Here is a 56,434-nt window from a genome sequence, read left to right as displayed (position 1 = left end):
GCTGTGCACCGCACCTGCCAGGACGTGTTTGTCCTTCGGATCGGCCGCCATCTCTTCCTGCAAACGCTGCGGCGGGGCTTCGGTCATCGCATAGGGGAACGCACGGTTCATCGTTGTGATACGCCTGTCGATGTCCGCCTCGGGCAGTCCAGGCGGACGGTTGCGACGCATCTCGTCGATGACCTTCTGAGTCCAGCGGGGATCGAAGGCCTTGCGGCCGGCGATCGACAGCAGAACGTCGGTGGTGAGCTGACCTCGGATCACGTTGGCGTCGAGAAAGGCGCGCTCGACACCCGGAGGCCCCGGTCGCTCGGTCTCGGTCACGACTGTTGGTCGTCATCGGCAGGATCGCCGCCCATCAGTTCGTCCAACGCGGCCTGCTGCTCGGCGTAGCGCCTGTTGTCCAACTCGATAACGTCGACCAACCGTACCCAGTCGACGTACTGGCTGGACCGGAACGGGATGGCGCCGTGGGACACGTCCTTTCGCAAGTCGTCGCGCCCCATTCCGATCGCGTCCGCCGCCTCGTCGATCGGCAGCTCAGTCCGCAGCGGGACGATCTTGACGGCTCTGCCGGCCCGCATCGCCTCGAGCACGTGCTGAATCACCCGAAACACGGCCGGCGGGATGTTCTCCCGCTCCCCGCTCGGCCCGATCACCGCCGGGGCGTCGGGCGCAGTGGTCCGGTCGTCCTCGTCCAGCAGGTAGATCCGCGAGTCCATCTCAGGCCGAAACATGCGCAAAATCCTAGTCGCCAGAGATCCCGCGCCAGGCTGGATCTTCGCGATTGTGGATAACGCGAGTTAGGAAGCCACGCTTCCCGTCTGATGACGGCCTTCTGGAGCTACTGCTCCTGCTCGGCGCCCTTCATGCGTTCAGCGGACTTCGAGTCGCCTGCCTTGCGTGCCTCAGGTGCCGAGGCCGGCGCCTGAGGTTTGCCGGGCCCAGCCACTCCCTCAAACGCGGCGCGCTGCGCAGAACCCCGCTCGTTCGCCGTCAACACCGGCGCGGTCCCACGCTGCTCCGGCGGCACGACAGTGTTGAGCTTCTGCGCAAACCCCTGAAGTTCCTCGCCCTGAGCCATCGTGTCGATCAACGCCGACATCGTCTTCGGCTCCCGCCGGCTCCGGTCCAGCATCTTCTGCAGGCCCTGCTGAACGCGCTGCGGGTCCTCCTCGAGCTTGCGGTTGAGGAACTGGTTGAGGCCCTCGACACGCATCGCGTTCGGCCCGCTCGACGGCGGGTCGAAGTCCTTCAGGTTGTTGGTGACCAGCACATCCGACTCACTGTGCACGGCTCCCGCCAGCACATGCTTGTCCTTCTGATCCGCCTGCATCTCGTCCTGCAACGCCTGCGGAGGCGCCTCCGTCATCGCGTCCTCGAAGGCGCCGTTCATCATGCCGATCCGCCGGTCGATCGCCTTCTCCGACAGCCCCGGCGGCCGGTTGCGGCGCATCTCGTCGATCACGTGCTCGGTCCAGCGGGGCTGGAAGACGTCATTGTCGGCCAACGACAGCAGGACGTCGGTGGTTTGCTGGCCGCGAATCACGTTCGCGTCCAGAAATGCGCGCTCGGGTCGTCCGGACTGGGGCGAATACGGTGGTGACTCGGGCACGCCGCCTACTCCTCTTCTTCGTCCGCGAACATCTCGTCGAGGATCGCACTCCGGCGTTCGCGGCGCGCGATGTCCCAGTTGATGACGTCAGCCAGGCGCACCCAATCGACGTACTCCGAGGACCGAAACGGAATGTCCCCTTGGGCGACGTGCTTGCGGAGTTCGTCGCGCCCCGTAGCGATCGCATCAGCGGCCTCGTCGATCGGCAGCTCCGTACGGAGCGGCACAACCTTGACCGCCTGCCCCGCCCGCATCGCCTCGATCACATGCTGCAGAGCCCGGTACGCCGCCGGCGGAATCTCCTCCCGCGTCCCATCCGGCCCAACCACCGCAGGCCCAGCCCCACCCGGCACGATCCGCCGATCGTCCTCGTCCAACAGATAGATCCGCGCATCAGTAGTCGGTCCAGCCATACCCAAATCCTAACCGCCCCCCAGGTCCCAACCCCGTACTCTCCGTAGGGGGCCCGTGCGGACCACCCGAGCTCCTATCGATCCTGCTCGGCGCCCGTGCCCTTCTCCACACCATGTCGCCACCCGTGCTCCGGGCCTCCCGAGCCGTTACGGGCGCCTCTGGCACACCCGGCTCGACCACGCCCTTGAAGGCGGCGTACTGGGCGGTGCCCCGCTGGCTCACCGTCAACACTGGAGAGCTCCCGCGCTGCCCCTCTGGCACCACCGCATTGAGCGCCACCGCAAACCCCCGAAGTTCCTGCCCCTCAGCCATCGCGTCGATCAGCGCCCAATCACCGCAGGCCCATCCGGCACGACCCGCCGATCGTCCTCATCCAGCAGGTAGATCCGCGCGTCCGTCGTCGGCTCAAACATGCATGGATTTTAGTCGCCCACCGCACGATCGCGCGTGGATCACTCGTCCCTTGTGGATAACTCCCCAGAGGTGGTTGCCGCTCCGAAGGGTCCAACGGCATCCTTTGCGGAGGGCAACGACCGACCACCTTCGAATCACCCGGTGAAGGCGGCCTGGCTGCGGGCTTGGTCGTCGTACGGCGTCGGTATGGCGCGGGATCGTGCAGTGGGTGCCGCCGCCGGGCGGCGGTATGTTGGCCTGCCAGCCGCTCCAGCGCAGGTAAGAGCAATTGGTACGTCCCCGGACTGCCTCAGCAAGTGGCTGTGGTGGGTGTTGCGGGGGCGCCGTTGGGGTCGACCAGGACTGGGACTGCTTGGCCGATGCGGAGTTGGGTGGCGGCCTGCTGGGTCATGGAGATCTGGCCGCCGTCGCCCAGCGTGCTCTGCCAGGTGATGTCCCATTGCGCGACCGCGGTCACCGGATACTTGCACTTCGCCAACTTCTCCGACGTCTTCACATACCGATGCCCACAGGTAGGCGAACTCTTCACCCCCATCGACTTGTCGTACGGCGTCCCCGGCCCCTCACATCGAACCGTCTTACCGTCCCCCATGGACCAGTTGATCGCCTTCACCTGAGCCGTCGCCGTAACCGACAAGCCCGGCACACTCGCCGACCGCACGATCGGTCCCCAGGTGTTCTCCGTCTTCGTCACCCACAACCAGACCGGTAGGTTGACCAGCCCGATCTGGCCCATGCCGGGAGCGGTCTTGATCAACGGCGGCGCAAGTTGCATCTCGGCGATGGCCTTGTAGGCCAAGGTCACTGGATCGACCGCCACTGTTTCGGGCCTGCCGGGCATCCATACCCATTTGGTGACGAGATGCTTGCCTTCGTCATACCCCTGCTCCCGGAGACAGGCCCAGACGGTTCCATCCGTGTGACCGCGCCAACGCCAATCTCCGGGAGGTGGCTGCGGGTCCTCCAAACGCATGTAGCACTGCTCGGAGTTCGACCAATTCCCGAGATTGGAGGTGCAAGACTGCGAAGCGCCGTGGAACTCGCACTCGCGCTTGATCTGCTTCCCTCCTTGCCCATCAGTTCCCGGTTTCCCGGGTTTTCCGGGCAGGGTCACATTTGATTTGGTGACGTACTTACACTTCCCGTTGACGTCGCAGACCTTCTCTAAATGAGTCTCGGTAGGGACAGGCGTAGTTGGATCCGCCGCGGCAGTCGGGGCCGAGACCGACAAGAGCAGCACAGACACGGGCGCGATCGAGCGCGCAAGGCGGGTTAACATGTCTTCGTCGTCTTCTCGTCCACGAGAAACCACATGTTCCGTCCTGTTCGGGCGCTCTTCCCGTAGATGAGGCGCGATTCGAATCTGTGACGGCTGCCGTTGTCGCCCTCGATCGGGACCGGTTTGCCGTTGGCTTGGTACCGGTCCACGACCTGCGAGCTGTCGATGCAGCTGGTGAGCCTGACTTCTGGCTGCGCGAGTTTGAGATTCACGGACCGGACCGCGAGCCCGGTGATCGTTGCGTCGCCCGTCTGGTACCAGCCGTTCTTCACTTGGAAGTCGAGCTGGGCAGCGACTGTCGTGGCCCAGGTGCCTCCGTTTCCAGCGAGTGCGAGCACGGAGACGTTGGCCTTGGCCGGTTGTTTGAACGCGTTGCCGACAGCGGTTCTCGCCGCGATGTACCTCGCTTTGGCAGCAGTGATTGCTGTTTGCTCTTCCGCGGTCCACGTTGGGGTGGATGGTGCGGTTGGTGTTGGGGTTGGGGTGGTGGGGGTTGTGTTGGGCCGGCCGGCTTCGGGGGAGCCGTTGCAGGCGGTCAGCAGGGTGAGGGTGCTGAGGGTGGCTGCGGCGGCGAGAAGCGGACGGCGGGGCATGTGGTGGGGCTCCGTTCTTGGGTGCTGTTGGTGTAAGGGTGGCATACGGAGGGTGTTCGGCGGGGTGGGTTATCCACAGGTTGCAGGTTGTTGCAGTTACGGGTAGTGAGCCGTCTGTGGCAGGTGGGAGAAAGGCTGGTGCGCCCCGTACCTCGGCGCGATCGGCGGCCGGTGTGGTAGGCGGGAGGGGCGCGGGACTCGGGCGTTGGGTTGGGTGGGTGACTTTGTGCATCCAGTCCGTACGGGGTGGGCCCGTCGGCGCGGATCTGGTGCACAAAGAGGGGGCGTGAAGGGGCGGGGCGGGCGCGGGGCGTGCTGGGCTGCGGTCCGGGTCGGGGGTCGTCGGGGGTGGGTGGGAGACTGCGGGGTATGTCGCCTATTGGTCGTCGTCGGGGTCGGGGGATTGTGGGGCGGGGGGAGCGGGAGAAGGTGGTGGTGGCGCCGGAGGCGCATCCTTCGGGGGCGACGGTGCCGGGGGTGCCGAAGGAGCTGGTGCCGCGGCATGTGGCGATCGTGATGGACGGGAACGGCCGGTGGGCCAAGCAGCGAGGGCTGGCCCGGACCGAGGGGCACAAGGCCGGTGAGGCCTCGTTGCTGGACGTGATCAAGGGCGGCATCGAGATCGGGGTGAAGTACATCTCGGCGTACGCGTTCTCGACCGAGAACTGGGCCCGGTCGCCCGAAGAGGTGCGGTTCCTGATGGGGTTCAACCGTGAGGTGATCCATCGGCGGCGCGACGAGCTGGACGCGATGGGGGTCCGGGTGGTGTGGTCCGGGCGGCGGCCGCGGTTGTGGAAGAGCGTGATCGACGAGCTGGAGTACGCACAGGAGCGGACGAAGCACAACGACACCATCACCTTGCAGTTCTGCGTGAACTACGGCGGGCAGGCGGAGATCGCCGACGCGATGAGGTCGATCGCGGCGGAAGTTGCCGCGGGCAAGCTGAAGCCGGACCGGATCACCGAGAAGACGATCGCCCGGCATCTGTACGCGCCGGATATCCCCGAGGTCGATCTGTTCGTCCGGTCGTCCGGGGAGCAGCGGACGAGCAACTTCCTGGTCTGGCAGCTCGCGTACGCCGAGATGGTGTTCCTGGACACGCTCTGGCCGGATTTCGACCGGCGGGACCTGTGGCGGGCGATCGAGATCTACGCGCAGCGCGACCGGCGGTACGGCGGCGCCGTACCGAACGAGGTGCGCGCGGACGGTGGAGCCGCGCTCAGTTGAGCAAGGGAACGGGATTCGACCCCGGAGCGTCTAGTCTCGTTGCAGATGTCAACAACATGAACGGGTGATGCAGCGTGCAGGACCAGCCGGCGGACGAGACCCCGCAGCAGGTCGTCGAGCGGGAGCTACGGGCCGCGCAGGAGCAGGTCCGGAGGGTGGCTGAGCAGCTGCGCGCCGGTCTGGCCGAGGACGATCGCCTGGTGGCAGAGCAGCAGAGCGCGCAGCACGGGACGAAGGGCGAGCGCTGATGGCGAACGAGAACGACATCGCGATCCTGACCGACCGGGTCGCGCAGGCGATGCAGCGGGCCAGGGTCACGCTCGACAACTCGGTCGACGCGCTCAGCGACGAGAACTTCGGCAGGCTCCTGGACCACAGGGTGGAGGACATCCGGGCGCTGACGGATGTGGCCGCGCCGGTCCAGGAGGCCGAGTTCGAGGCCGAGGTGCAGCGCCGGCTCGCGGACCGTACCCAGGATCCGCGGGACGCGGACAACGCGCGCGAGGCCCGCAGCGACGTCATGCGTCCGTTCACCAACGCGCAGGAGGAAGGGCAGCAGTTCGTACGGCGGGTCAACGCGGCCCAGGAGCAGTTGGCCGAGTTCCACCACGATCTCGGGGTGAGTGGAGCGGGGCTGGACCAGGCGCTCAACGACCTCGACACGCTCAGGACCTTTCCCGAATCCCGCGAGTCGGCGGACGAGCTGCGCACCAGGGTGAACCATCTCCGGGACCTCACGGTGAACGCGTACCAGGGGGTGCAGACCGCCTCCAACCACCTCGAGAACGCCAAGGGTGCCGCGCAGGCTTTCGGGCGCTCGGACATGGGCGTCGACAAGTACCGGCTGTCCACCGCGATCAGGGAGACCGGCGCCGAGCTGCAGGGTGACGTGGCAAAGACCAGAGAAGGTCTCGGAACGGTGCGCAACGACCTCGCGGCCGAGATGCCGGAAGTCCACGAGAGTGCGGAGTACGGCTACAGGCAGGCGGAGCTGGCGGACGCGATGCGGGCCGGGATGAACCCGACGCCGCGGGCCGAGCAGACCGGCGGTCAGGAGACGGAGGCCGGGAACGGCGAGCAGGACCCGCGGCTGCGGGCGGCGCAGCAGGCGTCGCACTTCAGCAACGAGCTCTGACGCCGGAGCCGTTCAGCTTCCGGGTGAGGGGAGCAGGCCGCGTTCGATCGCTACCGTGACGGCTCGGGTGCGGTCGTCTACGTCTAGTTTGGTGAAGAGGCGTTGGAGGTGGGTTTTGACCGTGGCCTCGCCGATGAACAGTTCGCGGCCGATCTCCGCGTTGCTGAGGCCGCGGGCGACGGCGGCCAGGACCTCGAGTTCGCGGGGCGAGGGTTGTGCGGCGGCGGGAGCGGCCGGCGCACGAAGGCGCGACATGAGCCGCGCCGCGACCGGCGGAGCGAGGACGGTTTCACCGCGCGCAGCGGCCCGGATTCCATTGAGCAGGTCGGCGTGCGGCGTGTCCTTCAACAGGTAACCGGCAGCGCCCGCCTCGACCGCGTGCAGGATCTCCGTGTCGGTGTCGTACGTCGTCAGCACCAGCACTCGCGTCGACGGGTACGAAGACACGATCGCCCCGGTGGCAGCCACCCCGTCCATCCGCGGCATCCGCAGGTCCATCAGTACGACGTCAGGCCCCGTCGACTCGACCAGCGCGAGGGCCTCCGCGCCGTCGCCCGCCTCACCGACAACGGAGATGTCGTCGGTCACCGACAGCATTCCGCTCAGTCCTGAGCGCACCACCGGGTGATCGTCGACCACCAGAACCCGAATCACACATCCTCCTGTACAGCCGGAATCAGGACCTGGACCCGGGTGCCGCGCCCCGGCGTACTCTCCACCTCGACGGTGCCGCCGGACTCCTCGACCCGCCCGCGCATCGCGCTCAACCCGAACCCGCCCGACACAGACCCCGGCGTGAATCCGGTCCCGTCGTCGCGGATCTCGATCCATACCCGCCCGTCCGACAACCCCAGCGTGATCAGCACCTGCGTGGCCGCCGCGTGCTTGCGTACGTTCGCCAGCGCCTCCTGCGCCGACCGCAACAACACCACCTGCTGCGCCTGAGGAAGCGCCGCGACCTCGTCGTCCGGCAGGTCCAGCGAGACCTGTACGTCGACACCGGTCTCGGCCGCGAACCGCTCCGCCTGCCGGCGCAGCACCTCGGTCAATGTTGCCTCCGACAACGCAACCGGGGTGAACGCGGCAACCAACGCCCGCGCCTCGGCCAGGTTCTCCCGTGCGGTGTCCTCGATGGCCGCCAACCGAGCCCCAGCGCCGTCAACGCCACCACGTGAGAGCTCAGCAGACGCCGCCTGCGCGAGCATCACGATCGAAGTCATCCCCTGCGCGAGCGTGTCGTGGATCTCTCGCGCCATCCGCTCCCGCTCAGCCATCACCCCGGCGCTGTGGTGCGCCTCGGCGAGCTCGTCGCGCGCCGACTCGAGTTGCTCGATCAGTTCGGCGCGTTGCTGGCTCTGGGTGATCACCTTCTCGATCCAGATCCCGAACAGCAGGCTGACCACGAGACTGACCAGCATCCACGGCAGGATGCTCCAGAACGCGTCCCAGCCCCACCCGGCGCTCCACAACTGCGCCGTACCGACGCCTAGCACCAGCAACAGGCTGAGCCCGATGCCTTCGCGGATGTCCTCGTTCAGCAGCCAGATCTGCGCCGACGCGATGAACATCAGGAACACCGACTGCGGATAGATCCCGATCAGCACCATCAAGCAGGCGATCAGCACCAGCCGATAGGCGTACGCCGGGAGCGCCCGCCGGACCCGGATCGCGCGCAGCCCGATGAACTGGTACGCCGCCCCGAGAACCACGACCGTACCGGCGAACAGCGCCTGCCGCACGGCCCCGAGATCGCCCAGGAAGGACATCGCCAGCGTCATCCCGAGCAGCACCCAGAACACGATGTGCCAACCGATCAGCGTCCGTGTCCACACGGGCTGTCCGGCGCCACCGCGGGAGCTCTGCACGGACCCCATCTTCCTCCACAACCGGATCCACACACGAGGACCGGTCCATGCCGGTGCCAGCTCAGTACGACGCCGCTCCGGAAGGGAGGACGCCGTACCGGTGAGCTGGTTCATCAGCCCGCGTCCCGGCGGGTCCAGCGGAACACGCGCTGGGCGAGGAACAGGCCGACGACCAGCCAGACGGTGAGCACGATCGCGCCGGTGCCGAGCTGCCAGGAACCGCCCGGCTCGTTGACCTGGAACCCGTCCGGCAGGAACACCGACCGCATCCCCTGGGCGAGCCACTTGAGCGGGAAGATCGAGGCGACGTCCCGCATCCAGCCGGGCAGGCTGCTGTAAACGAAGTACACACCGGACATGAACTGCAGCAGCAGGACGACCGGCGTGATCACCGCGGACGCGGCCTTGCCGGACTTCGGTACGACGCTGAACGCGATCCCCAATACGGACCCGGACGCCGCGCCGAGGATGAAGATCCAGGCGAAGTGCAGCCACTTCGACGGTTCGCTCGGGATGTCGACACCGAGCAGCAGCCCGGCGATCGCCAGCAGCAGGGCGAACTGCGCGATCGAGGTGACCAGGACCTGGCCGATCTTGCCGATGAAGTACGACTGCGGCGGCATCGGCGTACCGCGCAGACGTTTGAGCAGACCCTCGTCGCGCTCGAGCGCGATGCTGATCGCGAGCGACTGGAAGCTGCTCAGAAAGATGCCGGAGGCGATCATCCCCGGGGTGAAGTAGGTCGCGGCGTTGACGCCGTTGAAGTCGGTGCTGCCGAAGACGGCGGAGAAGATGCCGAGGAAGATGATCGGGAAGAAGAACGTGAAGATCAGCGCCTCCTTCTCGCGGAAGAACTCGCGGACCTCGAGCTTGGTCCGGGCCAGGCCCACCGAGAGAGTGGACGGCAGGGGCTTGGTGTCGGCCATCAGAGGGCTCCAGCTTCGATCGAGACAGCGGCGTCGGCGGCGTTGGCCTTGCCGATCAGGTCCAGGTAGATGTCTTCCAGGCTCGGGCGGCGGACCTCGAGCTCGGGTACTTCGCCGTCGAAGCGCTGCATCAGCGCCGCGATCTCGGCGGTCGGCCGGTCGGTACGCAGTTCGTGCGGGCCGTCGGCGTCGCTCCAGGAGACCCGGGCCGTCCGGGCGCCGCGTCCGCCGAGCGTCTCCGGCGTACCGATCTCGATCATCTTGCCGTCGGCGATGACCCCGACCCGGTCGGCGAGGTGTTCGGCCTCGTCCAGGTAGTGGGTGGTCAGCAGGATCGTCGTACCGCTGGTCCGCAGGTTCTCGATCAGGGTCCAGAACTGCCGGCGCGCCTCGGGGTCGAACCCGGTCGTGGGCTCGTCCAGGAACAGCAGTTCTGGGTTGCCGATCACTCCGAGCGCCACGTCGAGCCGGCGCCGCTGCCCGCCGGACAGTTTCCGCGGCCGGGTCTTGCGCTTCTCGTCGAGCCCGACCGCGGCGATCACCTCGTCGGGGTCGCGCGGGTTCGGGTAGTAGGCCGCGTAGTGGCTGACCAGTTCGAGGACTGTCGACTCGGCCTCGTCGCGCGAGGTCTGCAGCACGATCCCGAGCCGGCTGCGCCACCTGCGGTCACCGTGGGCCGGGTCGGTGCCCAGCACGCTGACTTCTCCTTCGTCGGCCCGGCGATACCCCTCCAGGATCTCCGTGGTCGTCGTTTTACCGGCCCCGTTCGGGCCGAGCAGGGCGAACACCTCGCCCCGGTGGATGTCCAGATCGACACCGTCGACCGCGACCTTGTCCGGGTACCGCTTGACCAGGCCGCGCACCCTCACTGCGTTGTCGTTCTCCATGCCGCAACTCTCGCGCCGAACCACCCTTCGCCGTGAGCACCGCCCGGCTGACTCTTTGTCCCCCGACCGGTGGACAGAGGGATTACACGCCGACAGGGCTGACGGGAGTGGGGCCGGGCGGTTAGGTTCGGGGAATGGCTCAGACGGTGCGTGGTGTGGTGGCGGCGGGTAAGGGTGCGCCGGTGTCGATCGAGGAGATCACGATCCCGGACCCGGGTCCCGGGGAAGCGGTCGTGAAGGTGCAGGCGTGCGGGGTCTGCCACACGGATCTGCACTATCGCGAGGGCGGCATCAACGACGAGTTCCCGTTCCTGCTGGGGCATGAGGCCGCGGGGATCGTGGAGGCGGTCGGCGACGGCGTGACCGACGTACAGCCGGGTGACTTCGTCGTACTGAACTGGCGGGCCGTCTGCGGCAACTGCCGCGCCTGCCTGCGCGGCCGCCCCTGGTACTGCTTCAACACGCACAACGCCCAGCAGAAGATGACCCTGAAGGACGGCACCGAGCTGAGCCCTGCGCTCGGCATCGGAGCGTTCGCGGAGAAGACCCTGGTCGCGGCCGGCCAGTGCACGAAGGTGGACCCGGCCGCCAAGGCGGAGGTCGCGGGCCTGCTCGGCTGCGGCGTGATGGCCGGCCTCGGCGCCGCGCTCAACACGGGCAACGTCGGTCGCGGGGACACTGTGGCCGTCATCGGCTCCGGTGGCGTCGGTACGGCGGCTGTGGTCGGCGCCCGCCTCGCGGGAGCGGCGAAGGTGATCGCGATCGACCTCGACGAGCGCAAGCTCGGCACCGCGCAGGAGCTCGGCGCGACGCACACGATCAACTCGAAGGGGCTCGACCACGACGGGGTCGTCGCGGCGGTGCAGGAACTGACCGGCGGGTTCGGCGCCGATGTCGTGATCGACGCGGTCGGCCGTCCCGAGACGTGGAAGCAGGCGTTCTACGCGCGCGACCTGGCCGGCACCGTGGTGCTGGTCGGCGTACCGACGCCGGACATGCGCCTCGACATGCCGCTCCTGGACTTCTTCGGCCGCGGCGGTTCCCTGAAGTCGAGCTGGTACGGCGACTGCCTGCCGAGCCGCGACTTCCCGCTGCTGATCGACCTGCACCTGCAGGGCCGCCTGCCGCTGGACCGTTTCGTGTCCGAGACGATCGCGCTGGACGAGGTCGAGGACGCGTTCACGAAGATGCACCACGGCGACGTACTGCGTTCGGTGGTCGTCTTCTAAGCCCGACGGACGGTGCGGGCGAGGAAGCTGCCCGCAACGATGCCGAGCGCGGCGGCGAACGCGAGGAAGCAGCTCGTCGTGGCGAGCGAGCCTCCGGACAGGAACAAGGTCCCGAAGATCGCGACGCCGCCGACCTGGCTCAGCTGGATCGTCGTGGTGAGAACTCCGCTCGCGTCGGCTGCTCTGTCCAACGGGACGTGCACGAGCGATTGGGTGACGAGCGGGCTGGCGGACAGGCCCATGCCTGCACCGGCCAGCACCAGCGCGGGCCACACGAGCAAACCGGCGCCGATTCCGATGCCGACGTACCCGAGCATGCACAGAGCCAGGCCGGTGGGGACGACCAGGTGGTGCAGCCGGCTCGGAAGCGAACGCCAGAAGAACCCGACCAGACCGAACGTGACGGCGAAGGGGAGCCAGGTCAGCCCGGAGTGCAGGGCCGACTCGCCCAGACCGTCCTGCAGATGCAGTGTGAAGCTGAACATGAACCCGGCGACGGCCAGCAGCGTGCAGGTCAGCGTCGCGATGCCGGTCGCGAGGCCGCGTGCACGGAGTACGTCGAGGTTGAGGAGCGGATCGGCGACCCGGCGCTCGACCCGGACGAAGACCACCGCGAGGACGAGCCCCGCGACGAAGCAGCCGAACGTCCACAGCGGCCAGCCGAGTTCGTGCCCGATCACCATCGGCAGGACCAGCAGGAGTACTGCGCAGGTCGAGATCGCCAGCCCGGTGAGGTCCAGACGACGCGCAGCCGTCAGCCGGGGTACGTCGGCAGGGACCAGCCGGGGCACCAGGACCGCGAGGAGGATGCCGACCGGGACGTTGATCAGGAAGATCGGGCGCCACTGGGATCCGAACAGGTTCGCGGCGAGGAGCAGCCCGCCGACAACCAGACCGGCCACCTGGCCGGCGGACAGCGTCGCGCCGTACGCCGACAGCGCCTTGGCGCGGGCGGGGCCGGTGAAGTGGGTCTGGATCACGCTCATGATCTGCGGAACCATCACGGCCGCTGCCATGCCTTGAGCGAAGCGGAACAGCACCAGCGGCAGGATCGCCGGCGCCAGGCCGCAGGCGAGCGACGCGAGCGTGAACAGCGCGACGCCGATCAGATACATCCGGCGGCGGCCGTAGAGGTCGCCGAGCCGGGCACCGGTGATCAGCGTCATCGCGTACGCCACCATGTAGCCGCCGACGACCAGCTGCAGCCAGGCACCCGACGCGTGGAAGCCGGCGCCGATGGTGGGCATCGCGACGTTGACGACGGACGTGTCCAGCAGGGCCATGAACTGGCCGAGCAGCAGCACCGCGAGCATCGGTCCGCGCCGCGCGCCGGCGTCCGCCCGGCGGCCGATCGTTACAGTTGCCATCAGATCTCTCCCTCGTCGAGTCAGGACGTGGGTATGTACCGCGCACACCGCGCGGATTCATCGGCGGCGCGGCGATGAGTTCCGGCGAGCACCGCGGTATGTACTTCGACAGATCCGGACAGGTGGGAGGCTCGCGCCGTGGAACGGGACGACTTCGATCAGCAGGTGGCGCCGTACCGGCGTGAGTTGTCGGCGCATTGTTACCGGATGCTCGGGTCGGTGCACGACACGGAAGATCTCGTCCAGGAGACCTTCCTGCGGGCCTGGAGGGCGATCGACACGTACGACGCGGAGCGCGCCTCGCTCCGCACCTGGCTCTACCGGATCGCTACCAACGCCTGCCTCACCGCGCTCAAGGGTCGCGGTCGTCGCGCGCTCCCGTCAGGACTCGTGGGAGCGACGACCGACGCCCAGGCGCCGCTCGAGCTGGCGATGGACGTGCCGTGGCTGCAGCCGTTCCCGACGACGGGAGATCCGGCCCGGGCGCTGGAAGCCCGGGGGAGTCTGCGGCTCGCGCTGGTTGCCGCGATGCAGTATCTCCCCGCGAGACAGCGAGCGGTGCTGGTACTGCGGGACGTCCTCGACTGGTCCGCGGCCGATGTCGCGGAGGCGCTGGAGACCACGCCGGCGTCGGTGAACAGTGCGCTCCAGCGCGCCCGCGCCCGGCTGGCCGAGGTCGATCTCACCGAGGACGACGTCGACGAGCCCACTGATCAGGAGGTCAAGGCGATCGTCGAGGACTACGTGCGCGCGTTCGAGGCTGCCGACGTAAAAGGCCTCAGCCGGCTACTCGCCCAGCAGGTCGTGCTCGAGATGCCGCCGGCGCCGCTGTGGCTCGTGGGACGTGACGCCTACGGCGCATTCATCGAGCGGGTGTACGCGATGCGCGGCCCGTTCTGGCGGATGGTGAAGACCGTGGCGAACGACCAGCCCGCCGTCGGCGCGTACGTACGCGCCGACGACGGCCGCTATCGTGCTCACAGCCTGCAGGTGTTCACCATCACCAAAGCCGGAATCACGTGCAACATCACGTTCTTCGACCAAAGTCTCTTTGCGTACTTCGGTCTACCGCTGGACCTGGAATGAGATCCACAGGTCAGGAGTCGTGTCCGGCCGGCCGGCGTTCGGCCGGGCCTCCTGGGTCCACGCGTCGCCGGAGATCTCGGTCGCGACTCGTTGCCAGAACCTGACCGCCTTCTCGTTGTTGCCCTGGAACGCCACATCGCACGGACCGGGGTGATGCGACAGCACCTCCTGTACGGCGCGCAGTCCGTGTCCGCTGCGCCGTACCGGACGCACCATGAAGAACGCGTTCAGTACATGCACGGGCTGCTGCAGCGCTCGCATGAAGCAGAAGCCGACCGGGTTCTCGCCCAGCGAGATCACGTACCCGGCCCACTCCGGATCGCCGGTGAGAACCTTCTCCAGCCACTCGGTGCGGAAGCTGCCGTCGGGCCGCGGGAGCTGGCCCTGGAACTCGGACATGTCGTGGCGGAACATCAGCCACAGCCGCTCCATCAACGGTCGGTCGGTTGCCTGGACACGGCGTACCACGAGATCAGACACGGTTCTCCTCAGATTGGTTCAGAACGCAGAAAAGCCTCCCGCCGGAAGAGTCCGGTACGGAAGGCTTACTGCGGTCAGTTTATCAGTCCTGTGCGGCGGTCTGCCCGGCGACCCAGCTCATGTCCGCGTAGCGGTTGCCGACCGGTGTCAGCTTCGACAGCGACTCGACGTCCTCGGCGGACAGCGCGACGTCGAGCGCCTCGTAGTTCTCCTCCAGGTACTTGCGCCGCTTCGTCCCCGGGATCGGCGCGATGTCGTTGCCCTGCGCAAGCACCCAGGCCAGCGCGATCTGCCCGGGCGTCGCGTCGTACCGCGCGGCCACGGCGCGGATCTCCTCGACCAGTGCGAGGTTCGCGTCCAGGTTGTCGCCGGAGAAGCGGGGGAGGGTACGGCGGAAGTCGTCGGCCGGGAGGTCCGTGGGCAGGGCGCCGGTGAGCATGCCGCGACCGAGCGGCGAGTACGGCACGATCCCGATCCCGAGCTCGCGGCAGGTCTGCAGCACCGACTCCTCGATGTCCCGGCTGAACAGCGACCACTCGGACTGCACCGCGGTGATCGGGTGCACGGCGTGCGCCCGCCGGATCGTCTCCGCCGACGCCTCGGACAGCCCGAGGTACCGCACCTTCCCGGCTTCCACCAGCGACGCCATCGCCCCGACCGTCTCCTCGACGGGTACGCCGGGATCCATCCGGTGCTGGTAGTAGAGGTCGACGTGATCGACCCCGAGCCGCTGCAGGGACGCGTCGATCGCGGACCGGACGTACTCGGGCGACCCGTTGATCCCGCGCTCCTCGGATTTCCGCGGGTCGCCGGTGATGCCGAACTTCGTTGCGAGGAACACCTCGTCGCGGCGCTCGGCGATGGTCCTTCCGACGAGTTCCTCGTTGGCGCCGAACCCGTACATGTCGGCGGTGTCGAGGAACGTGACGCCGAGGTCGAGCGCCCGGTGCAGCGTCGCGGCCGACTCGTTGTCGTCGGCGGCGCCGTACGCGAAGCTCATCCCCATACAGCCGAGTCCGAGCCGGCTGACCTCGGCGCCTTGGCTACCCAGTTTCATGATTTCTCCCATCAGAAGGCATAGCTCCGCCGGCCGAACCTGCGTCACGGGTCGGCTGAGCTTGTTCGGTTGGTTACGGGGCGGCAGTGCCGCCGTACACGGTGATCTTGTAGTCGGTCACCGCGAGGGCGAGCTGCAGATCGCGCAGCTGCCGCTGGATCCGGTCACGGTGCTCCTGCATCAGGGCGAGCCGCTGGGGTTCGGTGTGGTCGCCTTCGAGCACCAGCTCCAGGTAGTGGCTGATCGTGCCGATCGGCATCCCGGAGGCACGCAGCCTGCTGATGAACACGATCCGCGCCATCGCCCGCCGGTCGTAGCTGCGGTACCCGGCGGAGTCCCGGCGTACGTCGAGCAGCCCGATGCGCTCGTAGTACCGCAGGGTGTGCGCCGTGAGCCCGGTGAGCTCGGAGGCCTCGGCGATCGACAGCTGCTCGGGAAGATCCTCCGGCAGCTCGAGCAGGCACAGCAGCTCCCGATCGATCGGCGCTTGGACGAGCAGTTCGGTCGCGTTCATGTCCACGACCGTATGCCTTAGAGCGCGCTCAAAGGCAAAGGTGACCTACGTCATAGTCAGTCGAGCAACTCCCGCGCGAGGGCGTCGGTCAGCCATTCGGCGTACTTCGTGTCGCTCCAGCCGTAGCGGCGCAACTCGAGGAACGGGCCGGACGTGGACAGCATCAGCAGCAGGTCGGTCGCGTCGGTCGCCTTCAGGCCCGGACGCAGCCCCCAGCGTTCGGCGATCTGATCGACCACCTGACTCAGGCCGTCGCGACGCCGTTGCTCGTTGCGTTCGACCACGGCCGCCGCATCGGGCTCGTGCGGCGCCGACTCGGCGACCTCCTTGATCACCGCGGCCCGGCTGAGGATCGCGGTGTTGCCGCGCACGAAGGCGGCGAGCGCCGCCCGGCCGGACTCCGCCACGGAGATCTCGGCGATGAACGGTTGCTGCAGTGGCGGCAGCCCGTCGGGGCCGAGGACGGCGTGATCGAAGCAGGCCTGCAGGAGTTCGCCCTTGGTGTGGAAGACGAAGTACACGGTCTGTACGGCGACACCGGCGCGGCCGGCGATATCGGTCATCCGCGTACCGACGTACCCGGCCTCGGTGAACACCTCGATCGCGGCGCGGATCACCCGTTCCCGGGTCGCCGCCGCCTGCTCGCGACGGGTGCGTTTCGGCGTCTTGACAGGCTTCCCCACCCGTCCCACGCTAGCAGTAGTCATTCACTAGTGGCAGTCACTAGTGAAAGGGGGAGAGATGGCGACGCCGATCGATTCTGTGAAGGCATCTGATCCGTGGGAGATGGCACTGATCCACCGGGTGATCCGGCGGGGGTTCGAGCAGGCGCGGGTGCACGTGCTGGCCCCTGGAGCCGAATCGCGGGCCGCGGCGGTAGCGGCGTACGTCGACTTCCAGCTCGACGGTCTGCACGCGCACCACTCGACTGAGGACGAGCTGCTCTGGCCGGTGCTGCTTGAGCGCGCCCAACTGTCGGCGGCGCTGATCCGTCGGATGGAGCAGCAGCACGTGGCGATCCACGATGCCGTGGATGCGGCCCGCAGCGCGCTGACGGCCTGGCGTACGACGCCGACGGCCGCCGGTGCGGAGCCGCTCGGTGCGGCGCTGGAGCTCGTGTCTGTGCGGCTTGTCGAGCACCTGGGGGAGGAGGAGCGTGACGTCGTACCGCTGATCGCGACGCACGTCACCCAGGCCGAGTGGGATCAGCTGGGGCAGAAGGCGTTCAGCAAGTTCAAGCCGAGCCAGCGGTTCACGGCGATGGGCGAACTGCTCGCAACCGCCCGCCCCGAGGAGGCCGCCCGGATGCTGGCCGACCTACCCGCACCCGTCCGGGGCATCTGGTGGCTGGTCGGGAAGCGCCGCTACCAGCGATTCATCAGGTCGGCCACCGGTTAGGCGGTCTGCTGGCAGGCCGAGCAGGTGCCGAAGATTTCGAGGGTGTGGCTGATGTCGGCGTAGCCGTGTTCGGCTGCGACCTTGTCGGCCCAGCGTTCGACGGCCGGTCCCTCAACCTCGACGGTGCGGCCGCAGTTGCGGCAGACCAGGTGGTGGTGGTGACCCTTCGAGCAGCGCCGGTACGCCGTTTCGCCGTCGGCGGTGCGCAGTACGTCGACCTCGCGGGAGTCCGCGAGCGCCTGCAGGGTGCGGTAGACAGTGGTGAGACCGACGGCCTCACCGGCGGACCGGAGCTCCTGGTGGATCTCCTGGGCGGTCCGGAAGTCGTCGATCTTGTCGAGCGCGAGCGCGACCGCCGCGCGTTGACGGGTCGAGCGTGTTCCGATAGCCACCGTTCCTCCTGTCATCTCTACCGCTCTCCAGTCTCTCAGAAGTCAGCAACCCAGTGCTGCATCAGTGCTCGTCCCAGTGGTCACCGTGTGCCGCGTGCAGGTGACCGTCGTGTACGTAGTCGACATGGTCGCCGTGCTCGACCTTCTTGTGACCGCACGCCTGGTTGTGTGCGTGCGGGTGGCCCGCGCTCACCACATGCGGCTCTGGTGCCGGTACGCCGACCTCCGGCTCCTCATCCGCCAGCGGACGCGCCCTGCCGGCCCGCCGCCGCAGCAGCGTCCCGACTGTCGCCGCCACCACGAACCCGGCCAGTGCGAGCACCACGATGGTCGCACCCGGCGCCACGTTCGCGTTGTACGACGTGACGATGCCGGCCAGACACGCCAGCACACCGATCACACACGCGGTGACGAACGTACTGCGGAACGACCGGGTCACCTGCTGCGCTGTCGCCACGGGGACGACCATCAGCGCACTCACCAGCAGCAGGCCCACAGTGCGCATCGCGACCGTCACAGTGACCGCAGCCATCACAGCGATCACCAGGTTGAGCAGCTGGACCCGGAGTCCCGTCGTACGCGCGAACTCTTCGTCCTGGCACACCGCGAACAACTGGGGCCCCAGACCGATCGCTACGACCAGTACGGCGATTGCGAGGCCGACGACGACGTACAGGTCGCTCTGGGAGACCGTGGTGAGTGAACCGAACAGGTACGTGTTCAGCGTGGCCGCACCCTGACCTGCGAGTCCGATGAGCAGTACGCCGCCTGCGATACCGCCGTAGAACAGGAGGGCGAGCGCTACGTCACCGGTGGCCTTGCCGCGGGCGCGGACGAGCTCGATGGCCGTCGCACCGGCGATCGACACGATGATGGCGGTCAGCACAGGCGCACTGCCGGTGAGCAGACCGAGCGCCACACCGGTGATGGCGATGTGGCCGATGCCGTCACCCATCAACGAGAGCCGCCGCTGCACCAGGTACGTCCCGATAGCAGGCGCCGACAGTCCCGTGAGCAGCCCGGCGATCAGCGCCCGCTGCATGAACTCCAGCTGGAACATGGTCATGAGGTCAGCCACCCCGGGTCGTCGTCGGTGTGGGAGTGGTGGACGTGGGCGTGGGTCTGGGAGGCGTGCGGCGGGCCGTCGTACACGACGCGGCCGCGTCGCATGACGACCGAGCGGTCGATCAAGGCGTCCATCGGGCCGAGGTCGTGGCTCACCATCACCACGGTCGTGCCGCGCTCGACCCGTTCCCGGACCGCGTCGGCGAAGATCTGCTGGCTGGCCAGGTCCACGCCCGCCGTCGGCTCGTCGAGGATCAGCAGCTCCGGATCGGACACCAGGGCCCGCGCGATCAGCACCCGCTGCTGCTGCCCGCCGGACAGCTCGGCGACCGCGTCCTTGCGACGGTCGGCCATGTCGACGACCTGCAGTGCCTCCTCGATCGCCTGCTTGCCCGCGGCACCGAGCGGCGCGAACATCCGCCGCTTCGAGAGCAGACCGGACGACACCACCTCGTACACGGTCGCCGGTACGCCGCCGGCCGCGGTGATGCGCTGCGGCACGTACCCGACCCGCCGCCAGTCACGGAACCGCGGAACCGGCGTACCGAACAACCGGACCTCGCCGCGGGCCGCCGGGAGCAGTCCGACGACGGTCTTGATCAGCGTGGACTTGCCGGAGCCGTTGGTGCCGAGCACGGCGACCACCTCGCCCTGGCGGATCCGCAGGTCGATGCCCCGAAGCACCAGACGGCCGCCCAGGTCGACGGAGAGATCGTCGACCTGGACGGCCCTGGACGCGGTATCTGTCACGAGCAGCCGTTCGCCTTCCGGAGTTCCTGCAGGTTCTGCTGCATGAGCGTCAGGTACGTTTCCTGGGAGTTCGCGTCCGACAGGCCCTCGATCGGGCTCAGTACGGCGGTCTGGACGCCGACGTCCTTCGCGATCGTCTCGGCCACCTTCGGACTGACCAGCTCCTCGTAGAAGATGGTCGTCACGTGCTGGGCCTTCACGATGTCCTGGACCTCCTTGATCCGGGCCGGCGTGGGTTCCGCGTCCGGCGTGAACCCGGCGATCCCGACCATCGTCAGACCGTACCGCTTCGCGAGGTAGGCGAACGCCTCGTGGCTGGTCACGAACGTCTTCAGCTTGCAGTTCGCCAGACCGGTCTTGAACTCGGTGTCGAGCTTCCCGACCTGGTCGAGCAGTGCCTTCGCCCGCTCGTGGTACCCGGCGGCGTTGGCGCTGTCGACGCTCGCGAGCTTGTCCTCGACCGCCTTGACGACCGCGGCGTACCGCACCGGGTCGAGCCAGAAGTGCGGGTCGAGGGCATCGTCCTTGTGGGCGGCCGGGGCCGCGCCCTCCTCGTGCTCCTCGAAGTCGGCGCCGGTGGCCTCCAGCTGCGCGGCCGGGGCGATGTCGAAGCCGGCGTCCTTGGCGTTCTGCTCGACCGCCTCGTCGACGGCGGGCTGCAGGTTCTTCTCGAAGACGACGAGTTTCGCCTCCGCGATCGAGCCGACCTGCTTGGGCGTCAGCTCGAGGTCGTGCGGCTCGACACCGGGCGCGGTCAGCGTGGTGACGTTCACAGCATCGCCCCCCACTGTGCGGGCGATGAACTCGAGCGGGTAGAACGAAGCCACGACGTCGAGCTTGTCGCCACCGGTGCTGCTGGCGGCCGAGCCGCCGCATCCGGCCAGGGTGACGGCGGCCAGGGCGGTGGCGCCGGCGAGGACAGCTCGAAGACCAGATTTCATGACAATCATTTTCATTTAACTGGAAGTGATTGTCAAAACAGGGAGTTCACGATGGCCAGCCGTCACGCGGGGCGCCGACGCGCCGACCGTAAGGGCAACCGCCGCCCGGCACTCGATATTCCATCGGGCCGCGGTCACGGCCACGGGCATGGTCACGGCGACCACGTGGTCGACACCTCCGTGGTGAACTCCGACGCGGTCGTCGCCCGGCGCGTCCGGATCGTCGTCGCCGCGATCCTGGCCCCGCTCATCACCGCGGCGGTGGTGCTGCTCGTCGTGCTCTGGCCGGGCGGCGGCGGGGTGAAGGTCGAGTCGTACCAGACGAGCACCGCCCGCGGCGAGGTCACCGCGGTCAAGGCGTGCCCGGACCCGAAGGACAAGTGCGACCTGGCGACGGTGAAGCTGAGCAACGGGCCGGACAAGGGGAAGGCGGTGCCGATCCAGGTGCCGTCGGCGAGTCAGACCTCGGTTCCGGTCAAGGTCGGGCAGTCGGTGATGCTCGGTATCCAGGACGGCGCACCGCTGGACCAGCGGTACCAATACGTCGACCACGACCGCTCGAAGCCGCTGCTGATCCTCGCGGTGATCTTCGCGATCGCGGTCGTCGCGCTGTCGCGGTGGCGCGGTTTCGCGGCCCTGATCGCGCTCGCCGTGACCGCGGTCATGCTCACGCAGTTCATCCTGCCGGCGATCCTCAAGGGCTCGAACCCGCTGGTGGTCGCGGTGGTCGGCGGCGCGGTGATCATGACGATCGCGGTCTTCCTCACGCACGGCATCAATGCCGAGTCCTCGATCGCGCTGGCCGGTACGATCGCGGCTCTCGGGCTGACCGTGCTGCTCGGCTGGTTCTTCACCGGGTTCTCGCAGCTGAGCGGGTTGGCCTCGGACGGCGCGTCGGCCGCCAAGGCGTTCGCCCCGAACCTGGATCTGCCCGGGTTGCTGACGGCGGGCATGGTGATCGGCGCCCTGGGTGTACTCGACGACGTCACCGTCACGCAGGCCGCGGCTGTGTGGGAGCTGTCCGCCGCCAACCCTGGGGCGAACCGGCGCGAACTGGTCGCGGCGGGCCTGCGGATCGGCCGCACTCACGTCGCCTCGGTGGTCAACACCTTGGTCCTCGCGTACGCCGGCGCCGCGATGCCGGTCCTGCTGGTGTTCGCGATCCAGGGACTCCCGGTGCTGTCGGTGATCTCCACCGAGACCGTGGCGGTGGAGATCGTCCGCGGCCTGGTCGGCAGCCTCGGAATCATCGCCGCCGTGCCGCTCACCACCGCGCTCGCGGCCATGGCGGTCGCCGACCGCTCCCGCGACCTGGTCGCCACTCCGGAATAACCGAAAATCAGCCCTTCCGCCCGGGCGGTAACGCTTCTACAGTGCTGGATAAGGTCACTGAGAGTCCGCCCACGACTACCTTCGGCGACCGCACGGGGTGAGGAGCGCGCTGATGAGGCTTTGTCATCGGGACGGTTCGACCGTTCATCTGGGGTACTGCGCGACGGTGCATCCGGCCGCGGAGCTCGACGAGTTGATTGCCGGTCTCGACACCTGTGCGGGTGCGGTCCGATCGGCGCTCGGCGTACCTGTTCTCGGGGTCGGGCTGTGGTTCCCGCATCGGCTCGCCGACCGGTTGGCGAACTCGCCGGCCGCGCTCAGCAAGCTCCGCCGGGCACTGCAGCGCAACCGGCTCGAAGTCGTCACGCTGAACGGGACGCCGCATGCGCAGTTCGCCGACAAGGTCGTCGGCACCAAGCTGTACTGCCCCGACTGGACCGACCCCGAGCGACTCCGCTACACCCTCGACCTGATCGACGTGCTGGCCGAACTGCTCCCCACGGACGTCGCGTACGGATCGATCTCGACCGTGCCGCTCGGCTGGCGGGTGCCGTGGTCGAAGGCGCGGAACCGCGCCGCTCGGGAGGCGATCGACCGCGTCGAACAGCACCTGGCCCGGACCGAGACCAGGACCGGCCGGACGATCCGGATCGCCGTCGAGACCGAGCCGGGCTGCGTCCTCGAGATGATCGGCCAGGCCACGGCGTGGCTGGACCGCTACTCCAGCCCGTACGGCGGTACGTCGCGGATCGGCCTGGGACTCGACACCTGTCATCTGGCGGTGCAGTTCGAGGACCCGGCCGAGTCGTTCGAGCTGCTGTGGCGAGCCGGCGTGGACGTGGTCAAGGCGCAGTTGTCCCTGGCCCCGACGCTCGTGGACCCGGGGGACGCGTCGGGTCGGTACGTGCTTAGTCAGCTCGGCACACCGAAGTACCTGCGGCAGGTGCGTGAGTGGGGCGGACCTGGGGTGGATGACGTGGCACAGGCGTACGAACTGTCCGGTCACGCGGCTTGGCGGATGCACGCCCACCTGGCCGCCCACGCTGCGCCACCAGATCCCTTGAGCGCGACAACCGGCGTACTTGATGACTGTCTGACCAGACTGGTCGGTGGTGGGCATCCACTCACGCACCACCTGGAGTCGGAGGTGTACGTGTGGCCGCGGGCGACCAGAACCCAGCAGGCGTTGGCTAAACGGATCGCCAAGGAGTTGACGTGGCTACGCGACCGACTGACCGCTCTGGGGCTGAACGAGGTCTGAGTAATCAGGGAGCGGCACCGAACTGAGGGCCTTGCCTACTGCGTTCTGCGACCAGATGAAGCGCTGGACCGCTGTCGGCAGCTTTGGCAGCACGGCTGCCGCGGCAGGCATCAGCCGCAACGCCAGCGGGCTGGCCGGGATGATGGTGCGCATGACCTTCGGCGCGAAGCGCCGGCTCTGCTCTACTACTGGCCGGATGATCCGCTCGTAGTTACGCAGTCCGGACGGGAGATCGCTGCGTGCTGCAGCCAGCTCACCGGCCAGCACGTACGCCGCCATGACAGCCAGGCTCGTACCGCCACCGACCGCCGGGCCGGGGCAGTAGCCCGCGTCACCGACCAGACCGATCCGGCCGCGGTGCCAGGTGTCCAGAGTGATCTGGGCGATCGAGTCGAAGTAGAAGTCCTCAGCCTGTTCCAGATGCTCCAGCAGTTGTGGCACCTTCCAGCCGTAGTCCTGGAACTCCTTGGCCAGCAGGGCTTTCTGCTGGTCCTTGTCGCGGTAGTCGTACTGCAGCTCGGGCGCGCGGAACAGGAAGCCCGCGCGGACCTGACCGGTCTGGTGGACGCCGTAGATGCCGACGAGCTTGCCGACGGAGAAGTGCGACAGCGTGTGGTTGCCCAGGCCGAAGACATCGGGCATCGAGAACACCGCGAGGTATCCGCCGAGTGGCCGGTGCAGTGGTTGCTCAGGACCGAAGACGAGCCGACGGACGGTGGAGTGCATGCCGTCCGCGCCGATCACCAGATCGAAGCGGCGCTCCGTCCCGGACTCGAACACCACATCGACGCCGGCGCCATCGTCGTGCAGGCTGGCGATCGAGTCGCCGAACACGTACTCCGCGGTGTCGCGCGTGGCGCCGTACAGGATCCTGGTCAGCTCGCCGCGCAGGATCTCCACGTGCCGGCTGGAGATCCCGGCGTACATCCGGCTGAGGTCGACCTCGACCGGGCGGCGGCCGAAGCGTTCGATCGTCATCGCGTCGAGCTGGGTGCGGGCCGCCTCGATCGCGTCCCAGCAGTCCATCCGCCGGGTGATGTCGGCGGCCGAGCTGAACAGGTCGACCGCGTGGCCGCCGAGTCCGTGCCGCCCGGCCGGTGTGCGCTCGACGAGCGTGGACTCGAAGCCGTACCGGTGCAACCAGTGGGCGAGGACCGGACCGGCCACGCTCGCACCCGAGATCAGAACCTTCATGACAACCTCCTTACTTATCGGAAGGTAAGTAAACGAGGGCGGGCTTGTCAATGGCTTACTTAACGGAAGGTCAGCTAATCTTCGACGTATGCCGAGACAACGGACCGGCGACACCCGGCTGCGGATCCAGCAGGCCGCGCTGGAGCTGTTCGCCGAGCGCGGGATGCAGCAGACCAGCCTGCGCGACATCGCCGACCGCCTCGGCGTCACCAAACCGGCGCTGTACTACCACTTCGCGTCCCGCGACGACCTGCTGAACAGCCTGGTCGAGCCGATGATCGCCGACTTCGAGGCGTACGCCGCCGCGCAGCAGGCGGCCGCGCCGATCCCGCCGCGCGAACTGCTCGGCTCGTACTTCGACCTCGCCTACAAGCACCGCGCGCTGATCCAGCTCGCGATCCGCGACCTGTCGGTGCTGCACGAACTGAAGCTGGCGGACCGCTTCATCGAGTGGCGCGGGACGCTCGCCGCGTTGCTGATCGGCACCGAACCGTCGCTGTCGGACGTGGTGCGCTGCATGGTCGCGCTCGGCGGACTGTCCGACTGCGCGGTGATGATCGAGCACGAGCCGGTCGCGGAACTGCGCGAGGCCGCGGTCGAGGCGGCGTACGACAGCCTCGGCCGCCCCTGATCACCCAGTGGCGATGCGCGATACCCCGAACAGCAGGATGACGAGGATCGAGAAGATCCGCAGGAACCGCGGACCGGTCGTCACTGCCGGCCACGACAGGAACGCGAGCCAGCCCAGCAGCAGCGCCAGCAGCACCAACGCCGGCACACCGACCTGGACCGGAGCGAACACTCCGACCAGCGCCAGCAGCAGGGTGATCCCCGGCAGGGTCAGCTTCGGCGCGGCGTGCAGCTTCGCGACGTACGGGTAACTCACCTTGGTGATCCGCTGCCGCAACGGGCTGCTGGGGGTACTCATGGGCCCATTGTTCCAGGTCCTATGGTTGAGCCCGTGTTCGTCGTGATCAGGTTCCGGGTGAGGCAGTCCGAGCAGGCCGGGTTCGGAGAGCGGCTGCAGGCGGCTGTCGACGTGCTCGCGCAGCAGAAGGGGTTCGTCGCGGCCCGGACCGGGCGGAACGTCGACGACCCGGAACTGCTGGCGCTCACGCTCGAGTTCGAGAACATCGGGAGCTACCGGCGCGCGCTGTCGCCGTACGACGTGAAGCTGACGGCCGTGCCGCTGTTGTCGCAGGCGATCGACGAGCCGACGGCGTACGAAGATCTGCCCGGGGATCTGCTGAGTTAGCACGGATTCGATCGCGGCCGCCCCGGACCGATAGCCTGGTTCCTTCCGTAGATCTGTCTGTACCTGTTCTGGAGTCCAAAAGTGCCCGTGGAAACCGTCGATGCCGTCGTCAGCCTCAGCAAGCGGAGAGGCTTCGTGTACCCGTGCGGCGAGATCTACGGCGGTACCAAGTCGGCCTGGGACTACGGACCGCTCGGCGTCGAGCTGAAGAACAACGTCCGCACGCAGTGGTGGCGGACGATGGTGACCGGCCGCGACGACATCGTCGGCCTGGACTCCTCGGTGATCCTGCCGACCAAGGTCTGGGAGGCCTCCGGCCATCTGTCCGAGTTCGTCGACCCGCTGACCGAGTGCCAGTCGTGCCACAAGCGGTTCCGCGACGACCACCTCCGCGAGGACTTCGCCCGCCGGAAGAACAAGGACGCCGACGAGGTCAAGCTGGCCGAGATCGCCTGCCCGAACTGCGGTAACAAGGGCACGTTCACCGAGCCGCGGATGTTCAACGGGCTGCTGAAGACCTACCTCGGCCCGGTCGAGTCCGACGAGGGCCTGCACTACCTGCGCCCGGAGACCGCGCAGGGCATCTTCATCAACTTCGCGAACGTGATGGGTACCGCCCGGAAGAAGCCGCCGTTCGGGATCGCCCAGGTCGGCAAGAGCTTCCGCAACGAGATCACCCCGGGCAACTTCATCTTCCGGACCCGCGAGTTCGAGCAGATGGAGATGGAGTTCTTCGTCGAGCCGGGCTCCGACGACGACTGGCACGAGTACTGGCTGAAGGCGCGCTGGGACTGGTACACCGGCCTCGGGCTGAACCCGGAGAACATGCGGTTCTACGAGCACCCGAAGGAAAAGCTTTCGCACTACTCGAAGCGGACCGTGGACATCGAGTACCGGTTCAACTTCGGCGGCAAGGAGTTCGACGAGCTCGAGGGCATCGCGAACCGCACCGACTTCGACCTGTCCACGCACTCCAAGCACTCCGGCGCCGACCTGTCCTACTTCGACCAGGAGAAGGGCGAGCGCTGGACGCCGTACGTCATCGAGCCCGCGGCCGGCCTGACCCGCAACGTGCTCGCGTTCCTGCTCGACGCGTACACCGAGGACGAGGCGCCGAACGCGAAGGGCGGTGTCGACAAGCGGACGGTACTGCGCTTCGACCCGCGGCTCGCCCCGGTCAAGGCCGCCGTGCTGCCGCTGTCCCGCAACGCCGACCTGTCGCCGAAGGCGCGCGACCTGGCCGGCGAGCTGCGGAAGAACTGGAACGTCGACTTCGACGACGCCGGCGCGATCGGCCGCCGGTACCGCCGCCAGGACGAGATCGGTACGCCGTACTGCATCACCGTCGACTTCGACACCCTCGAGGACCACGCGGTGACGATCCGCGAACGGGACTCGATGAAGCAGGAGCGAGTCGCGCTCACCGAGGTCATCGGCTACCTCGCCCAGCACCTGGTGGGTTGCTGACGATGAAGCGGTCACCGGCTGTTCTGGGGATGTTCGTGCTGGCGGCGTTCGCGCTGTCGTCCTGCTCGGACAGCAAGCCGGAAGCTGTTCCTACGCCTACGCCTACGACGTCGTCATCCGGTACGCCGTCGTCCGGTCCGTCGAGTGCGCCGATCCCGACCGCGTCGACGCCGACGCTGACCGCGTTGCCGACGCCGTCGAAGCCCTGGCCGACGCCGACCGTCACCGGTGCGCCGGAGAACGACGCCCCGCTCGCCGACCGGATCACGTTCGCGATCGCGAAACAGGCGCAGATCGCGGCCGGCAAGGCGGCCGCCACGACCGTGAAGTGCCCGGGGATCGACAAGGTCGAGACCGCCGGCAAGCACGAGCTGACCTGCACCGTGACGTACGCCGGGAAGCCGTACACCGGCACGCTGACCGTCGACGCCAAGCAGTACACGGCGTCGTACAAGTTCACCTCGGAGTCGGTCGCGATCGTTCGCGCCAAGGTCGTGGACGCGGTGCTGCGGACCGTGCAGGACGCCGCAAAGGTGACCTGCACGATGGACGATGTTGCCGTGGTCAAGCATTCCGATGCCGGGATCGCGTGTGACGTGACGACGACGGCGAACGCCGTACAGCCTTACAAAGCACAGGTTTCCGGTAACGGACAGGTGCTGGTGGCGAAGGCCTGATGTTGCAGCTCGGTGGTCTCACGATCGACACGCCCGTGGTGCTGGCGCCGATGGCCGGCATCACGAACGCGGCGTACCGGCGACTGTGCGCCGAGCAGGGCGCCGGGCTGTACGTGTGCGAGATGATCACGTCGCGCGGCATCGTCGAGGGTGACCAGAAGTCGCTCGACATGCTCACGTTCGACGCGCGCGAGACGGTGCGATCGGTGCAGCTGTACGGCGTCGACCCTGTCTACATCGGGCGCGCGGTGCAGATCCTGTGCGACTCCTACGGTGTCGCGCACATCGACCTGAACTTCGGCTGCCCGGTGCCGAAGGTGACGCGCAAGGGCGGCGGCGCCGCGCTGCCGTGGAAGCGGAACCTGCTCGGCGCGATCCTGCGCTCCGCGGTGCGGGCCGCGACACCGTACGGCGTACCGGTGACGATGAAGACCCGGATCGGGATCGACCACTCGCACCAGACCTATCTCGACGCCGGGCGGATCGCTGCGGACTCGGGTGCCGCGGCGATCGGGCTCCACGGGCGGACGGCGTCGCAGGCGTACTCCGGTCAGGCGGACTGGTCCACGATCGCCGCGCTGGTCGAGCACGTCGACATCCCGGTCCTCGGCAACGGTGACATCTGGGAAGCCGGGGACGCCCTGCGGATGGTCGCCGAGACCGGTTGTGCCGGGGTGATCGTCGGGCGTGGGTGTTTGGGGCGGCCGTGGTTGTTCCGCGATCTCGCGGTGGCGTTCGCCGGGGGAGAGGCGTTGAACCTGCCGACGCTCGGCGAGGTCGCCGACGTGATGCGCCGGCACGGCGAGCTGCTCGCGGAGCTGATGGGGGAGCAGCGCGGTCTGCGCGACTTCCGCAAACACGTCCCGTGGTACTTGAAGGGCTTCCCCGCCGGCGGCGAACTCCGCGCCGCGCTGGGCATGGTCGACTCGCTGGCGCGCCTGGACGAACTGCTCGCCCAGCTCGACCGCACCGTCCCATTCCCAGTAGCCGAACTAGGCGCCCCCCGAGGCCGCCAAGGCAGCCCCCGAGACCACATCGCCCTCCCCCAAGGCTGGCTGGACGACACCGACGGCCTAACCGCCAACCTAGCCGAAGCCGAACTAGGCATCTCCGGCGGCTAACCCCAGCCACCGTCCGCGAAAGGACACCGCTTCGCGGCGGCAGTTCCTTTTGGCCGCCTCCGGCGGAACGCCTACTGCACCACAGCCCGACCGCTCCGGCGGATCGAAGTGGCAAGCTCGACAGGACGTGTCGGGCAGCAAGGTAGTGCGCCTGAGCGTAAAGACGTCAGCGCGTACAACGTCTCTTTGGTGCACTACCTGTCGAGCTGCAGAACGCCCGGCTGAAAGAGGAGTCGGACCTGCCGTTGCGCTCCCACGGCAGCCTCGCGATGAACCGCGCCCTGATGGCCGCCGCCGGCTTCGACCTCGAACTCCTCGAGACCCGGACCCTCGACGGCAACACCCAAGAACTGATCTACCGCCCAAGCCTCCACACCTGAGCTAGGTCCTCGGCAGACGTCACTCGTATGGCGTGCTCGTCGGGGGTCGGTGGTTCGAAGTCGGCGAGGTGTTGGTCGAGTACGGCGTCCGTGACGTCCCGTCGGTGCGGATCAACCCGGTTATCCGCGCGGCGCCGGCGGACCGTCGCGTGGTCCACGTCCACGTAAACCAAGGTGAAACGCGCCCCGGCCGCCTCAGCCAGCGATCGCCAACCGTCCCGCAGGAAACGCGGTGAGCTGGTGTCGTCGACAACCACCGACGTCCCCGCCGCCAGCAACTGACGCACCTCGGTCGACGCGACCTCGTGCGTCCGGACCCATTCCTCAACCGGAATCCCGTCCCCACCCCACAGCCCGCGACGCTCGTTGATCTCGTCCAGACTCACGATCCGCGCCGACAACTCCGGCGCCAGCGCACGCGCGACCGTGCTCTTGCCGGAGAACGACGTCCCGCACAGCAGAACCAGCGATGGCACCCAATCATCCAACCGGATCCCGGTGTCGATCGTTCAGCGGGGGTTCTCGGAACGCCAGGTGATGTAGTCGGCGACTGCCTCGGGGAACGTGAAGGTGGGGGTGAAGCCGGTCTCCTTGGTCAGGCGCGTGATGTCGAGGTGCGGGCTGGTTTGGCCACCGGGCTCGACGGCCAGTTGGCCGGCCGCTTCGCCGTACACGAAGGGCCTGCCGCTGGAGACGTTGTAGGTGGTGTGGTTGAGGGTGTCCGCGCTGACGAGGGAAGCGATCGCGCGGCCCATGTCGGGCGCGTAGCACCAGTCGCCGCCGGCGTCGGCCGGCAGGGGAGTGGGAGTTTCGCCGCGGAGTACGGCGCTCACGTACGGCGGGATCGGGCTGAAGATGGACTCGGGGTCCATCAGCGGGCCCCAGGTCGAGCCGATCCGCAGTATGACGGGGTGAACTCCGGTGCCCTGCAAAGCGTGTGTGGTCAACGGTTCGACAGCCTTCTTGAACGCGACGATCAGGTGCGGCAACTCGGCCGAGGGCAGCGCGAGCCCTTCGTGCCAAGGGCTTTCGTCCTGCCCGATGTACACGCCGAGGCTGCTCGCCACCGCGAATCGCCGTACGCCCCACGCCCGCGCCGCGTCGAGCGCATTGAACAACCCGGTCGTATCGTCGCGGAAATACGCGACCGGATCATCACCCGGGATCGACCCGGACAGGTGCACGATGTCGCTGACGCCGTACCGCTCCCCGAGCGCGAGGAACGCGTCCCGGTCGGTGACGTCCAACGACTCCACCGCGACCTTCCCGTCGAGGAACGAGGGCACGGCACCCCGCCGATGCGAGGTGACGACAACCTCCCGCCCCAGGTCAACAAGCGCCCGAGCAGTATGCGCACCGATCATCCCCAGCCCACCGGTCACCAGAATCATGTCCACGACGCTACGAGCGCCGCGCCGCCCGCGTCTTGAACGAATCCCGCACGATCCCTTGACCTGACCCCTCGAATCGGGGGACCTTGGTCGGCATTGGATTTACGAATCACTTCCGAACGTAGTGCGTAAATGAAACCCGCCGTTCGTAAGGAGTGCCGTGGACATCGTGATCGGGGTCGTCACCCATGTGACCCACCACGAGCTGTTCCACGACGCCGCGCGGACGCTGGGCGGGGTGGATCTCGAGTGGGTCAGTTACGACCACGAGGACGAGATCCGCGACAAGGTCGCCGAGTTCCTGAGTACGACGCGACTCGACGGCTTCCTGGCCGGCCCGGTGCCGTACACCGCGAGCCAGGAACTCCTCCCGCCCGGGCTGCCGGTCGGCGTGATCCGCTCGTCGGCGCTCGACCTGACGCTCGCGCTCTACCGTGCGCAGGAACGCGGCTGGGGTCGTACGCCGGTCAGCATCGACACATTCCCGGCCGAGGCGGTCGAAGCGGTGGCCACCGCGCTGGACCTCGATCAGGACCAGATCGACTGCTTGCCCTACGCACCGACCCAGAGCGTCGACGAGATCGTGGCGTTCCACCAGGCCGCGTACGAGAGGTTCGGTGAGCGCAGTTACGTGATCAGCGTGCGCGCCGCCGTCCGCGAACAGCTGGCCGGCCGGATCCAGATCATGAGCGGTATGCCGGTACCGGCCACGATCCGTACCGAGCTGCACGAGCTCGCGCTGCGGATCGAGTCCGAGCGGGCCAGTGCGCAACGCTTCGCCGCGGGCGTCTTCCTGATCTCGGACGCGCCGGACGAGGAACGCGCCCGGATCGCGCTGATGAACCACCTGCACAACACCCCCGAGTTCGCCGGCGCCTGGATCGAGAACCGCGGGCGCCGCGGTGTCGTCGTCTTCGCCCACAAGGCGTTGTTCGAGCGCATCACCCGCAACTGGGTCGCCGTACCCGCACTGGCCGAGGCCGCCGCGGCGCTCGGTGCCCAGATCTCGGCCGGTTTCGGTGTCGGTGTCTCGGCCCGCAACTGCGTACTGCTCGCCGAGCAGGCGGCCGCGCGCGCCGAGCTCGCCGACGAACCGTGCGCGTACCTGTTCGAGGACAGCGGTGTCGTGATCGGCCCGATGGGACCGGCCGGCGAGGCGCTGCGGTTCTCGTACCGCGAGCACGGCGACGAGGTCGAACATCTCGCGAAGTACGTCGGTCTGAGCGCGACCACCGTCTCCCGGCTGGCCGCGCTGGACCACGAACTGCAAGGCCGCACGCTCTCGCCTGGAGAGCTTGCCGGTCATCTCGGCATCACGGACCAGAGCGGACGCCGCCTGATCCGGACTCTCGACGCAGGCGGCCTGGTGAGCGTCGAGGGCACCGCCCAGCACCACCCCAAAGGACGCCCGACGCGTCTGTACCGACTGCGCATCGCCCAAGCGTTGGAGGCACAACCATGGAGCTCACCCGCCGCCACATCCTCAAGCTGACCGGTCTCGGACTGGCCGGCCCTGCCCTGCTGTCCGCCTGCTCGAACGACTCCTCCTCGGGAGGTGGTTCCGGCGATGGCAGTGTGAAGTTCGAGGGCTGGGACTACGAGGCAGCACTGGTCCAGCAGAACCTCGACCGCTTCACCAAGACCAGCAACGTCAAGGTCAACTACACCCCGATCACGAGTGCGCAGTACGTCCAGAAGGTCGTCGCCGAGTTCACCGGCGGCGGCGGTCCCGACGCGCTCTACGTGTACGACGATTCGCTCGCGGCCTGGGTCGAGGGCGACTACCTGCAACCGCTCGACGGGATGGCCGGCGTCGACGAGGTCTACGACGCGATCTATCCCGGGAACGCCCAGGCGATGACGTACGGCGGGAAGCGGTACGGCCTCCCGTACTACACCGACGCGACGTGCCTGACGTACAACGCCGGAATCCTCGCCCAGGCAGGGATCTCGAAGCCGCCGGCCAGTCTCGAGGAGCTCGAGGCGCAGGCCCTGAAGATCAAGAACGCCGGCCTGCTGGAGTACCCGATCGGTCTGCCCGCGCAGTTGTCCGACACCTGGTGGTCCTGGGTGTGGGCGCTGCTGTTCGGCAGCGGCGGGAACATGTTCGACGACCAGCAGAACCCGATCATGAACACCTCGGACACGGTGACGAAGGACGTGTTCGCGTGGCTGCAGCAGGCCGCGACCAAGTCGAAGGTGATCGACCCGGCGTCGCTGCAACTGCTGCCGGTGCCGGTCGACAATGCGATGAAGGCGAACCGGTACGCGTACACGATCGGCGCCCGCTACGCGAGCCGTGACTACAACGACCCGGCCAAGTCCAAGGCCGCGGGCAAGATCCGGATGGGGCTGGTGCCGAGCCTGGACGGGAAGGAGCACGGGACCGTCAGCAATACCCGGATGTACGGCCTCGCGAAGGACACCGAGGTCAAGGACAACGCGTTCAAGCTGCTCACGTACCTCGGCGGGTACGACTCTGACAAGCAGCCGTATACGGCGAAGTTCTGGTTCCTGCAGCGTGGGCTGGGCTTTGCCTACAAAGCGATGGTCAACGATCCGACGATCACCGCGGCGCTGAAGAAGTTCGCCGATCCGAAGGTCTACACGCACCTGGCCGAGATCGCCAAGCCGCGCAACGTGCTCGGGGTGCCCTGGTACACCGAGTTCGAGACCGAGATGCACAAGGTCGTGCAGGGCGTGCTGAGCAACCAGACCCAGCCGTCGGCCGCGGTCGCGTCGCTCGCGCAGTCGGCCGAGACGCTCAAGAAGAAGTACTCCTGACGATGGCGGCCCTGACTGGCTTCGCCGAACGGCGACCGCTGGGCGACAACGCCAAGGCCTGGGCGCTGAACGCCCCGGCCATCGTGGTGATCGCCCTGCTGGTCGCCTATCCGATCGGGTACTCGTTCTACGTCAGCCTGCAGAAGAACAACCTGAAACGCCCGCGGGCCAAGCGATTCATCGGGTTCGACAACTACACCTCACTGCTCAGCGACCACGCGTTCCTGAACGCTTTGAAGGTGTCGGCGTTGTTCGTGGTGGTCGTGCTCGGGCTGACCGTCGTCCTCGCGCTGATCCTGGCGCTGGTGCTGAACGAGCGGTTCCGCGGCCGCGGTCTGCTGCTCAGCCTCGCTTTGTTGCCCTGGGCAATGCCCGGGGTGGTGAACGGCCTGATGTGGCGGACGATCTTCGACGCGAAGACCGGTGCGCTGAACGGTCTGCTGCAGCAACTCGGGCTGATCGACAGCTACCACGCGTGGCTGACATCCGGCACGGGGGCGTTCCTGTTCACGGCGCTCGCCCAGGTCTGGAACACGCTCCCGTTCTCGGTCATCATTCTGCTCGCCGGATTGTCGACAATCCCCTCGGAGCTGTACGACGCCGCGACGGTGGACCGCGCCGGCGCGTGGCGACGGTTCACCGAGGTGACCGTGCCCTGGCTCCTGCACCCGCTCCTCATCGTCCTCATCCTTGAGACGATGAACGCGTTCCGCGCGTTCGACACCATCTACGTCCTCACCGGCGGCGGCCCCGGTGACGCGACCACGACGATCGCCCTCCTGGACGTCCAAACCGTCCTCACCTTCACCGACTTCGGCCTCGGCAGTGCCTACGCCTGGGTGATCACCGCCATCACCCTCCTGATCTCCGTCGGCTACATCGGACTCCTGTACCGAAAGGGGAATTTTGAAGTATGAGCACCGTCGTGAATGTCCCGCTCCGGTACCGGATTCCGTGGAAGAAGATCGTGCTCTATGTGCTGGCGGTCGGGTTCGCGTTGTATCTGGTGCTGCCGTTCTACTGGATCGTCGCGATGAGTTTCATGCACGAGGTGGACGCGATCTCGGTGCCGCCACACTGGGTGCCGACGCATCCGACGCTGGAGAACTATCTCGGGTTCGTGCGGCCGAACGCGGCGCAGGAGCTCGTCGGCGGACGGGCCGTGTCGGAGACGCCGTACTCGTTGCGGAACAGCCTGGTCGTGGCGACCGCGACCGCCGTACTGAACCTCGCGCTGGCGACGTTCGCGGCGTACTCGTTCTCGCGGCTGAAGTTCCGGGGGAGTCAGGTGCTGCTCGTGCTGTACCTGCTGACCCGGATGGTGCCGGGGATCGCGATCATCATCCCGTTTTACCTGCTGATGCGGTCGTTCGGGCTGCTGGACACGTATCTCGCGCTGATCCTGTCGTACACGACGTTCGCGTTGCCGATCACGATCTGGATCCTGAAGGACTTCTTCCGGTCGGTGCCGCGGGAACTGGAGGAGGCGGCGCGCGTCGACCGGTGCGGATGGTTCCGGACGATGTGGACGGTGTTCCTGCCGGTCGCGGCGCCGGGGCTGGTCGCGGCCGCGGTGTTCGCGTTCATGACCGCGTGGAACGAGTTCATGTTCGCGCTCTTCCTGACCAGTACGAAGGCGGCGAAGACGATCCCGGTGGTGGCGGCGAACTTCGCCACCGACTTCAACACCCAGTTCACCGTGATGGCCGCGGCCGGTGTGCTCGCGGTCGTTCCACCTCTCGTGCTGGCCCTGCTGTTCCAGCGCAAGCTGGTGCAGGGCATGGCCGCCGGATCCGTGAAGGGCTGAGACAGATGGCTGAAGTGCGGTTGGAAGGCGTCACCAAGTCGTTCGGCGGCAAGGTGGCTGTCGACAATCTGAATCTCACGGTCGAGGACCAGGAGTTCCTCACGCTCGTCGGACCGTCCGGTTGTGGAAAGTCGACAACCCTACGAATGATCTGCGGGCTGGAGCGGGCCACCGAGGGGCACATCTTCTTCGACGGCAAACCGGTCAGCTGGCTGCCGGCGAACAAGCGGGACGTGTCGATGGTGTTCCAGAGCTACGCGCTCTACCCGCACAAGACCGTGCGGCAGAACATCGGGTTCGCGCTCAAGATGATGCGGGTGCCGAAGGCAACGATCTCGGAGCAGGTACTGCAGGCGGCCCGGACGCTGGACATCGAGGACCTGCTGGACCGCAAACCGCGGGAGCTGTCCGGCGGCCAGCGGCAACGAGTAGCGCTCGGCCGGGCGATCGTCCGCGACGCCGGCGCGTATCTGCTCGACGAGCCGCTGTCGAACCTCGACGCCCAGCTCCGGGTGCTGATGCGCGCGGAGATCAAGCGGCTGCACGTCGACGTCGCGCGGACGTTCATCTACGTCACGCACGACCAGGTCGAGGCGATGACGATGTCGGACCGAATCGCGGTGATGCGCGACGGCGTCGTCCAGCAGTGCGCGACACCGGAGGAGATCTACGAGCGTCCGGCGAACCGCTTCGTGGCCTCGTTCATGGGCTCACCCCCGATGAACTTCGTCACCGGCGAGCTCGCCGACGCCGACGGCACCCGAACCTTCCGCAGCCCCGCCCTCACCGTCCCGCTCACCGGCAGCTCGTTCGGTGCGGTGCAGAACGACCGACGGGTCGTCCTGGGAATCCGTCCCGAGGACGTCACGCTCTCCGCCGCCCCGGTCGCCGGCCACCACCCCGGAAAGGTCTTCGTAGCCGAACCGCTAGGCCCCGACGTCCTGGTCACCGTCCGCATCGAAGGCGAACTGATCAAAGCCCGAGTCCCGACCCCCTTCCGCCTCGGTCACGACAGCACGGTGTACGTCGGCTTCAACCCGAACCGCCTGCACCTGTTCGCCGCCGCCGACGGCACCGCACTCCACGCGCCCGAACGAGAGGAACGCTCTTGAGAGACCCCGAGAACGCCACCGTCGAGGTCGAACTCCCTGCCGACTTCGACGACTTCTGGGCCGCCGGCCTGGCGGACTGCGCCTCGTACCCGCTCGACCCGGTCCTGACCGAGATGCCGACGCTCTCCACAGACAAGGTGATTGTCTACGATCTACGCTTCACCAGCTACGGCGGTCTACGGATCGCCGCCTGGTACGCCGTCCCGCGCGCGGGCACCGCGCCGTACCCAGGCCTGGTGACGATCCCCGGCTACATCTCCGAGCCGACCGTCCCGAAGGAGTGGGCGGAACTCGGGTACGCCGCACTCGCGATCGCGCCACGCGGGAAGCTCCGCTCGAACGACGTGTTCAACCCCGGATACCCGGGTCTGCTGACGCATAACATCGTCGACCCCAACACGTACGGGTACCGCGGCTTCTACCTTGACGTGGTGCGCGCGGTCGAAGTACTGCTCGATCGTCCAGATGTCGACAATCTGCGGATCGGATTGCAGGGGTCCAGCCAGGGCGGTGGGCTCGGGATCTCCACGGCCGCGTTGCTCCCTGACGCGATCCGGTGCGTTGCGGCGGGAGCGCCGTACCTGTGCGGGATCATGACCGCGCCGACGCTGACCCGGTCGTACCCGTACGAGGAGATCAACGAGTACCTGCGGATCCATCCGAAGGACGTCGACCGGGTGCGGGAGACGGTCGCGTACTACGACGGTCTGAACTTCGCGCCGAAGGTACAGGCGCCGACCCTGATCTACCTGGGGCTCGAGGACGACGTCTGCCCGCCCGAGACCGGGTTCGCGTTGCACCGCACGCTGACGTGCGAGACGACGCTGCACACCTATCCGCACTGCGCGCACCACGCCGGCCTGCCAGACGTCATGCGTGTCGTGGAGGACTTCCTTGCCGAGCACCTCACCCCGGGACGGTGACCTGATGACCTTCGATGCCTACTGGGCCGCGGTCGACGAAGAACTCGCGGCGATCCCCGGCCGCCCGGTGCTGGACGTGGTCCCTGCGCGGACGACCGACGAGGCGACGTTCTACTCGGTGCGGCTCACCAGCACCGGGCCGTACCGCGTGTACGGGAATCTCAGTATCCCGAAGGGCGACGGCCCGTTTCCCGGACTGCTCGTCACGCCCCGGTACGGAAGTGTCAACAACATCCCGCACCCGAACGACCGGAGCCGGTACGTCGTCCTCAGCCTGATGCACCGCGGCCAGCGGCTCGCCGACGAGGGATTCGCCGCGGCGTACCCAGGATTGTTGACAATGCACATCGACGATCCGCAGACGTACATCTACCGGGGTATCGCGGCAGATTGTCTACGAGCGGCGGAGTTCTTGCTCGGGCTGACCGAGGTGGATCCGGCGCGAGCAGCGGTCACCGGTGACGATCTCGCGGTGCTGACCGCGGCGCGACGCCCCGGGTTCAGCACGGTCCGAGTGACGGATCTGCTGTTCTACCGCGCGATGGAAGCGCGGCTGAAGTCGTGCCTGTATCCGCTGGAGGAGCTGAACGACCATCTGCGCGGCGGATCGTCGACGAGTGCATTGTCGACAACCCTGTCGTACTTCGATCCGTCGCGGCACGCTCCCGCGGTCACCGGTCGGACGTTGCTCGCTGTCGACGATCCGGACTGGTGCGGGTCACTGCTATCGGCGTTGCCGGATCCGGAGGTCTACCAGGTCACCCACCTCGACGGGACCGACAACGACTTCCTCGACGCGTGGCTGGCGGATCGGTCCGGCGTACCTGCGATGTCGAAGTTCGTCGCATGACCGCACCACGTCGCCCGACCGCACCACTCGGCGTGCGACCGGTCATCAACGCCAACGCCACGGTCACGGTGCTCGGGGGATCGTTGATGCCGGCACCGGTCCTGCAGGCGATGAACGACGCCGCGGCACAGTTCGTCGACCTGCCCGAGCTGAACGAACGGGTGGGGGAGCGGCTCGCGGAGCTGACTCACAACGAGGCCGCGTACGTGACCTCCGGCGCCGCGGCCGCGATCTCGCTGACCGTTGCGGCCTGTATCACCACCGAGTCGCAGGCGTTCCCCGCCGACGCCGAGGTGGTGATGTTCGCGAGCCAGCGCAACGGCTACGACTACTCGGCCCGGCTCACGGGCGCTCGGATCGTCGAGATCGGCCCGTCGTATGACGAGTTGCGTACGGCGCTCGCGCGCAAGCCGGCGTGCGTGCTGTGGTTCGCGGGCGCGCACTACGCGGCGGGTGCGTTGCCGGTGGAGGAGGTGGTGCGGGGTGCGCGCGAGTTCGGCGTACCGGTGATTGTCGACGCGGCCGCACAGATCCCGCCGGTTGCGTCGCTGTGGCGGTTCACGCGGGACATCGGTGCGGATGCGGTGCTCGTGAGTGGCGGGAAGGGATTGCGCGGTCCGCAGGCGAGCGGGTTGGTGTTGGGGAAGCGGTGGCTCGTGGATCGGATCCGGGCGCACACCTCGCCGAAGCAGGAACTCGGGCGCGGGATGAAGGTGGGGAAGGAGGAACTGATGGGTCTCCTCGCCGCGGTCGAGTGGACGCTCGCGCAGGACGAGGACGAACTGTTGGCAACCTACGAACGGATTGTCGACGATTGGATTGTTGGCCTGCAGGGGGTGGTGACGGTCGAGCGCGGATACCCGAGCGAGGCCGGCCAACCCCACAGCCGCGCCGTACTCCGCCTCACCCGCGACCGCGACGAAGTGATCAAGGCGCTGTGGGACGGCGACCCGCGCATCGCCGTCGGCACCTTCGGCGTCCCCGACGACGCCATCGCCCTAAACCCCCAAACCCTTCAACCCGGCGAACCCGAGCTGGTCCTGGAAGCCCTCCTCAACCTCCTGACCCCCTAGCCCCAAACCCCACCCCACCGAGCCCAACCTCATCCTCGAAGCTCGACTCGGGCGCCTAGGCCGAACCACCTGATGCCCGGAGGAACGCCGCGACCGGGTCTCCCGCCAGCGGTGACGGGAGCTGCTGTTCGGCCGGGGCTAAGCTCGGGGGATGGCGAGTAAGCCGGATGAGACGCGGGGCGGGGTTGACCTGACCAATCTGGATCAGCCGTTGTTCGACGGGGCTGAGGCGCGGAAGCGGGATCTGGTCGACTACTTGGACGCTGTGCACGAGCGGATCGTGCCGGAGTTGCGGGAGCGGCCGTTGTCGGTCGTGCGGATCCGGCCGGGGCAGCCGAAGTTCATGCAGAAGAACGTGCCGAAGTACACGCCGGACTGGGTGAAGACCGTGCAGGTCTGGGCGGAGGCGTCGAAACGCGAGGTGTCGTACGCGTTGTGCGACGACCGCAGGACGCTGCTGTGGTTCGCGAACCAGCGCGCGGTGGAGTACCACCCGACGTTGATGCGCGCCGACCGCTGGGATCGCGTGACGCATCTCGTGCTCGACCTCGACCCGCCGGAGGGCGAGACGTTCGCGATGGCGGTGAAGGCGGCGTTGCTGGTACGGCAGGCGTTGACCGATTGCGGGTTGTCCGGCGCGGTGAAGACGAGCGGCGCGAAGGGCGTGCACGTGATCGTGCCGATTGTCGACACGGTGTCGATCGAGGACGCCGCGGCCGCCACGCGGGCGATCGCGGCGCGCGCCGAGAAGATCGATCCGTCGGTCGCGACCACGGCGTACATCAAGGAGGATCGGCACGGGAAGGTGTTTGTCGACTCCACGCGTTCGGGTGGTGCGACGGTGGTTGCGGCGTACAGTCCGCGGGTTCGGCCTGGTACGACGGTGTCGTTTCCGGTGGGCTGGGATGACTTGGAGAGCGTGACGCCGCGAGATTTCACGGTCCGTACCGCACCGGCGCTCCTCGGCCATCGCGACCCGTGGGCCGAGCAGTTGCCCGCGCCGCAGGCGATCCCGGAGGACGTCCTCGTGGAAGGCCGCGCCATCCCGGTCGCCCGCGTCGCAGCCATGCACGAAGGCAAACGCCGCAAACGCGCCCGCGAAGCCGAAGAACAGAAACAGTCCGACTGACGCCAGCCCGGGAACCCGGGGCAGACGCTCAAGTGCCGGCCCGTGGCTCACCCGGCCTAGGCGCCGCCTGCGGGTCAGCCGAGCCTGGGGGTTGGTTCTTCTTACTCTGTGGTGGTTGTCAGGTCGAGGGCGCGGCGGCGGGTGGCCGGGGATGGGTGGTTGCGGAGGGCAATTAATAGGGTGCGCCATTCGGTGGGCCAGCCGGCGCGAGGGGCTGCGGCGCTCACCAGGGCGTGGGCCAGTAGGCCGGAGGCGAGGTCGGGGGAGTGGGCGAGTGAATCGGCGACCGGCAGCAGGCCCGCGGGCGTCCAGGTCGACTCGGTTGCGGACAGCCGGCCGGCGACAAGCTCCGCGGCCTTCAACGCGGCCAACGGATCATCACCGACCAAGTCTCGGAGGTCTTCCGCCGACTGCGAGTGCACCAGCAACTGCAACCGGAGGTCCAGGAAGTCGGACCCGGCAAGTTCGTCGGCAACCACCCGCAGATGCCGGCGGTCCTCAGCCGACCGGCGGCTGAACTGCGAGGACAGCTGACTCACCAGAAACGTGAGCCGCTGCCGAGCCGGATGATCCCGATCCGGCAACGCGTTCGGCAGCTCAGGATTCGCCTCCGACCGCACCAGCAGCCGAGCAACGTCAATCACATCGTCCAGCCCAGCCGGCGCATCCGTGGCGACGAACGACACGAGCGCAGTGATCGCGTCCCGCCACACCCGGCTCCGCAGCGACAGCCGAGTGATGAAGTCCGCGCAGACCCTAGTAGCAGCCGGGTTGTACCGCGCCCACCCCCGCAGCGCGAGCAATGCCGGCCCCACAACCTCCGGCTCGCTACGAGTCGTCACAGCGATCAACAGGTCGGCGTACCGCGTCCGGTACCCCACAGGTACGTCGTACGCGCGCCGCACCGTCAACGCCGTCGCAGTAGCCGGAGAGTCATGCACTGCCTGCTCCAGCACCGCCCACGCAGCAGGGTCGTACAGCAGGTACTGCGACACAGTCCGCGCGATAGCAGCCCGCACGTCCCGATGCGCACCTGACCACGCTTCCGTCAGTACGGCGCTAGCTCCCGGAGCCCGTAGCTCGCCAAGCAGCCGCACCGCCTCCTTCCGCGACGTGACCTTCACGCGCTCACCAGACAGCACCGGCTGCAACAGCCCCGGCAGCAGACTGGGCCGTACGAACCGCGCTGCCCGGCTAGCCGCGTACACAGCGACCCGCGCCCGATCGTCACCCGCATGCGCGAGCAGCAACGGCATGGCGAGGTCAGGGCGCTCTGTCCACGCCAGGGCGGCCAGCGCGGCCTCCTGCAGCAGTACGTCGGAACTCCCGAGGAACTCGTCCAACGCAGCCCTGCCCACGACTGGTACGCGTCCAAGCGTCCTGATGGCCAGCGACCGGTACCAGGTGTGCATTCGGTCGTCACGGGCAGCTTGGACGAGCAGCTCGGCGTACCGGGCCTGCTGGCGCGGCAGCCAGCGCCGCAGCGCGTAGTCAGGCACCTGCCAGGACGTGCTGCTGCGGTCGAACCGGCGAATCCGATCCGCCGCGACGAGGACAGGGTCGAGCAGGTCGGTGTAGTGCTCGGTGACCAGCCACCACACTGGCTGCCAGCGGGCCATGGTGACGTCGCGGTCGACAATCTGACGAAGGCGGTCGTAGCGGGTCTGGGGCGGTTCCAGCCAGTACCGGGACGCCTGCTCGGACACGTACTCCTGGTCGGACCAGACCGCCTGCTCGAGCACACCCGCGAGATGATCCGACCACCACCGACGACGGCCCAGCGCTGCGGCGACCGTGAACGCCAGCGAGAACTCGTCACGCTTGGCTCCGGCCTCGATCGCGGGCCGGAGCGCCTCGTACACGTCGGCCTCGCGTCCGCGCGGCAGCCTGTCGATCAGCGGATCCAGGTCGATCCGGCCGCGGTTCTCCGACAGCCGCGAGTGTGCCTGCAAACCCCAGTCGAGCAGGGCGCCCAGGTGGCGCAACACGCCTTGTACGACGGCGTTCTCAGCCAGCTGCGTCAACGCGTGCCGTGTCGCCCACGACGTGTCCCGCGCTGCCAGCGCGTCGGTGAGCAGCGTGTCCAGTGACTCGGTCAGCGCATCGGTCAGCAGCGTCGGCGGCAGCTCCGCGACAGCCTGTAGTGCGTTGACCCGCACTGTGTCCTGGTCGTTCCGGATCCGCCCTGCCACCCACGTGACAGCCTGCACGACCTGCTCCGGCCGCCTGCCGTAACCAGCCGACCGGACGACCCCCTGGTAGACCGAGCTGCGCACTGCAGCGTCTGGATCGCTCACCTCCGCTGAGAGGAGTGCGAAGGCCTCGTCGAAGGGCAGATGACCAGTGATCGCACGCCGCCACCACCCGTCCTCAACAGCAGGTAACGCGAGCATCCGACGTGCCTGCTCAACGCGCACCGCGTGCGGCAGCACCTGCAGGAGCTCCGTACTCAGCTGTGCCTGCCCGAGATCGACGTACTGCGTCACAGCCGCGAAAACCACCGCCCGCCGCGACGGCTCCAGGGTGTCGAGGAAGGAGGCGAGCTGCGGCCACAGGACTCGTCCGAGAGCGATGAGCTCGTCATCGGAGTACCTGTGCAGGCGACGCCGGAACGCCGGGGTCAGCGCCCGCGTCACCGCGCTGCGCCGGTCAGGTGCGAGCAGCAGGTCCAGTACGCCTGCCTGGTCCCGATCAGTGAGCGGACCGATGATGTCGAGCACTGCGACGGGGAGCTCGTGCGCAGGCACCGCCTGCTTGATCAGCTCGAGCACAGCGTCCGGAGCATGCTCTAGCGAAGCAGTGACGCCGTGGCCGACGCTCTGCCACCACTCGTCATTCGCAGGGAGCGTCTGACGAGCAAACGCCAGTACTTCGTCCGGATGATGCTTGGCGAGCTGACGCCACCCGCCGGGCGTCACGCAGTACGCCAGCTCGGGCAGCAGCCGCGCCACGGTCGCGTGATCGGTGGCGTCGAGCAGACCGGTCGCCGCCACGTCACCCCACCGCGCCCGGTGCTCGTCGATCAGCCGTACGGCGAGGTGCTCGCGCCGCTGTCGACGTACGAGGGCCACCAGCTTCGAGCGCAGTGCAGCAGGCGCGTCGTCGTACACGATCCGCAGGTCGTCGTCCGCGATCGGCACGCCACGACGGACCGCCGCGAGCGCCCGGTTCTGGACGGACGGATCCGGGTCTCGAAGCATGCGGCCGACGTACGACGTCTCGCGGGTGATCTCGGCGATCTGGAGTCCCAGAACGCGCTCGAAGGCAGTACCTCGACCCAGCTCGCCGAGGAGACTCACCAACTGCGGCGCCTGGTCGGCGAGCAGGCGTACGCGCTGTCCGTACGAGAGTCCGTCGATCGATCGCAGCAGCTCGGGCAGACGCATGGCCCCATCCTGCCCAATGGGTGGTGTCAGCTCTTCAGCGAGGCGTCCAGGATCATCGTCGCGGCCTCCCGGGCGCGGACCGCGGGGTCGGCCGTCCCGGAGATGGCGGACCGGGTGATGGCGCCTTCGCTGAGCAGGATGAGGTGGTCCGCGAGGCGATCCGGATCGACGGCGCCGGCGGCCTTCGACAACTCGGTCAACGCCTGGCGGAAGCCTTCCTTGTGCTGCGAAGCCAAATCCGCCACCCGGGGCGAGACAGTGCCGAGCTCACCGAACGAGTTGATGAACGCGCAGCCCCGGTAGTCGCGCTGCTGGAACCAGTCGGAGAGGAAGTCGAACACCGCGAGGATCCGCGAGCGCGGGTCGGTCGCGGCGTCGACGTGCTCGGCGAGCATCGACTTCCAGAGCGCGTCCCGGCGGTCCAGGTACGCCTCGATCAGGGTGTCCTTGGACGGGAACAGCTGGTAGAGCCGCTTCAGCGACACCCCGGACGCCGCCCGGATCGCGTCCATCCCGACCGCCTGCACGCCGCGCTCGTAGAACAGCGCGTCCGCCGCGTCCAGCACCTGCTGCTGCGCCGTCGCCGTGTCCAGCACCATCTGGTGAACCTCCCGCGTGACCCGCGCCACCTTGCGCGGAGAACCATCGTTCTCCTACAGTAGCAAACACCGCGGAGAACGAACGTTCTCCGATCCTGAAGGAGGATGCAGATGACCGTTCTCGAGCCCGCCGCCCAGGCCTTCGCCGACGCGACCGCGAAGCCGCCGTACCTGTTCCAGCTGACCCCCGAAGAGGGCCGCAAGGCCGTCGACGAGGTGCAGACCACCGACTACCCGAAGCTCCCGGTCGACGAGGAGTGGGTGACCGCCGCGGACGGCACCAAGGCCCGCATCGTCAAGCCGCAGGGCGCGACCGGCGTACTGCCCGTCATCCTCTACATTCACGGCGCGGGCTGGGTGTTCGGCAACGCGCACACGCACGACCGGCTGGTGCGTGAGCTCGCCGTCGGCGCGGGCGCCGCGGTGGTGTTCCCGGAGTACGACCTGTCGCCGGAGGTGCGGTACCCGCACGCGCTCGAGCAGAACTATGCGGTCGCCCGCTGGATCATTGCCTCAGGCAAGGAGCACGGTCTGGACGCGGAGCGGCTGGCGATCGCCGGCGACTCGGTCGGCGGGAACATGACGGCCGCCGTGACGCTGCTCGCGAAGGAGCGCGGGGACGTGAAGTTCGTCCAGCAGGTGCTGTTCTACCCGGTCACGGACGCTTCGTTCGACACGGCGTCGTACAAGGAGTTCGGCGAGGGGTACTTCCTGCAGCTGGACGGGATGAAGTGGTTCTGGGACCAGTACACGACCGACGAGAACGAGCGGAACCAGATCACCGCGTCGCCGCTGCGGGCGACGACCGAGCAGCTGACGGGCCTGCCGCCGGCGCTGGTCATCACTGGTCAGGCCGACGTACTGCGGGACGAGGGCGAGGCGTACGCCGCCAAGCTGCTCGAGGCCGGTGTACCGACGACCGCGGTCCGGTTCGCGGCGATCATCCACGACTTCGTGATGCTGGACGCGCTGCGCGACACGCACGCCGCGAACGCCGCGATCGAACTCGCGATCTCGACGCTGAAGAAGGCGCTCAGCGAATAGCGTCGAAGATCGCGTCGACGACCTCGCCGAGTGAACGCGCGGTGGTGTCGATGACCGTCCCTGGAGGTACGCCGTCCCGGGTGGCGTGCAGGCGGACGATGAATTCCTTCTCCTCGTCGTTCCCGCCCCAGTCGTCGGCTTCGCGAGCGACCAGCCGCTGCTTGAGGGTTTCGGTGTCCACATCCAGCACGATGACCTGGTCGAACACGTCCAGGAACTTGGTGAAGTTCCTGGAACCGCCACAGAAGAAGGCGATCTCGTTGGTGGTGTCCGCGGCGATCTCCCGGACCTTGGCGACGTCCCAGATGTGGTTGTAGTGGTTGTGGACCTCGACGCGTTCGCCGGTATCCGGATCGCCCGCGTAGGCGAGTTCGTTGTCGCCGTCAACGGCTTGATAGCCGCGCTTCCGAAGCTCTCGGCACACCGAACTCTTACCGGTGCCGGAACCGCCCTCGACAAGGTAGTTACGTTTCGCCATGCGCTTCACCGTAGCGAGAAGCGCCGTCGAAGAAACCTGAATTAACCGGCGGCCGCCCGGAGTTCGGCGAACGCGGCGGCCAGCTTCGGCAACGTGTAGTGGGCATTCAGGCCGCTCGGGTTGGGCAGGATCCAGACCCGGGTGGCGCCGATCGTCCGATCCTGCTTGCCCACTGCCGCCGTACGTTCCGCGAAGGCGTCGCGGTACGCCGTGACGCCGAGCACCGCGAGCCACTCGGGCTGGATGTCGAGGACCTTCTTCACGAGGTTCTCGCCGCCCGCCACGAACTCGGCCCGCGTCAACTCAGCGGCCTTCGCCGACGGCCGGTCGACCACGTTGGTGATCCCGAGCCGATAGGTCAGCAACTCCTGCTGCTCGGCCGGCCGCAGTTGGCGCGGTGTGAATCCGCTCAGGTGCAGCGCCGGCCAGAACCGGTTCCCCGGCCGCGCGAAGTGATGCCCGGTCTCCGCCGACATCAGCCCGGGATTGATCCCGCAGAACAGCACCCGCACCCCAGGCCCGATCACATCCGGTATCCCCTGCACGAGCCACACCCTAGCCCCGGCGCCTTCGTCAACCCAGGGTTGACGCCGACGGGTTGTCAACCTAGGGTTGACGGCATGACTCCCGGACCTGATTTGCAGCAACTCATCACCACGATCAAGGCCGACGCCGGCAGCGACGACGAGCTGGAGCAGCTCGGGACCGCGGCGGCGACGATCACCGAACTGACCGCCACCAGCGACGCCGCTCTCGGCTTCTTCGTCGACCGGGCCCGCGGCGCGGGGAAGTCCTGGGTCGAGATCAGCGCCGTGCTCGGCGTCAGCAAACAGGCCGCCCACAAACGCTTCGCCGACTCCTGGACCGCGCGCCCGGCGTTCGAGCGCTACACCCAGCGGGCCCGCGCCGTCGTCCAGGCGGCCGGCGCCATCGCCCGCGACCGCAACCACGACTTCATCGGCACCGAGCACCTGCTGCTCGCGATGTACAAGGAACCCGCCGCGATCGCGGCCAAGGTTCTCGTCCAGCACGGCATCACCGAGGACTCGGTCCTGGCGGCGGTCGACGTCCAGAGCCCGGCGGGGGAGCCGAGCGACCAGCCGAAGGGCCTCGACGCCGAGAACCCGCCGTACACCCGGCGTGCGGCGCACGTTCTCCAAGGAGCGGTCGGTGAGGCGCTGACACTCGGCCACAACTATGTCGGCACCGAGCACCTGCTGCTCGCGTTCTATCGGGACCAGGCCGGAATCGCCACGAAGATCCTGCTCGAGCAGGGCCTCGAGGAGTCGGCGGCCTGGACCGACGTCCGCGCCGCCCTCGAAGGATTCACGAAGTAAGTTGGGCGTATGCCTGACTGGTCGGAGCGGTTGAACGAGTTGGCGGTGGCGGGCGAGGTCACCGGTGCGGTGCTCGGTATCTGGCACGACGGCGAGACGACCATCGCGCCGTACGGCGTCCTGAACGCCGTGACCGGTGTCGAGACGACCGCCGACTCGCTGTTCCAGATCGGTTCGATCAGCAAGCCGTGGACCGCGTCGATGATCGTCCAGCTCGCCGCCGAGGACCGGTTGCGGCTGGACGACCCGATCGTCAAGTTGTTGCCCGAGGCACCTGTTGACCCACGGATCACGGTCCGTCACCTGCTGACCCATACCAGTGGCATCGACGGTGACCTGTTCACCGACACCGGTCGCGGTGACGACTGCCTGCAGCGGTACGTCGCCTTGATCGCGGACGTCGACCAGTTGTTCGAGCCCGGTACGGCGTACTCGTACTGCAATGCCGGCTTCATGCTGCTCGGCCGGCTGATCGAGGTGCTCGACGGCCGGACCTGGGACGAGTCGCTGAAGGCCCGTCTGGTCGAGCCGCTCGGCCTGACCCACACGGTCACCCTCCCGGAAGAGGCGATCATGGAACGCGTCGCTGTCGGTCACCTCGCGGTGGACGGCTCGCGCGTGAAGACGTGGCAGCTCCCACGCAGCATCGGTCCCGCCGGGACGATCAGTGCGAGCGCCGCCGACCTGCTCGAGTTCGCCCGGATGCACCTGACCGACGAGCGATACGCGGCCATGCAGGAGCCGCAGGTCCCGTTCGCGGCCGGGATCGGCGGTTTCGTCGACCTCGGCCTGACCTGGCGGATCTACGACTGGGGCGGCCGCCGCCTGTTCGGTCACGACGGGTCGACCATCTCCCAGCTCGCCTTCCTGCGGATCGATCCGGAGGCACGGCTGGCGATGTGCCTGCTGACCAATTCCGGCAACGGCACCCGCCTGTTCGAGCCGCTCGCCTCCGAGGTGTTCACGGAGTACGCCGGTGTCGCGCATCCGCCCGCGCCGCAGCCGATCGACGTACCGGTCGACGACCGTCACACGGGTGTCTACGAGCGCGCGAGCGTACGGCTCGACGTCGCGAAGCGTGACGACGAACTGGTCATGACCTATTCCGCGACGGGTGATCGGCTCCTGTTCTCGGACGATCCGGTGCACGAGTACGAGCTGCGCCCGACGGAACCGGCCGACGGCGACCACTTCGTCACCCGCGAGTCGCCGGCGCATCCCTGGGCGCCGGTCACGTTCCGGCCGACGCACGTGTTCACGTCGGGCCGTGTAACACCCAAGCGCTGAGATATTTGAGGCGCGGTTTGGGGTGAGCGAGCTAACGTCTCACACGTGACTAGTGCACCTGCTGAACTCCCTCGTAAAGCCGGTGACCTCCGGGCCGCCGGGTATCTTCCTCGGTCGATCAAGGCCGAGATCCGTGACAACCTGCTGAAAGAACTCCGGGCCGGACGGGATCCGTGGCCCGGCATCGTCGGTTTCACCCGCACGGTGATCCCGCAACTCGAACGCGCCCTGCTCGCCGGGCACGACGTCGTACTGCTCGGTGAGCGCGGCCAGGGCAAGACTCGCCTGCTGCGCACCCTGGTCGGTCTGCTCGACGAATGGACCCCGGTGATCGACGGTGCTGAGCTGCCCGAGCACCCGCTCGACCCGATCACGCCTGCCTCGAAACGCCGGGCCGCCGAGCTGGGCGACGACCTGCCCGTGGCGTGGCTGCATCGCGACCTCAGGTATGCCGAGAAGCTCGCCACGCCGGACACCAGCGTCGGAGACCTGATCGGTGACGTGGACCCGGTGAAGGTTGCCGAGGGCCGCAGTCTCGGCGACCCGGAGACCATCCACTTCGGCCTGGTCCCGCGGGCGCACCGCGGCATCGTCGCGATCAACGAGCTGCCCGACCTCGCCGAGCGCATCCAGGTCGCGTTGCTGAACGTGATGGAGGAGCGCGACATCCAGGTCCGCGGGTACACGCTGCGGCTGCCGCTCGACGTGTTGCTGGTGGCAACGGCCAACCCCGAGGACTACACCAACCGCGGCCGGATCATCACGCCGCTCAAGGACCGCTTCGGCGCCGAGGTCCGGACCCACTACCCGCTCGACATCGACGCCGAGGTGGACGTGATCCGGCAGGAGGCCGAGTTCACCGCCGAGGTCGGCGAGCCGTTGCTGGAGGTGCTGGCCCGGTTCGTCCGGCATCTGCGGGAGTCGACGTCCATCGACCAGCGCTCGGGTGTGTCCGCACGGTTCGCGGTCGCCGCGGCGGAGACGATCGCCGCCGCCGCACTGCGGCGAAGCGCGATCACGGGCGAGGAGCCCGCGGTGGCCCGGCCGGTGGACCTCGAGGCGGTGCCCGCCGTACTGCGGGGCAAGCTCGAGTTCGAGCCGGGGGAGGAAGGGCGCGAGATCGAACTGCTCGAGTACCTGCTGCGCCGGTCGGTGGCCGACACGGCCCGGGAGCGGTTCGCCGGGCTCGACCTCACCCCGCTCGCACACGCTGTTGCCGACGGCAACCTTGTGACGACCGGGGAGCGGGTGCCCGGCCGGGACGTGCTGGCCGCGCTGCCGGAGTTGCCTGTTCTCCACGACGTCGCCGCCCGCGCCGGTGTCGAGCCGGACGACTCGTCAGGGCGGATCGCGGCCGCGATCGAGCTCGCCCTGGAGATGCTGTACCTGTCCAAACGCGTCGCCAAGGACGCCGACGACGACACCACGGTCTACGGGGCCTGACATGTCGGCTTCGATTCCGGAAGGCTGGTCCTACGGGCCGTGGCACGACGGGCCGGATCCTCTCAAGGCGCCGGCGGATCTGCGGGATGCGCTGGACGAGATCGGCCGGGACGTGATGAGCGGGTCGTCGCCGCGGTCCGCGCTGGAGGAACTGCTCCGGCGCGGCACCCGGAACACCCAGGGTCTCGACGACCTGAGCCGCCGGTTGTGGGAGCGCCGTCGCGAGATCCAGCGGCGGCACAACCTCGACGGCACGCTGCAGGAGGTCCAGCGGCTGCTCAACGAGGCGCTGGAAGCGGAGCGGCGCGAGCTGTTCCCGAATCCGTCCGACGACGCGCGGTTCAAGGAGGCCGAGCTCGACGCGCTTCCGTCTGGTACGGCGGCCGCGGTACGGGAGCTGGCGAACTACCAGTGGGAGTCGTCGGACGCCCGGGAGAAGTACGAGGAGATCCGGGAGCTGCTCGGGCGTGAGCTGCTCGGCTCACGGTTCGAGGGTATGAAGGAGGCGCTGCAGCAGACCACGCCCGAGGACATCGAGGCGATCAACGAGATGCTCGCCGACCTCAACGCGCTGCTGGCGGCCCACGCGCAGGGCCGGCCGGACGTGCCGCAACTCTTCGAGGAGTTCATGGCCGACCACGGCGAGTTCTTCCCGGAGAATCCGCGGAACGTCGACGAGCTCATCGACGTACTCGCGCAGCGGGCGGCCGCCGCACAGCGGATGCTGAACTCGATGACACCCGAACAGCGCGCCGAGCTCGCGGAGCTTTCGCAACAGGCGTTCGGCAGTCCGCAACTCGCGCAGCAGCTGGCCCAGCTGGACGCTCAGCTGCAGTCGCTGCGGCCGGGGGAGGACTGGTACTCCTCGGAGCAGATGCGAGGTGACGATCCGCTCGGTCTCGCCGAGGGCGCGCAGGCGATGTCCGATCTCGCGGAACTGGATGCGCTGGCGGAGCAGCTGGCCCAGTCGTATCCGGGGGCGCGGCTCGAGGACATCGATCTCGACGCGCTCACCCGTCAGCTGGGTGACGAGGCGACGGTCGACGCTCGGCGGCTGAGTGAGCTGGAACGGCAGCTGCGTGATCAGGGCCTGATCGAGCGGGCGCCGGACGGTTCGCTGCGGTTGTCGCCGAAGGCGTTGCGTCAGCTCGGTCAGACGGCGTTGGCCGACGTACTGCGGACCGCTCGGGGATCAGGTGAACGGGACGCGGCCAACGCCGGCGCGGCCGGTGAGCTGAGTGGATCGTCGCGTCCGTGGGAGTTCGGGGACACCCAACCGTGGGACGTGCCGCGGACGGTGCGGAACGCCGTACTGCGGAGCGCGTCGCTCGATGGGTCGGTCAAGCTGGATGTGGCGGACGTGGAGATCGCGGAGACCGAGCATCGGGCCCGGGCCGCGGTGGCGTTGCTGGTCGACACGTCGTGGTCGATGGTGCAGGAAGGGCGCTGGTTGCCGATGAAGCGGACGGCGCTCGCGTTGCACCAGCTCATCTCGACGCGGTACCGGAACGACGCGTTGCAGCTGATCACGTTCGGCCGGTACGCCGGGGTTGTCGAGCTGCCTCAGCTGATCGGGATGGAAGGCACGTGGGAGCAGGGCACGAACGCGCACCACGCGCTGCTCCTCGCCGGGCGTCATCTGCGGCGGCACCCGGACGCGCAGCCCGTCGTACTGATGGTGACAGACGGCGAGCCGACCGCTCACCTGGAGCCCGACGGCACGGCCGAGTTCTCGTACCCACCCGAGGCGGCGACCCTCCGCAAGACGATCTTCGAGGTGGACCGACTGGCCAAGCTCGGCGCCTCGCTGACGGTCTTCCGCCTCGGTGACGACCCGCGCCTGAACGCCTTCGTCGACCTCCTGGCCCGCCGCAGCGGCGGCCGCGTCCTCGCCCCCGACGCAGACGGCCTAGGAGCAGCCGTAGTAGGCGACTACCTCCGAACCCGCCGCAAGCTCTAACCCAACAAACACCAAGCGGGGCCGTTGGACAGGCAATAACCTGTCCAACGGCCCCGCCACCTGTCCCCACCCCCGGCTACTACCGCAGGCGCCGTGCGATCGCCGGGTCCGGGGCCTTTCCGCGAAGGATCGCCGCCAGCACGTCGACGCCATCCACCAGTCGAGGTCCCGGCCGCGCGAAGTATCCGTTGGCGTCCACTGCCCACACCGGAATGTCCGCCGGCAGCTCGCCCATCAGGAGTTCCGTCAACTCGGCAGCCCCGTCCAGACCGAACCCGCACGGCGCCGACACCACCACGTCAGGCTCCGCGGCCGCGACGTCTTGCCAGCTGATCGCCTTCGACCGTTCCCCGGGCGTCCCCAGCACATTCACCCCGCCCGCGAGCTGAACCATCTCCGGCAACCAATGCCCGGGCGCGAACGGCGGATCCGTCCACTCCAGCAACGCGAGCCGCCCACCGCCACGCAGGTCCGCACCAAGGCGCGTCCGGAGGCTCTCCACCAACTGCGTGGAGTCTCGGCCGATGGCCTTGCCGATGGTCTCGATCGAGTCGAGGACCTCGGTCAGGTTGTGTGGGTCGGTGCTCACCACGTCGGCCCGGCAGCCCAGGTAGTCGAGTGCCTCGTCGACCTCCGTCACGTCGATCGCGCACACCGCGCAGAGGTCCTGGGTGATCACCACGTCCGGGTCGAGCTCGCGCAGCGCACCCGCGTCCAGGTGGTACAGGTCCTCCCCGGCGGCGACCATCCGGCGTACGGCGGCGTCGATCTCGCCCGGGGTCAGACCCTCGGGAAGCGCGGTCGTCGACACGATCCGCCGGGAGCGGGCAGCGGCCGGGTAGTCGCACTCGAAGGTGACCCCGACCACATCGTCACCGGCCCCGAGCGCGAAACAGATCTCGGTCGCCGACGGAAGCAACGAGACGATACGCACCCCGCAGACTCTAGCCCGGCTACCCGATCCGCGGTCGACGAAACCGCCGTAGCGCGCCCGGCGAAGGTTTCATCGGTGAACACGCCGAATGTCTCGCGTTGTCAATCAGGGAAGGGTTTTCCGGCCTTCGACCTGTGGGGAGGGTCACGTCAGCATGGTGAGACCAGTGTTCAACTGGACTGGTTTTTGGGCTTACTCTGAAAGCACGCCCCCGCCGCCGGAGTCGACGGGCCAGCGGGCCACATTCCCGCGCCTGAAAACACCCGCCTGCAACCCAGGGAGTGACCGTGCCGAAACTCGTCTACGACTTCGCCGAAGGCAACAAGGACATGAAGCAGCTGCTCGGCGGCAAGGGGGCGAACCTGGCCGAGATGACCAACCTCGGCCTGCCCGTGCCACCCGGTTTCACCATCACCGCCGACGCCTGCCGCGCGTACCTGGAGACCGGCGCGGTCCCGGCCGACCTGGCCGACGAGATCGACCATCACGTCGCGCTGCTCGAGCAGAAGATGGGCAAGAAACTCGGCCAGGCCGACGACCCGCTGCTGGTCTCGGTCCGCTCCGGCGCCGCCGTCTCGATGCCCGGCATGATGGAGACGGTCCTGAACGTCGGCCTCAACGACGACTCGGTGAACGGGCTCGCGCACCACTCCGGCAACCCCCGGTTCGCCTGGGACGCGTACCGCCGGCTGATCCAGATGTTCGGCAAGACCGTGCTCGGGATGGACGGCGACGTGTTCGAGGACGCGATCGAGCACGCCAAGGAGGCGAAGGGCACCCGCAACGACCTCGACCTGGACGCCGCCGACCTGCAGAGCCTCGTCGAGACCTTCAAGCAGGCCGTGTACGAGCACACCGGCCGCGAGTTCCCGCAGGACCCGCGGACCCAGATGGACCTCGCGACCGAGGCCGTGTTCCGCTCCTGGAACTCGGACCGCGCGATCCTCTACCGCCGCCAGGAGCGGATCCCCACCGACCTCGGCACGGCGGTGAACATCTGCTCGATGGTGTTCGGCAACCTCGGCATGGACTCCGGCACCGGCGTCGCGTTCACCCGCGACCCGTCGAGCGGCCAGCCCGGCGTGTACGGCGACTACCTGCAGAACGCGCAGGGCGAGGACGTCGTCGCGGGCATCCGCAACACCGTTCCGCTCGCCGACCTCGAGCAGATCGACAAGGCGTCGTACGACGACCTGATGGAGATCATGGCCACGCTCGAAGGTCACTACCGCGACTTGTGCGACATCGAATTCACCGTCGAGCGCGGCAAGCTGTGGATGCTGCAGACCCGCGTCGGCAAGCGGACCGCGGCGGCGGCGTTCCGGATCGCGACCAGCCTGGTCGACGAGGGCGTGATCGACACCGACGAGGCGCTCCAGCGGGTGAAGGGCGCGCAGCTGGCGCAGCTGATGTTCCCGCGGTTCGACGCGGAGGCCGCGAAAGACCTGATCACGAAGGCGATCGGTGCGTCACCGGGTGCGGCCTCGGGCCAGGTCGTGTTCACGTCGGCGGCCGCGGTCGAGGCCGCCGAGCGCGGCGAGAAGGTGATCCTGGTCCGGCGCGAGACCAACCCCGACGACCTGCACGGCATGATCGCGGCGCAGGGCATCCTGACCAGCCGCGGCGGCAAGACCTCGCACGCGGCCGTGGTCGCGCGCGGCATGGGCAAGACGTGTGTCTGCGGCGCCGAGGAACTCGACGTGAACGTTGCCCAGGGCACCATCAAGGTCAACGGCACGGTCCTCGAGGCCGGCGAGCTGATCTCGATCGACGGCACCACCGGTGAGGTGTTCCGCGGTGAGGTTCCGGTCGTACCGTCGCCGGTCGTGCAGTACTTCGAGGGCACGCTGGCCCCGGACGCGGGCGACGAGCTCGTCGCGTCGGTACACCGGTTGATCACCCACGCGGACGACGTACGGCGTCTCGGCGTACGGACCAATGCGGACACCGCGGACGACGCGGCGCGGGCGCGGCGGTTCGGGGCGGCCGGGATCGGGCTGTGCCGCACCGAGCACATGTTCCTGGGGGAGCGGCGCGAATCCGTCGAGCGGCTGATCCTCGCCGACAACGACGCGGATCGCGAGGCCGCACTGGCCGAGCTGGAGCCCTTGCAGCGCGGGGACTTCCTGGAGTTGCTGGACGCGATGGACGGGCTGCCGGTGACGATCCGGTTGATCGACCCGCCGCTGCACGAGTTCCTGCCGTCGATGGAGGACCTGGCGGTGAAGGTCGCGGTGGCGCGCGAGCGAGGTTCGGCGTCGGAGCACGACGAGAAGCTGCTCGCGGCGGTCGAGCGGCTGCACGAGCAGAACCCGATGCTCGGCCTGCGCGGTGTGCGGCTCGGGCTGGTGATTCCCGGCCTGTTCGCGATGCAGGTCCGGGCGATCGCCGAGGCGGCTAAGGAGCTCCGCGGCCGGGGTCAGGATCCGCGGCCGGAGATCATGATCCCGCTGGTCGGCGCCGTCCAGGAGCTGCATCTGGCGCGCGACGAGGTGGAAGGCGTACTCGCCGAGGTCGGCGCCGGCTTCGAGATCCCGATCGGCACGATGATCGAGCTGCCGCGGGCCGCGGTCATCGCGGACCAGATCGCGGAGGCGGCGGACTTCTTCTCGTTCGGCACCAACGACCTGACCCAGACGACCTGGGGCTTCAGCCGCGACGACGTCGAGGGCGCGTTCTTCTCGCGGTACCTGGAGAAGGGCATCTTCGCGGTGTCGCCGTTCGAGTCGATCGACCGGGAGGGCGTCGGCGCGCTGGTGCGGACCGGCGTGGACCGCGGGCGGGCGTCCAAACCCGACCTCAAGCTCGGCGTCTGCGGCGAGCACGGCGGCGACCCGGACAGCATCCACTTCTTCCACGAGGTCGGCCTCGACTACGTCTCCTGCTCGCCGTTCCGTATTCCGGTGGCACGTCTGGAGGCGGGCCGGGCAGCATTGGCCGAGTGAGCAGACAGAACCTTCGGCAGACCTTCGGAGAGGACGCGGAGCTGTACGACCGCGTCCGGCCGGCCTATCCGCGCGAGCTCTTCGACGAGCTCGCGCGGATCGTCGGGGAGCGCCCGAGGGTGCTGGAGATCGGCCCGGGGACCGGCCAGGCCACTGCTGCGATGGTGCAGCGGGGCTGGTCGGTCACCGCGGTCGAGTTGGGTGCTGAGCTGGCCTCGGTCTTGCAGCGGAAGTTCCCGGCGGTCGAGGTGGTCGTCGCGGACTTCGACGCCTGGGACCTGCCGCCCGCGGACTTCGACCTGGTGATCTCGGCGACCGCGTTCCACTGGCTCGATCCCGCGACGCGCGTCCAGCGATGCGTGGACGTGCTACGGCCGGGTGGCGCGCTGGCGGTCGTGTCGACGCATCACGTCGCGGGCGGCTCCGAGCAGTTCTTCGTCGACGTGCAGTCCTGCTACGACCGGTTCACCGACGATGCGGCGAAGGGCGGTCTGCCGGCCGCGGACGACGTACCGAACGATCCGGAGGGGCTTGCGGAGACAGGATTTTTCGGGTCCGTGGAGTTCCGCAGATATGTCCGGGATGTGGACTATTCGACGGCCGAGTACCTCGAACTTCTGTCGTCGTATTC

57 protein-coding genes (2 of these 57 running past the window's edge) are annotated in these 56,434 nt (G+C 68.1%); 29 read left to right on the top strand and 28 right to left on the bottom strand.

Annotated features, from left to right (window positions below):
- The 6 genes from E0H92_RS19230 to E0H92_RS19205 form a co-directional block, all read right to left on the bottom strand.
- On the bottom strand, positions 1–324 hold the beginning of the coding sequence (locus E0H92_RS19230; protein ID WP_131497151.1) for a PIN domain-containing protein. It extends 441 nt beyond the left edge of the window; 324 of the gene's 765 nt are visible here — the first part of the coding sequence; the start codon lies at positions 322–324; its stop codon lies beyond the left edge, outside the window.
- Positions 321–737, bottom strand: coding sequence for a hypothetical protein (locus tag E0H92_RS19225; RefSeq protein WP_131497150.1), 417 nt, complete (start codon positions 735–737; stop codon positions 321–323). Before E0H92_RS19225 ends, E0H92_RS19230 begins: the two co-directional genes overlap by 4 nt.
- 107 nt (positions 738–844) lie before the next feature.
- Positions 845–1,615, bottom strand: a complete 771-nt coding sequence (locus E0H92_RS19220) for a PIN domain-containing protein (protein WP_165549834.1) — start codon at positions 1,613–1,615, stop codon at positions 845–847.
- Positions 1,616–1,620: 5 nt separating this feature from the next.
- A complete protein-coding gene (locus E0H92_RS19215) occupies positions 1,621–2,028 on the bottom strand; it encodes a hypothetical protein (protein WP_131462294.1) in 408 nt (135 codons plus the stop codon).
- Between the two features lie 704 nt (positions 2,029–2,732).
- Positions 2,733–3,248 (bottom strand): ATP/GTP-binding protein, encoded by a 516-nt coding sequence (locus E0H92_RS19210; protein WP_131497148.1) that lies wholly within the window; start codon positions 3,246–3,248, stop codon positions 2,733–2,735.
- A 467-nt stretch (positions 3,249–3,715) separates the two neighbouring features.
- A complete protein-coding gene (locus E0H92_RS19205; RefSeq protein ID WP_131497147.1) occupies positions 3,716–4,315 on the bottom strand; it encodes a hypothetical protein in 600 nt (199 codons plus the stop codon).
- Between the two features lie 369 nt (positions 4,316–4,684).
- Here E0H92_RS19205 and E0H92_RS19200 point away from each other — a divergent pair, with 369 nt between their 5' ends.
- The 3 genes from E0H92_RS19200 (at position 4,685) to E0H92_RS19195 (ending at position 6,677) form a co-directional block, all read left to right on the top strand.
- The gene (locus E0H92_RS19200; RefSeq protein WP_202873689.1) at positions 4,685–5,542 is read left to right on the top strand and encodes an isoprenyl transferase; all 858 of its coding nucleotides are present in this window, start codon (positions 4,685–4,687) and stop codon (positions 5,540–5,542) included.
- Between the two features lie 74 nt (positions 5,543–5,616).
- Complete coding sequence (locus E0H92_RS44200) at positions 5,617–5,790, top strand: hypothetical protein (protein WP_165549833.1); 174 nt, start codon at positions 5,617–5,619, stop codon at positions 5,788–5,790.
- The gene (locus tag E0H92_RS19195) at positions 5,790–6,677 is read left to right on the top strand and encodes a hypothetical protein (protein ID WP_131462299.1); all 888 of its coding nucleotides are present in this window, start codon (positions 5,790–5,792) and stop codon (positions 6,675–6,677) included. The genes E0H92_RS44200 and E0H92_RS19195 overlap by 1 nt, the downstream gene beginning before the upstream one ends.
- 12 nt (positions 6,678–6,689) lie before the next feature.
- Here the strand turns inward: E0H92_RS19195 and E0H92_RS19190 are convergent, their stop codons facing one another.
- The 4 genes from E0H92_RS19190 to E0H92_RS19175 all read right to left on the bottom strand — a co-directional run bounded on the left by E0H92_RS19190 (position 6,690) and on the right by E0H92_RS19175 (position 10,355).
- Positions 6,690–7,331, bottom strand: coding sequence for a response regulator (locus E0H92_RS19190; RefSeq protein ID WP_131497146.1), 642 nt, complete (start codon positions 7,329–7,331; stop codon positions 6,690–6,692).
- Positions 7,328–8,551 carry a sensor histidine kinase gene (locus E0H92_RS19185; protein ID WP_131497145.1) on the bottom strand — a complete coding sequence of 408 codons (1,224 nt, stop codon included), beginning with the start codon at positions 8,549–8,551 and terminating at the stop codon, positions 7,328–7,330. Before E0H92_RS19185 ends, E0H92_RS19190 begins: the two co-directional genes overlap by 4 nt.
- A 104-nt stretch (positions 8,552–8,655) precedes the next feature.
- Positions 8,656–9,468, bottom strand: a complete 813-nt coding sequence (locus E0H92_RS19180) for an ABC transporter permease (RefSeq protein WP_131497144.1) — start codon at positions 9,466–9,468, stop codon at positions 8,656–8,658.
- Positions 9,468–10,355: an ABC transporter ATP-binding protein gene (locus E0H92_RS19175; RefSeq protein ID WP_131497143.1), complete on the bottom strand. Its 888-nt coding sequence runs from the start codon at positions 10,353–10,355 to the stop codon at positions 9,468–9,470. The genes E0H92_RS19180 and E0H92_RS19175 overlap by 1 nt, the downstream gene beginning before the upstream one ends.
- Positions 10,356–10,489: 134 nt before the next feature.
- On the opposite strand from E0H92_RS19175, the gene E0H92_RS19170 reads away from it, so the two are divergent.
- Entirely contained in the window at positions 10,490–11,584 is a 1,095-nt protein-coding gene (locus tag E0H92_RS19170) for an S-(hydroxymethyl)mycothiol dehydrogenase (protein ID WP_131497142.1), read from the top strand.
- Here E0H92_RS19170 and E0H92_RS19165 read toward each other — a convergent pair.
- Positions 11,581–12,951 carry an MFS transporter gene (locus tag E0H92_RS19165; RefSeq protein ID WP_131497141.1) on the bottom strand — a complete coding sequence of 457 codons (1,371 nt, stop codon included), beginning with the start codon at positions 12,949–12,951 and terminating at the stop codon, positions 11,581–11,583. The two genes, E0H92_RS19170 and E0H92_RS19165, sit on opposite strands and share 4 nt — an antisense overlap.
- Positions 12,952–13,089: 138 nt before the next feature.
- Here E0H92_RS19165 and E0H92_RS19160 point away from each other — a divergent pair, with 138 nt between their 5' ends.
- Positions 13,090–14,037, top strand: coding sequence for a sigma-70 family RNA polymerase sigma factor (locus E0H92_RS19160; protein ID WP_131497140.1), 948 nt, complete (start codon positions 13,090–13,092; stop codon positions 14,035–14,037).
- On the opposite strand, the gene E0H92_RS19155 is transcribed toward E0H92_RS19160, so the two are convergent.
- From E0H92_RS19155 to E0H92_RS19140, 4 genes are all read right to left on the bottom strand, one after another.
- Positions 14,017–14,517 carry a GNAT family N-acetyltransferase gene (locus tag E0H92_RS19155; RefSeq protein WP_131497139.1) on the bottom strand — a complete coding sequence of 167 codons (501 nt, stop codon included), beginning with the start codon at positions 14,515–14,517 and terminating at the stop codon, positions 14,017–14,019. The two genes, E0H92_RS19160 and E0H92_RS19155, sit on opposite strands and share 21 nt — an antisense overlap.
- A gap of 82 nt (positions 14,518–14,599) precedes the next feature.
- Positions 14,600–15,574, bottom strand: a complete 975-nt coding sequence (locus E0H92_RS19150; RefSeq protein ID WP_202873688.1) for an aldo/keto reductase — start codon at positions 15,572–15,574, stop codon at positions 14,600–14,602.
- 73 nt (positions 15,575–15,647) lie between these two features.
- A complete protein-coding gene (locus E0H92_RS19145) occupies positions 15,648–16,088 on the bottom strand; it encodes a MerR family transcriptional regulator (RefSeq protein ID WP_131290912.1) in 441 nt (146 codons plus the stop codon).
- 56 nt (positions 16,089–16,144) lie between these two features.
- A complete protein-coding gene (locus E0H92_RS19140; RefSeq protein ID WP_165549832.1) occupies positions 16,145–16,771 on the bottom strand; it encodes a TetR/AcrR family transcriptional regulator in 627 nt (208 codons plus the stop codon).
- A 58-nt stretch (positions 16,772–16,829) separates the two neighbouring features.
- Between E0H92_RS19140 and E0H92_RS19135 the strand changes: the two genes are divergently transcribed.
- Positions 16,830–17,486: a hemerythrin domain-containing protein gene (locus E0H92_RS19135; protein WP_131462309.1), complete on the top strand. Its 657-nt coding sequence runs from the start codon at positions 16,830–16,832 to the stop codon at positions 17,484–17,486.
- On the opposite strand, the gene E0H92_RS19130 is transcribed toward E0H92_RS19135, so the two are convergent.
- The 4 genes from E0H92_RS19130 to E0H92_RS19115 form a co-directional block, all read right to left on the bottom strand.
- Positions 17,483–17,878 (bottom strand): Fur family transcriptional regulator, encoded by a 396-nt coding sequence (locus tag E0H92_RS19130; protein WP_131462310.1) that lies wholly within the window; start codon positions 17,876–17,878, stop codon positions 17,483–17,485. The genes E0H92_RS19135 and E0H92_RS19130 overlap by 4 nt on opposite strands.
- Before the next feature lie 61 nt (positions 17,879–17,939).
- Positions 17,940–18,944 carry a metal ABC transporter permease gene (locus E0H92_RS19125; RefSeq protein WP_131462800.1) on the bottom strand — a complete coding sequence of 335 codons (1,005 nt, stop codon included), beginning with the start codon at positions 18,942–18,944 and terminating at the stop codon, positions 17,940–17,942.
- Positions 18,941–19,693 carry a metal ABC transporter ATP-binding protein gene (locus E0H92_RS19120; RefSeq protein ID WP_238173486.1) on the bottom strand — a complete coding sequence of 251 codons (753 nt, stop codon included), beginning with the start codon at positions 19,691–19,693 and terminating at the stop codon, positions 18,941–18,943. The genes E0H92_RS19125 and E0H92_RS19120 overlap by 4 nt, the downstream gene beginning before the upstream one ends.
- Positions 19,690–20,634, bottom strand: a complete 945-nt coding sequence (locus tag E0H92_RS19115) for a metal ABC transporter substrate-binding protein (RefSeq protein ID WP_131497136.1) — start codon at positions 20,632–20,634, stop codon at positions 19,690–19,692. Before E0H92_RS19115 ends, E0H92_RS19120 begins: the two co-directional genes overlap by 4 nt.
- Before the next feature lie 51 nt (positions 20,635–20,685).
- Here E0H92_RS19115 and E0H92_RS19110 point away from each other — a divergent pair, with 51 nt between their 5' ends.
- Positions 20,686–21,966, top strand: coding sequence for a YibE/F family protein (locus E0H92_RS19110; RefSeq protein WP_131497135.1), 1,281 nt, complete (start codon positions 20,686–20,688; stop codon positions 21,964–21,966).
- Between the two features lie 112 nt (positions 21,967–22,078).
- Complete coding sequence (gene eboE / locus E0H92_RS19105) at positions 22,079–23,227, top strand: metabolite traffic protein EboE (RefSeq protein ID WP_131497134.1); 1,149 nt, start codon at positions 22,079–22,081, stop codon at positions 23,225–23,227.
- On the opposite strand, the gene E0H92_RS19100 is transcribed toward eboE, so the two are convergent.
- Positions 23,186–24,421, bottom strand: coding sequence for an FAD-dependent monooxygenase (locus E0H92_RS19100; RefSeq protein WP_131497133.1), 1,236 nt, complete (start codon positions 24,419–24,421; stop codon positions 23,186–23,188). The two genes, eboE and E0H92_RS19100, sit on opposite strands and share 42 nt — an antisense overlap.
- A gap of 88 nt (positions 24,422–24,509) precedes the next feature.
- Here E0H92_RS19100 and E0H92_RS19095 point away from each other — a divergent pair, with 88 nt between their 5' ends.
- Positions 24,510–25,052 (top strand): TetR/AcrR family transcriptional regulator, encoded by a 543-nt coding sequence (locus tag E0H92_RS19095; RefSeq protein ID WP_131497132.1) that lies wholly within the window; start codon positions 24,510–24,512, stop codon positions 25,050–25,052.
- Here the strand turns inward: E0H92_RS19095 and E0H92_RS19090 are convergent, their stop codons facing one another.
- Positions 25,053–25,415, bottom strand: a complete 363-nt coding sequence (locus E0H92_RS19090) for a DUF6703 family protein (RefSeq protein WP_338068867.1) — start codon at positions 25,413–25,415, stop codon at positions 25,053–25,055.
- Here E0H92_RS19090 and E0H92_RS19085 point away from each other — a divergent pair.
- From E0H92_RS19085 to dusB, 4 genes are all read left to right on the top strand, one after another.
- The gene (locus tag E0H92_RS19085; protein WP_202873687.1) at positions 25,383–25,676 is read left to right on the top strand and encodes an antibiotic biosynthesis monooxygenase family protein; all 294 of its coding nucleotides are present in this window, start codon (positions 25,383–25,385) and stop codon (positions 25,674–25,676) included. The two genes, E0H92_RS19090 and E0H92_RS19085, sit on opposite strands and share 33 nt — an antisense overlap.
- A gap of 81 nt (positions 25,677–25,757) precedes the next feature.
- Positions 25,758–27,143: a glycine--tRNA ligase gene (locus tag E0H92_RS19080; protein WP_131497130.1), complete on the top strand. Its 1,386-nt coding sequence runs from the start codon at positions 25,758–25,760 to the stop codon at positions 27,141–27,143.
- Between the two features lie 2 nt (positions 27,144–27,145).
- The gene (locus E0H92_RS19075; protein WP_131497129.1) at positions 27,146–27,820 is read left to right on the top strand and encodes a hypothetical protein; all 675 of its coding nucleotides are present in this window, start codon (positions 27,146–27,148) and stop codon (positions 27,818–27,820) included.
- Positions 27,820–28,941: a tRNA dihydrouridine synthase DusB gene (dusB, locus tag E0H92_RS19070; protein ID WP_131497128.1), complete on the top strand. Its 1,122-nt coding sequence runs from the start codon at positions 27,820–27,822 to the stop codon at positions 28,939–28,941. Before E0H92_RS19075 ends, dusB begins: the two co-directional genes overlap by 1 nt.
- Before the next feature lie 355 nt (positions 28,942–29,296).
- Here the strand turns inward: dusB and E0H92_RS19060 are convergent, their stop codons facing one another.
- Both E0H92_RS19060 and E0H92_RS19055 read right to left on the bottom strand, forming a co-directional pair.
- Positions 29,297–29,797, bottom strand: a complete 501-nt coding sequence (locus E0H92_RS19060; protein ID WP_202873686.1) for a P-loop nucleotide/nucleoside kinase family protein — start codon at positions 29,795–29,797, stop codon at positions 29,297–29,299.
- Between the two features lie 33 nt (positions 29,798–29,830).
- Positions 29,831–30,712 carry an NAD-dependent epimerase/dehydratase family protein gene (locus tag E0H92_RS19055; RefSeq protein ID WP_131497126.1) on the bottom strand — a complete coding sequence of 294 codons (882 nt, stop codon included), beginning with the start codon at positions 30,710–30,712 and terminating at the stop codon, positions 29,831–29,833.
- 160 nt (positions 30,713–30,872) lie between these two features.
- Between E0H92_RS19055 and E0H92_RS19050 the strand changes: the two genes are divergently transcribed.
- The 9 genes from E0H92_RS19050 to ligD all read left to right on the top strand — a co-directional run bounded on the left by E0H92_RS19050 (position 30,873) and on the right by ligD (position 40,390).
- On the top strand, positions 30,873–32,204 hold the full coding sequence (locus E0H92_RS19050; RefSeq protein ID WP_202873685.1) for a hypothetical protein: 1,332 nt from the start codon (positions 30,873–30,875) through the stop codon (positions 32,202–32,204).
- The gene (locus E0H92_RS19045; RefSeq protein ID WP_131497125.1) at positions 32,171–33,496 is read left to right on the top strand and encodes an extracellular solute-binding protein; all 1,326 of its coding nucleotides are present in this window, start codon (positions 32,171–32,173) and stop codon (positions 33,494–33,496) included. The genes E0H92_RS19050 and E0H92_RS19045 overlap by 34 nt, the downstream gene beginning before the upstream one ends.
- 2 nt (positions 33,497–33,498) lie before the next feature.
- Complete coding sequence (locus tag E0H92_RS19040) at positions 33,499–34,413, top strand: carbohydrate ABC transporter permease (protein WP_131497124.1); 915 nt, start codon at positions 33,499–33,501, stop codon at positions 34,411–34,413.
- Positions 34,410–35,303: a carbohydrate ABC transporter permease gene (locus E0H92_RS19035; RefSeq protein ID WP_131497123.1), complete on the top strand. Its 894-nt coding sequence runs from the start codon at positions 34,410–34,412 to the stop codon at positions 35,301–35,303. The genes E0H92_RS19040 and E0H92_RS19035 overlap by 4 nt, the downstream gene beginning before the upstream one ends.
- A 5-nt stretch (positions 35,304–35,308) precedes the next feature.
- Entirely contained in the window at positions 35,309–36,415 is a 1,107-nt protein-coding gene (locus E0H92_RS19030; RefSeq protein WP_131497122.1) for an ABC transporter ATP-binding protein, read from the top strand.
- Entirely contained in the window at positions 36,412–37,338 is a 927-nt protein-coding gene (locus E0H92_RS19025; protein WP_131497121.1) for an acetylxylan esterase, read from the top strand. Before E0H92_RS19030 ends, E0H92_RS19025 begins: the two co-directional genes overlap by 4 nt.
- Positions 37,339–37,342: 4 nt before the next feature.
- Positions 37,343–38,188: an acetylxylan esterase gene (locus E0H92_RS19020; RefSeq protein ID WP_131497120.1), complete on the top strand. Its 846-nt coding sequence runs from the start codon at positions 37,343–37,345 to the stop codon at positions 38,186–38,188.
- Complete coding sequence (locus E0H92_RS19015) at positions 38,185–39,261, top strand: hypothetical protein (protein ID WP_131497119.1); 1,077 nt, start codon at positions 38,185–38,187, stop codon at positions 39,259–39,261. Before E0H92_RS19020 ends, E0H92_RS19015 begins: the two co-directional genes overlap by 4 nt.
- Before the next feature lie 151 nt (positions 39,262–39,412).
- Positions 39,413–40,390, top strand: coding sequence for a non-homologous end-joining DNA ligase (gene ligD, locus E0H92_RS19010; protein WP_131497118.1), 978 nt, complete (start codon positions 39,413–39,415; stop codon positions 40,388–40,390).
- Positions 40,391–40,491: 101 nt separating this feature from the next.
- Here ligD and E0H92_RS19005 read toward each other — a convergent pair whose 3' ends face one another.
- On the bottom strand, positions 40,492–43,776 hold the full coding sequence (locus E0H92_RS19005) for a HEAT repeat domain-containing protein (protein WP_131497117.1): 3,285 nt from the start codon (positions 43,774–43,776) through the stop codon (positions 40,492–40,494).
- 26 nt (positions 43,777–43,802) lie between these two features.
- Positions 43,803–44,375, bottom strand: coding sequence for a TetR/AcrR family transcriptional regulator (locus E0H92_RS19000; protein ID WP_131497116.1), 573 nt, complete (start codon positions 44,373–44,375; stop codon positions 43,803–43,805).
- A gap of 111 nt (positions 44,376–44,486) precedes the next feature.
- Between E0H92_RS19000 and E0H92_RS18995 the strand changes: the two genes are divergently transcribed.
- Positions 44,487–45,419, top strand: coding sequence for an alpha/beta hydrolase (locus tag E0H92_RS18995; RefSeq protein ID WP_131497115.1), 933 nt, complete (start codon positions 44,487–44,489; stop codon positions 45,417–45,419).
- Here the strand turns inward: E0H92_RS18995 and E0H92_RS18990 are convergent.
- Both E0H92_RS18990 and mug read right to left on the bottom strand, forming a co-directional pair.
- Positions 45,409–45,897 carry an AAA family ATPase gene (locus E0H92_RS18990; RefSeq protein WP_131497114.1) on the bottom strand — a complete coding sequence of 163 codons (489 nt, stop codon included), beginning with the start codon at positions 45,895–45,897 and terminating at the stop codon, positions 45,409–45,411. The two genes, E0H92_RS18995 and E0H92_RS18990, sit on opposite strands and share 11 nt — an antisense overlap.
- Positions 45,898–45,938: 41 nt before the next feature.
- A complete protein-coding gene (gene mug, locus E0H92_RS18985; protein WP_202873684.1) occupies positions 45,939–46,442 on the bottom strand; it encodes a G/U mismatch-specific DNA glycosylase in 504 nt (167 codons plus the stop codon).
- 75 nt (positions 46,443–46,517) lie between these two features.
- On the opposite strand from mug, the gene E0H92_RS18980 reads away from it, so the two are divergent.
- The 4 genes from E0H92_RS18980 to E0H92_RS18965 are packed head-to-tail and all read left to right on the top strand — an operon-like array spanning position 46,518 to position 51,924.
- The gene (locus E0H92_RS18980) at positions 46,518–47,234 is read left to right on the top strand and encodes a Clp protease N-terminal domain-containing protein (RefSeq protein ID WP_131497113.1); all 717 of its coding nucleotides are present in this window, start codon (positions 46,518–46,520) and stop codon (positions 47,232–47,234) included.
- Positions 47,235–47,243: 9 nt separating this feature from the next.
- Positions 47,244–48,521: a serine hydrolase domain-containing protein gene (locus tag E0H92_RS18975; RefSeq protein ID WP_131497112.1), complete on the top strand. Its 1,278-nt coding sequence runs from the start codon at positions 47,244–47,246 to the stop codon at positions 48,519–48,521.
- 45 nt (positions 48,522–48,566) lie between these two features.
- Positions 48,567–49,964, top strand: a complete 1,398-nt coding sequence (locus E0H92_RS18970) for an ATP-binding protein (protein WP_131462337.1) — start codon at positions 48,567–48,569, stop codon at positions 49,962–49,964.
- Position 49,965: 1 nt separating this feature from the next.
- Positions 49,966–51,924: a vWA domain-containing protein gene (locus E0H92_RS18965; protein WP_131497111.1), complete on the top strand. Its 1,959-nt coding sequence runs from the start codon at positions 49,966–49,968 to the stop codon at positions 51,922–51,924.
- Between the two features lie 79 nt (positions 51,925–52,003).
- Here E0H92_RS18965 and E0H92_RS18960 read toward each other — a convergent pair whose 3' ends face one another.
- The gene (locus tag E0H92_RS18960) at positions 52,004–52,858 is read right to left on the bottom strand and encodes a TroA family protein (RefSeq protein WP_131497110.1); all 855 of its coding nucleotides are present in this window, start codon (positions 52,856–52,858) and stop codon (positions 52,004–52,006) included.
- A 329-nt stretch (positions 52,859–53,187) separates the two neighbouring features.
- Between E0H92_RS18960 and ppdK the strand changes: the two genes are divergently transcribed.
- A complete protein-coding gene (gene ppdK / locus E0H92_RS18955; RefSeq protein ID WP_238173528.1) occupies positions 53,188–55,803 on the top strand; it encodes a pyruvate, phosphate dikinase in 2,616 nt (871 codons plus the stop codon).
- Positions 55,800–56,434, top strand: the 5' portion of a protein-coding gene (locus tag E0H92_RS18950; RefSeq protein WP_202873683.1) for a class I SAM-dependent methyltransferase. Its footprint extends 145 nt past the window's final position; only the first 635 of its 780 coding nucleotides appear in the window; its start codon is at positions 55,800–55,802; the stop codon falls past the right edge of the window. The genes ppdK and E0H92_RS18950 overlap by 4 nt, the downstream gene beginning before the upstream one ends.

The organism is Kribbella speibonae (assembly GCF_004331375.1).
Taxonomy (GTDB): Bacteria; Actinomycetota; Actinomycetes; order Propionibacteriales; family Kribbellaceae; genus Kribbella; species Kribbella sindirgiensis.
The sequence above is the reverse complement of the archived record's forward strand: the minus strand, read 5'-3'. Positions and strand labels throughout refer to the sequence as shown.

Excerpts from the sequence above, each read along its gene's own strand:
- E0H92_RS19225 (WP_131497150.1), bottom strand. The coding sequence starts at position 737 with ATGTTTCGGCCTGAGATGGACTCGCGGATCTACCTGCTGGACGAGGAC.
- E0H92_RS19215 (WP_131462294.1), bottom strand. The coding sequence starts at position 2,028 with ATGGCTGGACCGACTACTGATGCGCGGATCTATCTGTTGGACGAGGAC.
- E0H92_RS19205 (WP_131497147.1), bottom strand. The coding sequence starts at position 4,315 with ATGCCCCGCCGTCCGCTTCTCGCCGCCGCAGCCACCCTCAGCACCCTC.
- E0H92_RS19200 (WP_202873689.1), top strand. The coding sequence starts at position 4,685 with ATGTCGCCTATTGGTCGTCGTCGGGGTCGGGGGATTGTGGGGCGGGGG.
- E0H92_RS19195 (WP_131462299.1), top strand. The coding sequence starts at position 5,790 with ATGGCGAACGAGAACGACATCGCGATCCTGACCGACCGGGTCGCGCAG.
- E0H92_RS19185 (WP_131497145.1), bottom strand. The coding sequence starts at position 8,551 with ATGGGGTCCGTGCAGAGCTCCCGCGGTGGCGCCGGACAGCCCGTGTGG.
- E0H92_RS19180 (WP_131497144.1), bottom strand. The coding sequence starts at position 9,468 with ATGGCCGACACCAAGCCCCTGCCGTCCACTCTCTCGGTGGGCCTGGCC.
- E0H92_RS19175 (WP_131497143.1), bottom strand. The coding sequence starts at position 10,355 with ATGGAGAACGACAACGCAGTGAGGGTGCGCGGCCTGGTCAAGCGGTAC.
- E0H92_RS19170 (WP_131497142.1), top strand. The coding sequence starts at position 10,490 with ATGGCTCAGACGGTGCGTGGTGTGGTGGCGGCGGGTAAGGGTGCGCCG.
- E0H92_RS19165 (WP_131497141.1), bottom strand. The coding sequence starts at position 12,951 with ATGGCAACTGTAACGATCGGCCGCCGGGCGGACGCCGGCGCGCGGCGC.
- E0H92_RS19150 (WP_202873688.1), bottom strand. The coding sequence starts at position 15,574 with ATGAAACTGGGTAGCCAAGGCGCCGAGGTCAGCCGGCTCGGACTCGGC.
- E0H92_RS19145 (WP_131290912.1), bottom strand. The coding sequence starts at position 16,088 with ATGAACGCGACCGAACTGCTCGTCCAAGCGCCGATCGATCGGGAGCTG.
- E0H92_RS19135 (WP_131462309.1), top strand. The coding sequence starts at position 16,830 with ATGGCGACGCCGATCGATTCTGTGAAGGCATCTGATCCGTGGGAGATG.
- E0H92_RS19125 (WP_131462800.1), bottom strand. The coding sequence starts at position 18,944 with ATGACCATGTTCCAGCTGGAGTTCATGCAGCGGGCGCTGATCGCCGGG.
- E0H92_RS19115 (WP_131497136.1), bottom strand. The coding sequence starts at position 20,634 with ATGAAATCTGGTCTTCGAGCTGTCCTCGCCGGCGCCACCGCCCTGGCC.
- E0H92_RS19110 (WP_131497135.1), top strand. The coding sequence starts at position 20,686 with ATGGCCAGCCGTCACGCGGGGCGCCGACGCGCCGACCGTAAGGGCAAC.
- eboE (WP_131497134.1), top strand. The coding sequence starts at position 22,079 with ATGAGGCTTTGTCATCGGGACGGTTCGACCGTTCATCTGGGGTACTGC.
- E0H92_RS19100 (WP_131497133.1), bottom strand. The coding sequence starts at position 24,421 with ATGAAGGTTCTGATCTCGGGTGCGAGCGTGGCCGGTCCGGTCCTCGCC.
- E0H92_RS19095 (WP_131497132.1), top strand. The coding sequence starts at position 24,510 with ATGCCGAGACAACGGACCGGCGACACCCGGCTGCGGATCCAGCAGGCC.
- E0H92_RS19075 (WP_131497129.1), top strand. The coding sequence starts at position 27,146 with ATGAAGCGGTCACCGGCTGTTCTGGGGATGTTCGTGCTGGCGGCGTTC.
- dusB (WP_131497128.1), top strand. The coding sequence starts at position 27,820 with ATGTTGCAGCTCGGTGGTCTCACGATCGACACGCCCGTGGTGCTGGCG.
- E0H92_RS19055 (WP_131497126.1), bottom strand. The coding sequence starts at position 30,712 with ATGATTCTGGTGACCGGTGGGCTGGGGATGATCGGTGCGCATACTGCT.
- E0H92_RS19045 (WP_131497125.1), top strand. The coding sequence starts at position 32,171 with ATGGAGCTCACCCGCCGCCACATCCTCAAGCTGACCGGTCTCGGACTG.
- E0H92_RS19040 (WP_131497124.1), top strand. The coding sequence starts at position 33,499 with ATGGCGGCCCTGACTGGCTTCGCCGAACGGCGACCGCTGGGCGACAAC.
- E0H92_RS19035 (WP_131497123.1), top strand. The coding sequence starts at position 34,410 with ATGAGCACCGTCGTGAATGTCCCGCTCCGGTACCGGATTCCGTGGAAG.
- E0H92_RS19030 (WP_131497122.1), top strand. The coding sequence starts at position 35,309 with ATGGCTGAAGTGCGGTTGGAAGGCGTCACCAAGTCGTTCGGCGGCAAG.
- E0H92_RS19020 (WP_131497120.1), top strand. The coding sequence starts at position 37,343 with ATGACCTTCGATGCCTACTGGGCCGCGGTCGACGAAGAACTCGCGGCG.
- E0H92_RS19015 (WP_131497119.1), top strand. The coding sequence starts at position 38,185 with ATGACCGCACCACGTCGCCCGACCGCACCACTCGGCGTGCGACCGGTC.
- ligD (WP_131497118.1), top strand. The coding sequence starts at position 39,413 with ATGGCGAGTAAGCCGGATGAGACGCGGGGCGGGGTTGACCTGACCAAT.
- E0H92_RS19005 (WP_131497117.1), bottom strand. The coding sequence starts at position 43,776 with ATGCGTCTGCCCGAGCTGCTGCGATCGATCGACGGACTCTCGTACGGA.
- E0H92_RS19000 (WP_131497116.1), bottom strand. The coding sequence starts at position 44,375 with ATGGTGCTGGACACGGCGACGGCGCAGCAGCAGGTGCTGGACGCGGCG.
- E0H92_RS18995 (WP_131497115.1), top strand. The coding sequence starts at position 44,487 with ATGACCGTTCTCGAGCCCGCCGCCCAGGCCTTCGCCGACGCGACCGCG.
- E0H92_RS18990 (WP_131497114.1), bottom strand. The coding sequence starts at position 45,897 with ATGGCGAAACGTAACTACCTTGTCGAGGGCGGTTCCGGCACCGGTAAG.
- E0H92_RS18980 (WP_131497113.1), top strand. The coding sequence starts at position 46,518 with ATGACTCCCGGACCTGATTTGCAGCAACTCATCACCACGATCAAGGCC.
- E0H92_RS18975 (WP_131497112.1), top strand. The coding sequence starts at position 47,244 with ATGCCTGACTGGTCGGAGCGGTTGAACGAGTTGGCGGTGGCGGGCGAG.
- E0H92_RS18965 (WP_131497111.1), top strand. The coding sequence starts at position 49,966 with ATGTCGGCTTCGATTCCGGAAGGCTGGTCCTACGGGCCGTGGCACGAC.
- ppdK (WP_238173528.1), top strand. The coding sequence starts at position 53,188 with ATGAAGCAGCTGCTCGGCGGCAAGGGGGCGAACCTGGCCGAGATGACC.